The organism is Sphingobacterium sp. SGR-19, assembly GCF_011043555.1.
In the GTDB taxonomy this organism is placed as follows: Bacteria; Bacteroidota; Bacteroidia; order Sphingobacteriales; family Sphingobacteriaceae; genus Sphingobacterium.
In genome coordinates this window covers 57672-115237 of the sequence record NZ_JAAKGS010000012.1, presented here as the reverse complement: position 1 = coordinate 115237, position 57566 = coordinate 57672, and the positions used below count along the sequence as shown (strand labels likewise).

38 protein-coding genes (1 of these 38 only partly in view) are annotated in these 57566 nt (G+C 43.4%); 13 read left to right on the top strand and 25 right to left on the bottom strand.

Annotated features, from left to right (window positions below; translation table 11 throughout):
* Positions 1–147 precede the first annotated feature (147 nt).
* The 4 genes from G5B43_RS18245 (at position 148) to G5B43_RS18230 (ending at position 5465) form a co-directional block, all read left to right on the top strand.
* Entirely contained in the window at positions 148–999 is an 852-nt protein-coding gene (locus tag G5B43_RS18245; RefSeq protein WP_165296237.1) for a universal stress protein, read from the top strand.
* 11 nt (positions 1000–1010) lie between these two features.
* The gene (locus G5B43_RS18240) at positions 1011–1871 is read left to right on the top strand and encodes a universal stress protein (RefSeq protein WP_165296236.1); all 861 of its coding nucleotides are present in this window, start codon (positions 1011–1013) and stop codon (positions 1869–1871) included.
* A 164-nt stretch (positions 1872–2035) separates the two neighbouring features.
* Positions 2036–3382 carry an OmpA family protein gene (locus tag G5B43_RS18235; RefSeq protein ID WP_165296235.1) on the top strand — a complete coding sequence of 449 codons (1347 nt, stop codon included), beginning with the start codon at positions 2036–2038 and terminating at the stop codon, positions 3380–3382.
* 268 nt (positions 3383–3650) lie between these two features.
* Entirely contained in the window at positions 3651–5465 is a 1815-nt protein-coding gene (locus G5B43_RS18230) for a DEAD/DEAH box helicase (protein WP_165296234.1), read from the top strand.
* Positions 5466–5551: 86 nt separating this feature from the next.
* Here the strand turns inward: G5B43_RS18230 and G5B43_RS18225 are convergent, their stop codons facing one another.
* The 4 genes from G5B43_RS18225 to G5B43_RS18210 all read right to left on the bottom strand — a co-directional run bounded on the left by G5B43_RS18225 (position 5552) and on the right by G5B43_RS18210 (position 9642).
* Positions 5552–6160 carry an HPP family protein gene (locus G5B43_RS18225; RefSeq protein ID WP_165296233.1) on the bottom strand — a complete coding sequence of 203 codons (609 nt, stop codon included), beginning with the start codon at positions 6158–6160 and terminating at the stop codon, positions 5552–5554.
* 10 nt (positions 6161–6170) lie between these two features.
* Entirely contained in the window at positions 6171–6944 is a 774-nt protein-coding gene (gene rlmB / locus G5B43_RS18220) for a 23S rRNA (guanosine(2251)-2'-O)-methyltransferase RlmB (protein ID WP_165296232.1), read from the bottom strand.
* Between the two features lie 63 nt (positions 6945–7007).
* Complete coding sequence (locus G5B43_RS18215; protein ID WP_165296231.1) at positions 7008–8807, bottom strand: DNA polymerase III subunit gamma/tau; 1800 nt, start codon at positions 8805–8807, stop codon at positions 7008–7010.
* Between the two features lie 106 nt (positions 8808–8913).
* Positions 8914–9642, bottom strand: a complete 729-nt coding sequence (locus G5B43_RS18210) for an MIP family channel protein (protein ID WP_165296230.1) — start codon at positions 9640–9642, stop codon at positions 8914–8916.
* Positions 9643–10092: 450 nt separating this feature from the next.
* Here G5B43_RS18210 and G5B43_RS18205 point away from each other — a divergent pair, with 450 nt between their 5' ends.
* Positions 10093–10767, top strand: coding sequence for a DUF6266 family protein (locus G5B43_RS18205; protein WP_165296229.1), 675 nt, complete (start codon positions 10093–10095; stop codon positions 10765–10767).
* Here the strand turns inward: G5B43_RS18205 and G5B43_RS18200 are convergent.
* From G5B43_RS18200 to G5B43_RS18190, 3 genes are read right to left on the bottom strand one after another with little or no spacing between them, the layout of a single operon-like run.
* A complete protein-coding gene (locus tag G5B43_RS18200; RefSeq protein ID WP_206367418.1) occupies positions 10759–12711 on the bottom strand; it encodes a glycoside hydrolase family 97 protein in 1953 nt (650 codons plus the stop codon). The two genes, G5B43_RS18205 and G5B43_RS18200, sit on opposite strands and share 9 nt — an antisense overlap.
* A gap of 28 nt (positions 12712–12739) precedes the next feature.
* Entirely contained in the window at positions 12740–14074 is a 1335-nt protein-coding gene (locus G5B43_RS18195; protein ID WP_165296228.1) for a BNR repeat-containing protein, read from the bottom strand.
* 6 nt (positions 14075–14080) lie between these two features.
* Entirely contained in the window at positions 14081–15196 is a 1116-nt protein-coding gene (locus G5B43_RS18190; RefSeq protein WP_165296227.1) for a glycoside hydrolase family 88 protein, read from the bottom strand.
* A gap of 362 nt (positions 15197–15558) precedes the next feature.
* Here G5B43_RS18190 and G5B43_RS18185 point away from each other — a divergent pair, with 362 nt between their 5' ends.
* The 3 genes from G5B43_RS18185 to G5B43_RS19640 all read left to right on the top strand — a co-directional run bounded on the left by G5B43_RS18185 (position 15559) and on the right by G5B43_RS19640 (position 23964).
* Positions 15559–17460 (top strand): family 43 glycosylhydrolase, encoded by a 1902-nt coding sequence (locus G5B43_RS18185; RefSeq protein WP_165296226.1) that lies wholly within the window; start codon positions 15559–15561, stop codon positions 17458–17460.
* Between the two features lie 18 nt (positions 17461–17478).
* Entirely contained in the window at positions 17479–19845 is a 2367-nt protein-coding gene (locus G5B43_RS18180; protein ID WP_165296225.1) for a glycoside hydrolase family 127 protein, read from the top strand.
* A 63-nt stretch (positions 19846–19908) separates the two neighbouring features.
* A complete protein-coding gene (locus G5B43_RS19640; RefSeq protein WP_165296224.1) occupies positions 19909–23964 on the top strand; it encodes a response regulator in 4056 nt (1351 codons plus the stop codon).
* A 1-nt stretch (position 23965) separates the two neighbouring features.
* On the opposite strand, the gene G5B43_RS18170 is transcribed toward G5B43_RS19640, so the two are convergent.
* The gene (locus tag G5B43_RS18170; RefSeq protein WP_165296223.1) at positions 23966–24820 is read right to left on the bottom strand and encodes a family 16 glycosylhydrolase; all 855 of its coding nucleotides are present in this window, start codon (positions 24818–24820) and stop codon (positions 23966–23968) included.
* A gap of 209 nt (positions 24821–25029) precedes the next feature.
* Here G5B43_RS18170 and G5B43_RS18165 point away from each other — a divergent pair, with 209 nt between their 5' ends.
* The gene (locus tag G5B43_RS18165) at positions 25030–25248 is read left to right on the top strand and encodes a hypothetical protein (protein ID WP_165296222.1); all 219 of its coding nucleotides are present in this window, start codon (positions 25030–25032) and stop codon (positions 25246–25248) included.
* Positions 25249–25299: 51 nt separating this feature from the next.
* Here G5B43_RS18165 and G5B43_RS18160 read toward each other — a convergent pair whose 3' ends face one another.
* From G5B43_RS18160 to G5B43_RS18135, 6 genes are all read right to left on the bottom strand, one after another.
* The gene (locus G5B43_RS18160; RefSeq protein WP_206367417.1) at positions 25300–27261 is read right to left on the bottom strand and encodes a family 43 glycosylhydrolase; all 1962 of its coding nucleotides are present in this window, start codon (positions 27259–27261) and stop codon (positions 25300–25302) included.
* A 25-nt stretch (positions 27262–27286) separates the two neighbouring features.
* Entirely contained in the window at positions 27287–29119 is a 1833-nt protein-coding gene (locus G5B43_RS18155) for a BNR repeat-containing protein (protein ID WP_165296221.1), read from the bottom strand.
* A gap of 15 nt (positions 29120–29134) precedes the next feature.
* Positions 29135–31099, bottom strand: coding sequence for an alpha-L-arabinofuranosidase C-terminal domain-containing protein (locus tag G5B43_RS18150; protein WP_165296220.1), 1965 nt, complete (start codon positions 31097–31099; stop codon positions 29135–29137).
* Between the two features lie 39 nt (positions 31100–31138).
* Positions 31139–32683: an alpha-N-arabinofuranosidase gene (locus tag G5B43_RS18145; RefSeq protein ID WP_165296219.1), complete on the bottom strand. Its 1545-nt coding sequence runs from the start codon at positions 32681–32683 to the stop codon at positions 31139–31141.
* A gap of 201 nt (positions 32684–32884) precedes the next feature.
* On the bottom strand, positions 32885–34594 hold the full coding sequence (locus G5B43_RS18140) for a RagB/SusD family nutrient uptake outer membrane protein (protein ID WP_165296218.1): 1710 nt from the start codon (positions 34592–34594) through the stop codon (positions 32885–32887).
* Between the two features lie 9 nt (positions 34595–34603).
* Positions 34604–37627, bottom strand: a complete 3024-nt coding sequence (locus tag G5B43_RS18135) for a SusC/RagA family TonB-linked outer membrane protein (protein WP_165296217.1) — start codon at positions 37625–37627, stop codon at positions 34604–34606.
* Between the two features lie 504 nt (positions 37628–38131).
* Between G5B43_RS18135 and G5B43_RS18130 the strand changes: the two genes are divergently transcribed.
* The 3 genes from G5B43_RS18130 to gldN are packed head-to-tail and all read left to right on the top strand — an operon-like array spanning position 38132 to position 41347.
* A complete protein-coding gene (locus G5B43_RS18130) occupies positions 38132–38824 on the top strand; it encodes a hypothetical protein (protein ID WP_165296216.1) in 693 nt (230 codons plus the stop codon).
* 34 nt (positions 38825–38858) lie between these two features.
* On the top strand, positions 38859–40157 hold the full coding sequence (locus G5B43_RS18125; RefSeq protein WP_165296215.1) for an SUMF1/EgtB/PvdO family nonheme iron enzyme: 1299 nt from the start codon (positions 38859–38861) through the stop codon (positions 40155–40157).
* Between the two features lie 41 nt (positions 40158–40198).
* On the top strand, positions 40199–41347 hold the full coding sequence (gldN, locus tag G5B43_RS18120; protein ID WP_165296214.1) for a gliding motility protein GldN: 1149 nt from the start codon (positions 40199–40201) through the stop codon (positions 41345–41347).
* Between the two features lie 126 nt (positions 41348–41473).
* Here gldN and G5B43_RS18115 read toward each other — a convergent pair whose 3' ends face one another.
* The 11 genes from G5B43_RS18115 to tsaD all read right to left on the bottom strand — a co-directional run bounded on the left by G5B43_RS18115 (position 41474) and on the right by tsaD (position 57177).
* The gene (locus G5B43_RS18115) at positions 41474–43234 is read right to left on the bottom strand and encodes a DUF4886 domain-containing protein (RefSeq protein ID WP_165296213.1); all 1761 of its coding nucleotides are present in this window, start codon (positions 43232–43234) and stop codon (positions 41474–41476) included.
* A gap of 33 nt (positions 43235–43267) precedes the next feature.
* Positions 43268–44128 (bottom strand): endonuclease/exonuclease/phosphatase family protein, encoded by an 861-nt coding sequence (locus tag G5B43_RS18110; protein ID WP_165296212.1) that lies wholly within the window; start codon positions 44126–44128, stop codon positions 43268–43270.
* Positions 44129–44140: 12 nt separating this feature from the next.
* A complete protein-coding gene (locus G5B43_RS18105; RefSeq protein ID WP_165296211.1) occupies positions 44141–45019 on the bottom strand; it encodes an endonuclease/exonuclease/phosphatase family protein in 879 nt (292 codons plus the stop codon).
* 26 nt (positions 45020–45045) lie between these two features.
* On the bottom strand, positions 45046–46644 hold the full coding sequence (locus G5B43_RS18100) for a RagB/SusD family nutrient uptake outer membrane protein (RefSeq protein WP_165296210.1): 1599 nt from the start codon (positions 46642–46644) through the stop codon (positions 45046–45048).
* A 4-nt stretch (positions 46645–46648) separates the two neighbouring features.
* Positions 46649–49834, bottom strand: a complete 3186-nt coding sequence (locus G5B43_RS18095; protein WP_165296209.1) for a TonB-dependent receptor — start codon at positions 49832–49834, stop codon at positions 46649–46651.
* A gap of 225 nt (positions 49835–50059) precedes the next feature.
* Positions 50060–51289: a FecR family protein gene (locus G5B43_RS18090; protein WP_165296208.1), complete on the bottom strand. Its 1230-nt coding sequence runs from the start codon at positions 51287–51289 to the stop codon at positions 50060–50062.
* Between the two features lie 121 nt (positions 51290–51410).
* The gene (locus tag G5B43_RS18085) at positions 51411–52019 is read right to left on the bottom strand and encodes an RNA polymerase sigma factor (protein WP_165296207.1); all 609 of its coding nucleotides are present in this window, start codon (positions 52017–52019) and stop codon (positions 51411–51413) included.
* Between the two features lie 592 nt (positions 52020–52611).
* A complete protein-coding gene (gldM, locus tag G5B43_RS18080; protein ID WP_165296206.1) occupies positions 52612–54150 on the bottom strand; it encodes a gliding motility protein GldM in 1539 nt (512 codons plus the stop codon).
* A gap of 31 nt (positions 54151–54181) precedes the next feature.
* A complete protein-coding gene (gldL, locus tag G5B43_RS18075; RefSeq protein WP_165296205.1) occupies positions 54182–54997 on the bottom strand; it encodes a gliding motility protein GldL in 816 nt (271 codons plus the stop codon).
* Between the two features lie 226 nt (positions 54998–55223).
* Complete coding sequence (locus G5B43_RS18070; RefSeq protein WP_165296204.1) at positions 55224–56096, bottom strand: energy transducer TonB; 873 nt, start codon at positions 56094–56096, stop codon at positions 55224–55226.
* A gap of 79 nt (positions 56097–56175) precedes the next feature.
* Complete coding sequence (gene tsaD, locus G5B43_RS18065) at positions 56176–57177, bottom strand: tRNA (adenosine(37)-N6)-threonylcarbamoyltransferase complex transferase subunit TsaD (protein WP_165296203.1); 1002 nt, start codon at positions 57175–57177, stop codon at positions 56176–56178.
* A 77-nt stretch (positions 57178–57254) separates the two neighbouring features.
* Here tsaD and G5B43_RS18060 point away from each other — a divergent pair, with 77 nt between their 5' ends.
* Positions 57255–57566, top strand: partial view of a translocation/assembly module TamB domain-containing protein gene (locus G5B43_RS18060; protein ID WP_165296202.1) — the beginning only. The gene runs 4020 nt beyond the window's last position; only the first 312 of its 4332 coding nucleotides appear in the window; it begins with the start codon at positions 57255–57257; its stop codon lies off the right edge, out of view.

Below are 57566 nucleotides of genomic sequence, written 5' to 3'. Positions count from 1 at the left end.
CCTATATATACTTATTTTCGAGCTACAAAAATAGCTAAAAATGCTTGCTCTCACAACGCATAGTATTCTACCTGTATAATCACAAACTTTAAATTCTTAAAACCACTTATTATTTGTACTTTTATACAGTAATATCAACTTATATTAATGAAAATTTTAGTACCAACTGACTTTTCGGAAAACGCATTCTTGGCTGCCCGATATGCCGCAGAAATTGCAAAAAAGTATCACTATAGTTTGCACATTATTCATTTTTACACGGCAGTTTCATCGGGGTTTGATGAGAACGAATTGGAGGAGGGACGCGAAGAATCTGATTTATTAAAAGCCGATCTTACTATTAAGGAGTGGGTGGGCCGGCTTCAGGCACAATATCCCGACATCCCAATATCTTATAACAATGACCGTGGCCTTTTAGAGGAGGCACTTCCTAAGCAGGCAAAAAGAGAGGATTATGTCGCTATCGCCATGGGTACCACCGGCGCATCGGCAAATAAAAACATATTCTGGGGAAGCAATACGGCGTTGATTGTAGCGAAATCACCTATTCCGGTCATTGTCATACCGAATATCGAACAGATTACGACAGAAATAAAAAAGGTAGGGTTACTAACGAATTTCAAACAGGAAGAGCTGACAACGCTTCAAGAGTTTGTTCATATTTTTAAACAGGAGATTGACGTAGCTCTTATACATGTATATAAGGAAAGTGAAAGTGTGACCTCGGTGAACAACCGATTAGATTCTTGGGGATTTAATGTAGACGAGTTTTCTGCTGTACGACAAACGAACAAACTAATAGCGCCGACTTTAAAAGAAGACAAGGATCAAGATACCATACCGGAGGTTATCAGTAAATTGATTGATGTGCAGGATATCGACATTATTTTGGTTTCAAAGACTAGAAAAACATTTTTTGAAAGATTGTTTACCTCATCGGTATCCAAGGCCATGACATTGAAGCTGCAAAAACCGGCCTTTTTTGGAAAATCTTTATAAACAATTATATCATGAACAAAATATTAATACCCGTTGATTTTTCTGAGGACTCCGTAACCGCTATTCGATATGGTTGTCAGCTCATTTCGCAAAATGAACGTAAACAAGAAGTGGACCTTATCCATGTTTTCACGCATCATTCCAATTCATATGTAAATCGACAGGCCTATCCTATCGAAGACCCGCAGGTAAAAATTTCGGAAAAAGATATGGAGAGACTCTTAACAAACCTCCATAATGAATATCCCGGTATCAAATTCAACAGTATATTTAAAGAAGGTAACCTCTTTGAAGAAATCAGCAAAGTAACCGCCGTGTTTAATTACGATGCAGTTGTTATGGGAACGAAAGGTTCTTCTGGATTGGAGGCAATCTTTCTAGGCAGCAATACATATGATGTCATCCTGAATACCAAGACCCCTGTACTTGGCGTCCCGCAAAATACGAAAGGGCTCAAGAAAGACAGGATTGGCTTGCTCTGTAATTTTAAAGAAGGTGAGATTGAAGTGCTCCAGCAAGCTATTAAGCTCATTGGAAATGACTTCGAGCTCGTATTGATTTACGTAAACAAAGACGACCGACGCATCAGCGATATCGACGCACAATTTAAAAATTGGATTGAAGAAATAATCAATCGAACCGGCGTCCAGAACATTTCCTATACTATAAAACCACAAGTGCTTTACAATCGAGCTGCAGAAAATGTATCACATGCTATCTCCAATGTCTTAATTGACGAGCAGATAGATTTCTTACTTATTACCCGTAGCCGCAAAAGTATTTTCAGAAAGCTCATCGAAGAAAATATTGTACGTAAAATGGCTTACCATATGACTATTCCGACTTTATTTGCACCTGTACGTAGCAAATAGAACATTATCCATTGTACATCGGTTACTTTCTCTTGTAGTGTCTATACTACAAGAGTTTTTTTTCTGCACGTTTCCGACATAATAATCTTTTTTCCATCCTACTTTTGGCAAAACAATTGCATAGCAATGCGTGTTGATATACAAATAATTATTAAGACTCGTATATGAAAAATTTTAACTTAAAAAATGTAGCCATCGTAAGTGTGGCCAGCTTGTTGGGTAGCATCTCTGTTGCTCAAGCTCAAAAACAGGGAAGTATTGAAGGTACTACTCCCCTTGGCTCCGAGACCCAGTACAGAACTTGGTCGGTAGGCCTGAATGCAGGCGTATTGAACCAGTCTAATATCTTCGGTTTCAACCAAGACGGTTTTGACAAATTGGAACACAACCTTGGATATAGCGTTTACATAAAGAAACAAATTTCCCCATCTTTCGGCCTAAAAGCACAATACATGGGCGGCAAAGTCGCTGGTAAAAATAACGATGTTACCGGAACAGGCATCGCAGCATTTGAAACAAAAACGCCTTGGTCGGCTGCTTTATCCGGAGAATGGACAATGGCCAATACCAACTGGCGTTTCTTCAACAGTTTTATCAAACCTTATTTCGCAGTAGGTCTTGGCGCATTGAATTTTGAAACAACCGTAACTGATGCAGATGGTGCAGCAACAACACGTGACGCAGCTACCAAACTGTATGTACCAGCAGATTTCGGATTTAAGTTTGCTGTTGCCCGAGGCATCAACATTGATCTAGGTTATCAACTGAATTGGGCGAACCAACATTTTGACGGAAAAGCCGGCGGTACATTTAAAAACGACCTGTTCTCTTATGCACATGCCGGACTGGAAATTGCGTTAGGCAATAGTTCGAAACCTGCGCTCAACAATTCCAACCCGGTCGCTACGTTGGTGAACGACTACAACATGAAGTATGATGACCTAAAAGCGCAGAACGACGCGTTAAAACAGGAGAACCAGGCCTTATCTTCCCAACTGGCCGGTTTAAACAACGATTTGCAAGACGATGATGGCGATGGTGTGGCCAATAAATTCGACAAATGTCCAAATACACCTGCCGGCGTTAAGGTAGATGGATCCGGTTGCCCGCTTCCAGAGCTGAAAAACGAAACAAAAGTGATTGAAAAAATCGTTGTTACCGAAGAAGATAGAAAAGTGGTAGATGAAGCGATTAAAAACCTGGAGTTTGATCTAGGAAAATCAACTATCCGTTCTAGTTCCTATCCTTCCTTGAATAGCGTAGCTACGCTACTGATCGAGAAAAACTTCAGCTTAAAACTTGCTGGCCACACCGATAATACCGGTTCTATGCAAACAAACATGCGTTTATCGAAAGAGCGTGCGGAGGCTGTCAAATCATATCTCGTTTCCAAAGGGGCGAACGCTTCCCGCATTGAAGCCACAGGATATGGCCCTACACAACCTATTGCAACGAATGCAACCGCCGCTGGTCGTCAACAAAACCGTCGCGTAGAATTTACATTGTACTAGTTTTCTTTTTTTACCTCAAAAAAAGAAACAAAAAAACTCGCCGCTTCGAATGTTTTACATTAGGGATAGTACTAAGAATAAGTTTGTACAATTGTAAAACATTCGGATGCGGCACCTGGATGTTAAGGAAGGGACAATGCATTTGTGTTGTCTCTCCCTTTCTTTTCTCCTTTTTTAGCTTTCTTTTTTATTTCCATTTTTTTATTCCGAATTTTATTTCTATCTTTGCACCGCCTTAGGCAATAGAGCCTATTGTATAATTTATTTCATGAACCCATTTTTAGACTTGGGGATCCGTCATGAAGTTGTTAATGCCATCACTGAGATGGGTTTCGAGAAACCATCTCCTATTCAGGAAAAAGCCATTCCTGTTTTATTGACTGGTAACGACGATTTTGTCGGATTAGCCCAAACCGGCACAGGAAAGACAGCGGCATTTGGTCTTCCACTTTTAGAGTTAATCGACTTTACTCAAAAGCATCCGCAGGCTTTAGTATTATGTCCTACGCGTGAGCTATGCTTACAAATCGCAAAAGATTTAGAGAAATTTGCTAAGTACATTGACGATGTACACGTTGTTGCCGTTTACGGTGGCGCAAATATTTCTGACCAATTACGCCAGATTCGTCGCGGTGTACAGATTGTCGTAGCTACCCCTGGACGTATGCTGGACATCATCGGCAGAAAAGCAATCGACTTCTCCAATGTGAAGTATGTTGTATTGGATGAAGCAGATGAAATGTTGAACATGGGATTCCAAGAGGATATCAACAACATTCTTTCGGAAACGCCCGACACAAAGAAAACATGGTTGTTTTCAGCAACTATGCCAAAAGAGGTACGTCGTATAGCACAAAACTACATGACCAACCCTCAAGAGCTTACCGTTGGCACAAAAAACACCGGTAATGCAAACATTGAACACCACTATTATGTCATTAAGGCTAGGGACAAATATGCGGCGTTCAAACGTATTGTAGACTATTATCCAGAGATTTTCGGTATTGTGTTCTGTCGTACAAAGATTGAAACACAAGAGATAGCGGAAGCTTTGGTAAAAGATGGCTACAATGCCGACTCGTTGCATGGAGACTTGTCTCAACAACAACGTGATAAGGTAATGAAACGCTACCGCGACCGTAGTTTGCAACTATTAATTGCAACAGACGTAGCGGCTCGTGGTATTGATGTGAACGATGTGACACACGTTATTAACTTCTCCCTACCGGATGAGGTTGAAAATTACACACACCGTTCCGGTCGTACAGCCCGCGCCGGAAAGACCGGTGTCTCCCTTTCCTTAATTAACGTTAAAGAATTAGGAAAAATCCGTCGCATTGAAAAAATCATAGGCAAACAGTTTGAAAAGAAACAAGTACCTCAAGCCGGCGAAGTCGTTGAAAAGCAACTTCTTGCTATGACGGATAAAATTCGTAATGCGGAGATCAACGAGGAGCGGATTGCACCATATCTTCCAAGTATCATGGAAAGTATGCAAGATTTGTCAAAAGAAGACATCATCAAACGTTTCGCTTCGTTAGAGTTTAACCGTTTCTTGGATTATTACCAAAACGCGCCAGACTTGAACGTTGATGCCCGCGAAAGAGATAGCGATCGTGGCGAACGGGGTGATCGCGGAGAGCGTGGTGAACGCAGAAGCAGAGCTGCTTCCAACGGATACACACGCTTGTTCATCAACCTTGGTTCTGTAGATGAGTTTTCACGTGGAGACATGCTCGGTCTTATTTGTGATGCAGCAAATATCTCCGGAAAGTCAGTCGGAAAAATCGATATGAAAGGTGTATTCACTTTCTTCGAGGTACAGGATGCTGAGGTAAACAAAGTATTCGAAGGCTTCCAAGGTACAGAGTACAATGGCCGTGCAGTTCGCGTGGAAGTATCTGGCGACGAAAGCCGCAGCGGTGGTCGCTCTAGAGGCGGCGACAGCGGCGGTAGACGCAGAAGCGGAGATAGAGACAGAAAAGGAGGTTCTTTCAGAGGCGACAGACGTAGTTCTGGTGGCTTCGGTGGTGGAGAGCGCTCCGGAAGACGTCAGTCTTCTTCTTCACGCTCTAGATATTAATCACTAGGATTTATCATCTTATAAAAGCTGGCTTTTCATTATAGAAAAGCCGGCTTTTTCTTTTTTCTTTCTTTATGTTGAAAAGCTTAATGCTTTCTTCCCATCCTTTTCGCTTTTAAATGTCTTCTTCGAGAACGGCGTAATCGTGAATATTTAACCGGATAATGACGTTTCGCCGTGATATTATTGAATATAAGTGCCGTGAGAAGCAAAATCAATGTTCCAGTAAATATAGGACTTAACACATAAAGATAACCCAATGAGGCAACTTTGGTACCCCCGGTTACCGCGATCAGTGCGGTAGCGCCGCCCGGCGGATGAAGTGTGCGGGTCATCTGCATAAAAACGATAGAAGAAGCTACAGCCAGAGGAGCGGTAAGCCATATAATATCGGGTAATATTCGAGCAACGGTGACCCCAACAAGTGCGGACACCACATGCCCTCCAACAAGATTTCGTGGCTGTGCCAACGGACTTTGTATGGCTCCATACACCAAAACAGAAGAAGCTCCGAACGAACCGATTAAAAAAACGTTCTCCAACGTTGGCAAGTGCAGAGATTGAATAAAAGCGATAATAAAAATGCCGACGAAAGCGCCGACAAAAGACCAAAAATGTTCCCTGGGATCAACGAGCGTTTCCCGATAGAAAACATATCGATACACCCGTAGCTGCCTATAAATCTGTTTTTTCAACTATTACAAACTATTTATGACGTTGCCGTATAGCCTCATAGATAACAATACCTGCAGAGACCGATACATTTAAGGATTTGATTTCACCAAACATCGGTATTTTCGCCAGTTTATCCGAAACACGAATCAAGTCATCTGATACACCAACATCTTCGGCACCTAAAACAATGCAGGTGGGTACCGTATAATCCACATCGTAAACGGAATCTTGTGTCTTCTCCGTCCCGACAACCAACTGTACACCCGATTCGATAAGGAAACGTGCCGTACGTCCCAATGCGTCTTCGCGACATACCGGAATCTTATATAATGCTCCTGCTGAAGTTTTAATTGCATCAGGATTGATTTCAGCCGAACCTTTTTTAGGGACAATAATCGCGTGGACTCCAGCACATTCCGCCGTACGTGCAATAGCCCCCATGTTGCGTACATCGGTTACACCGTCCAACATCAATAAAAGAGGTGTCTCCCCTTTCTCATAGATAGTGGGCAATAGGTCTTCGACATGTTGATAAGTAATCGGTGATATCACCGCTATAACGCCTTGATGGTTTTTCCGCGTAATGCGGTTTAGCTTTTCAATAGGCACCTGTTGATATCCGATATTATGCTCTTTCAACAAAGATTTTAATTCCAAGAAGAGACTGCCGCTCAACCCCCGCTGTACAAATAATGATTCAATCTCCTTACCGCTATCAATCGCTTCAATGACGGCACGAATACCGAACACCATTTGGTTTGATTCTCGCTTTTCCCCTCGTTCCCTATGTTGGAAGTTTCGCATATTTTATTAGTTGGCGTGTTATAATGAATAATTTTGGGCAAAGATAACAAAAGAAAGGTGTATTTAACTCAACCCCAGATTAAATGCTTTACGAAGCGTCTCCAGCGCAGGGTTTTTGGAAACCATTGCCTGATACTTTTCTGCGGAAGTATATGGCTTCCTGACTTTGGTAACTTCCACTTGTATACCTGTTAGGTCAAGTGAAAAATTTTGTAGTTTAACCCGCAGATAATTTAAAATATCTATTTTACCTAATTTAAGCTCATCCATTTGCACCGCATTCTCCACATCCACCTCAATCATGACACCGTTTAAACGCGGAGGATTAGCCGTCATAATCGTATATAGCGTAATGCGGCTTGTCTGTTTCAAACCATCCGCAAACGCATTCCATTGTGAAATAAATGCGTTGAAAGTAACTTCCCGGAACTCATTACCTTGAACAAGGTCTGGTTCATCCGTATCAGCTTCCGCCTTATCCTCAAATATGGTATTTAAGTTGGGTACATTTACCGAAGTAGAGATTTTTCCCCAGCCCTTTTTTACAGCCGTTTTTTCCGTTGTCACAGCCGTGTTTTCTACGACGGGCGCCGGATTGTTATTTAGAGCCTGTATAGGTGCAGGTTCTTTGACAGAAGACACGTGCTTAGGAACAGGAGCACTGTTAGCTACAGCCGTCGGATGATTTATACTTGTATCAGGGAGTTTTTTTTTTACCTCTGTCGTAGCAGCAGCCGGCGTAAAACTTCCTTGCTTACCCAGTGAAATAGCCGACGCGATATGACACATCTTTAATAGTGCTAACTCTACTTGTAAGCGTTGGTTTTTACTGCTTTTGTAATTTATTTCGCACTGATTGGCAATGTTCAATGCAGAAAGCAACAGCCCAGAGCTAAGTGCCTGCGACTGATCCATGTATTTACGTTTAATATTTTCGCTTACTTCCAATAACTTGAGCGTTGCAGGCTCTTTGGATACCAATAAATTACGGATATGTGTTGCCAGTCCACTGATAAAATGGCCGCCGTCGAAACCATTATTCAATACTTTATCAAAAATCAATAACGCTTGTGCGGCATCCTCCGCTGAGACGCTGTCCATCAATTGGAAATAGTAATCGTAATCTAGAATATTGAGATTATCGATGACGGTTTGATAGGTAATGTTTCTATTCGAGAAACTGACAATCTGGTCAAACATGGATAGTGCATCCCGAAGCCCTCCATCAGCCTTCTGCGCAATAATATGTAGTCCATCCGGCTCGAAAGTTATCTGTTCTTTTTGTGCAATGGAAGCGAGATGATTCGCCATATCCTCTACTCTGATCCGGTTGAAGTCAAATATCTGACATCGGGAAAGTATAGTGGGGAGGATCTTGTGTTTCTCTGTCGTTGCCAGAATAAAAATAGCATACGAAGGAGGTTCTTCCAATGTTTTCAAAAAAGCATTGAAAGCTGCCAGCGAAAGCATGTGCACCTCGTCAATGATATAAATCTTGTATTTGCCTGCCTGTGGCGGGATACGAACCTGCTCAATCAAGCTACGGATGTCGTCAACGGAGTTATTAGACGCTGCATCTAATTCGTGAATACTAAAGGAGTTCCCTTGTTGAAAAGATTTGCAGCTCTCGCAAGTACCACAAGCTTCCGCATGTTCACTGATATGCTCACAGTTTATTGTTTTCGCTAAAATACGCGCGCAAGTCGTTTTCCCGACACCACGGGGCCCACAAAACAAAAAAGCTTGCGCCAATTGATTATTGTGAATGGCATTTTTGAGCGTGCCGGTAATATGCTGCTGACCAACAACAGAGTCGAAGGTAACGGGCCGATATTTCCGTGCTGAAACAATAAAATTATCCATTGCACGAAGATAAGGATTTTAACAAGTAAAATCCAGAAATTAAAGTGTAAAAAAACCGCTCCCAAAATTAGCGTTTCGAGGAGCGGTTCAGATATAGAATTCTAGGCTATGCTATCGTATCACCTTTAGGCTCTGTCACTTTCCATACTGCGGCGGCTATTACAGCACCTAGAATCGGAGCGACAATAAATAACCACAACTGAGATAACGCCTGTCCACCGGCCAGCAGAGCAGGGCCAAATGAGCGTGCAGGATTAACAGAGGTACCTGTGATAGGAATAGCAACCATATGGATCAGCAAAAGCGTAAATCCGATTGCCAAACCGGCCATCGTACTGTTGCCAACTTTAGACGTCGTAGCCAAGATGACGAACAGAAAAATAAAAGTCAATATGGTCTCGGTGATGAAAGCCGCTGTTGTTCCGTACTCACTTTGGTATTTTGTACCCCAACCATTGGCGCCATAGGCCCATTCACCAGCTGTAAAGCCTGCCAACTGCCCACCTAGTATCTGTTGTAAGACAAATGCGCCGAGAAGAGCACCCAGACACTGTGCAATGACATATACAATAGCGTCTTTCGCCGGCATTCTACCTGCCAATAGTACACCGATTGTGACTGCGGGGTTGATATGGCAACCTGAAATACCGCCAATGGCATAAGCAAAAACAACAACGGAAAGACCAAACGCCATAGATATGCCGAGTAATCCTAATCCGGATAATCCCGCTATGGTATCTACTCCTGCAATAGCTGCAGCACCACAGCCAAAAAGAACCAAGCCAAAAGTACCAATCAACTCGGCGATAAATTTCGAAGACATCTTAACTTCCATAATATATAGTTGAATTTTTAAATTAGTAAAACCCTAAATTAGTGCTTTCAATGGATTGGTATACTATCGAAATACATTCTTGTAGCGTCCACTCGACACACATGAGAGAACCTTATACTCAAAAATTTATGATATTATGGATTTAAACGCTTTTAAGCGTGTCCTTTTTGTAGTTTAATTACGATATAGATTGTAGTTAAAAAAATCCCTGTTGTTCGATAGTATACTTGTATCACGCCTCAATTTAACTGATCTTTTAAGTAATGAATAAATAGGATCTTATAGGGATATCATTCGGACTTTGTTCGGATATTCTTCGGATAAGGTCGAAAAAGATACGATTGAATTTCTTATTATGTATGTTTAAGATATAAAGTAACTATTACTTTAGTATTTGGAATATACCTGATTATTCTCTATCTTAACTGCATAATTATAATTCACTAGATCATGGCAAGAGTTAAGAATGGTATTAACGGTACTGTTTCGGGCAAAGTAGGTCCGTCTGTTTTTTGCAAATGGAAAGACATTTATTATGTAAGAAGTCTTCCCCGAATAAAGAAAAATCGAAAGCCCACACCGGGACAGCGAAAGAACCAGAGCAAGTTTGCCTTTATGCAAGAGTGCCTATCACCCATCGTTCGTTTTGTTCGTTTGGGATTTATGCAATATGCTCCAAACCGAACGGGACACAACTCTGCGATGTCTTATAATCTAAAGGAAAGTGTTATTTTTGAAGATGAACGTTACCGTCTGGATTACGAAAAGTTTGCTATCAGCCGCGGACTGCCCTCTCCGGTTTCCAACGTTGGGATTGACCAAAAGGATGGGCAAGTTATTATACGTTGGCAAGTGGATGCTGCCTTCAGACAAAAGCATGGCGACAAAATGTTTCGGTGCATAGCACTGCTCTACCCGGATAATGGCGTCGAGCCTGTAAATACAGTAGGCGTTTTGCAAGATAGTTATCTAGAAGATTGTGAACAGATTATTTCTATAGAAAAGGTTCCTAGGGGCACCGTCTATCACGGTTACTTAGCATTTCTTGCTTCCGAAGGTAGTAACATTAGTACTGATAGCGTGTATTTAGGTAAAATTGTAAATGAGTCTATCTCGTTAATGTGATTTTCCAACAATAATAGCGGCACCATTGGGCTGCAAAGTCAGTTTAACCTGTTTGTCTTTTGCTACCTTGATTTGGCTTTGTTTCGGGTTCAATTTATGATCATCCGAATACAATACGGCTGGTCCGTTGGAAAGCATAGGTAAAGAAACGGATAAATTTTTAACTTCCGTTTCAGCATTGATTCCGACGACGTACCAGGTATCGCCATGTCGACGTGCCAAAACAACGTACTTGCCCGGATAGCCGTCGATAAACACGGTCTCATCCCAGACTGTAGGCACATCCTTCATAAAATCAATAATGAAATCAGGGTATTCTTTTAGATTATTTGGTGTAATACCAAAGTTTTGTACCGGCGTCTGAAATAAAACAGCTGTCGCCAGTTGAAAAATCTCACTCGTTTTACGGGTTGTTCCACCATTGTTTTCCCTATTATGTCGTTTGTTTAATAATACAGGGCCGAAATCCATCGATCCGACTGCATTCCGAATAAAAGGGTGTAACGTTGCATTATAAGCTTCCGTATCATTCGCGTGTTGTGTAAAAATCAAGTTTTCGGATGCGAGCACCGCTTCACTTCCCACAAAATTTGGATACATCCGTTCCCATCCCCGAGGTAACGTGCAACCGTGAAAAATAACGACTAAACCATGATCATTCGCATCCGAAAGAATGTCCTCGTAAAGCTGCAAGGTTTCCTGCTTATCGCCACCAAAGAAATCTACCTTGATTCCTTTAACGCCTATGCGTTGCATCCAAGCCATCTCCTTCTTCCGTGCTACCGAGGTATTCATCCGATTTTTAGGCCCTTGCGGTGCATCATTCCAAAAACCATTGGAATTATACCACAGACAGATCCCTACATTTTTTTCTTTTCCATAAGCGACTAATTCCTCCACTTTGTCGTGACCAATTTTGGTATCCCACCAGTTGTCGATCAACGCAAATTCCCAGCCCATATTGGCAGAGAGATCGATAAATTTTTTCTGATCCTCGAAATTGATACTGCCATCCTGCCACTCTAGCCAGCTCCATGTTGAACGTCCGAATTGATAATTCTGAGAAGGATCGTATAATGGTTTTACTACGTCAAAAGCGATAGTCGTTTCGACAATCGGTTTTAGATCTTTTCCAACCGTCAATGTACGCCAAGGTGTGTAGCCCGGCAAATTCAATGCAGGCTGTGTACTTCCCAATCCATTATTTTCTCCTTCTTCCGGAAAAGAAATCTGGTAAAGCCCATCTGCTGTACCTTCGCTCAATTTCGCCCCACAATAAAGGCTACCCACACCAGTTTCCGACACCAATACCCATCCGCGGTCGCCTACATGAAATAATGCCGGGAAGGTATATCCTATACCATATTTAGAAGGTGTGCCCATAGGCTCATCCGGTACATATTCCTCTTCATAACTGGGTTTGGTTTTCATCCAACCGATCATCGGCGTGGCCTGTGGTGTTAAAAATGTCGTCGTAATATCCGGAAAATCAAAACCACTTAGCTCCCTATGGATAATCGCATTTGCGGGTTCCCCCGTTTGTGGTATACCATAACGAAACGCTACGTTGTTGTTACTGACCTGAAAAATAACTTCCAGTTTTAGCTTATCATTATTCTCGAATGTAAAGCTATGCTCATTTGCCTGATAATGTACCGCTCTCTTTTTAATCTTCGGTTCTTCGTAACGTTCGTCTATTTGGCGGGCCTGCCGGTCAACCAAGCGTAGTCCGCTAGAAAGATCCCCTAAATGCGTCCGCAGACCCAATGGTGATTTTTCGAGCATTTCCTGCCCATCCAACATAACGGAATAATATAACCGCCCCTGGTCTGCTTCCAATTGTACCGAAAGCTGGCCATCCGGACTAAGTATCTTCATTTCCTGCGCTTGCGCAGTTGATAGAAAGAATACGCATAACGCGCCATACATAAATTTCAAGTTCATATAGAAATAGTTTTTTAGGATAAACAGCCTATTTATTTCGGAAGTTGGGGTGCCATTCGATAATATGTACTGTTGTCGGCTCGGCATCAAGCAGCCCCTCTCCATCTTTTTGATCCGTCTGCTGTACGTACAAAGCTAATTGTTTCTTATTTCGCCATAGTTCGGTATCATATGTCGGCTCCCAAGCCCCCAACGAACCGGATGACAGGTCTCTTATTTCGAAATTATCGTCGCGGACATCATTCAATTTCAACACCGAAGCCTTGTTACCGCGCTCCTGATCCCGAAAGAGCAATAGAAGTGATGTTTTATTTCTTGTCTCCGTAACTAACAGCTGAGGCCTTGAAATCGGAATTTCTTTGGTCCCGTGTCCGCTTAAAGAGAAAGCGGTTTTCCGAAAATCCAATGACTTTACCTGCCATTTGCCGTCCGCCAAATAGATGATTTTATATTGTGGAATCTGGGAATCCGCGGATCGCCAATAGGTCGCAATAAACGGATTTCCGTCTTCATCCGCCGTCATTGCCGTTTGGTTGATCAATTCACTTTGTTGGGGTATCCATGCTGCATACTCTGCATGCTCTGCCGTAATGGGCAAACTATACGGTGTACCATCCGTCCTTTGCCACGTCCATCCACCGTCTTTGGAACAAGCATACGCCATATCATGATTGCTCGCCACATCGGGCGACTCTCGCCATACCCAAGAAACATGAATCGTTCCTTTTTGATCCACATAAGCCTGCCAGTAAGCATTCCGTTGTCGCTCTCCGCTGATCAAATTGGTATGCAGACGTGTCCATTTTTTCTGTGCGAATTCGTATTTGTTGATAATCAAGTTGCCTGCTCCAGAGCCGCCATCCCGATAGAAAAAAAGAAGATCACCACTGGGTAACGCAAAAAACTCGGGATACGTCACCCGACTTTCTTCCGATCCCACCATAGCCTCTTCTTCTCCCAACTGCAATCCCTCGGGCTCGAGACTCTTCGCGTATCGCAAACGTCCATTATGGTGATCCCAAGCGACATGCAAATAGCCATCACCATCAACCATCATGCTAATGACGTTGTGCGCATCTGACGCATGGCCGGTATACTGCGTTTGTTTTATCGTCCAGCTCTCGCTATCCAACCGTCGTTTTCCTAACGTCAGGAAGCCCTCTCCGTCATAATAGGATATAAATTGAACATGGTCATTGCTGACCAAGGAGTTTTTTCTAAATACCGCGGTGTTCACGGTATTTTTAGCCCAACCCAAACCAACGTCCATCACGCGGGCTCCTTGAGGCTGCGCCAGAACAGCAATCGGCATAAAGAATATTCCTACGACCAATGTGATCCATATTTTTCTGATTATATACATATGCTCTTACTTGTTTAAATACCGATACATTTCTGAACCTGCCAATAAAAAAGCGCCGACACCAAAACTAGCCGTCGAATTGGAATCGACCACCTGACCCGGTATCGCTTTTTCACCGATAGGCTGTACATAGCCCACACGTCCATCAACTTGCAGAGCTGTTTCACTCAAAAATTTCCAGCCTGATTGTGCCGTGCGGAGATAGTCTTTTTCTGATAAAAAGCCATTGTTTATCCCCCAAAGGAAACCATACGTAAAGAATGCCGTTCCACTAGCCTCGGGTCCAGGCGCATGCTGTGGATCCAACATACTACGTGTCCAATAGCCTGCTTTCTGCTGAGACTTAGCAATCGCCTTTGCCATATCCTGATAACGCTGTACATAATAATCGTAGTGCCGATGATCCTTTGGCAAATCCTGTAGCACTTTCGCCAGTCCCGCAAATACCCATCCGTCCCCACGCGCCCAAAAGTCTTTTTTTCCATTTTCAGATGTATGCTTCGGGTAGACATATTTAGCATCCCGATAATACAAAGACTCCTTTTCATCATACATGATACTATCTGCATATTGCAAATAGACATACATTTTGTCGAGATATTGTTCATTGCCGGTCAACTTGTACAGCTTCGTCATCACCGGCATGACCATGTACAGACCATCTGCCCACCACCAATAATCGTTATTAGGAGTACTCATCTGATACTCCATCACCTCTTTAGCCCGAGCAACCTTATGTGGTTGTGGATCTAAATGATACAGATCGATATACGTCTGAAAACAGATCTGCCAATCACCAAAGAGAACATAGTCGTCTTTTTCACCATACGAATATTTCCACTCAGCTTTGTTATCAGACTTTGCTCCCTTCCAGCCATTATGTTCGGCCCAAGCTTCCGAATAAGTCCGGTATGTTTCATTTTGGGTCAATTGATATAGTTCCATATTTCCCGTATGGTATGCTGCGATATCCCAAAAGGACCAAACAGTCGGTTTGTTATTCTCCTGCCAGTAGCTATTGACCCGGTTTAACTTCAACATCACATCTTCCTTGTTCAGCCGCTGACTAAATGAAGCGGAGGAATACAGTAATAAAAAATAAATGATAAGGTTTACACGCATTTCTTCTTTGGTTAAAATTTATAGATTAAACTTTTGCACACCCGTATTTAGCAAAGGTATCTATCGCCCATCAAAGCCATGTTCAAATAAAAACTATTTACCTCCTAAATTCGGTTCACAACGGTAAACCTCTGTCTTTTGAACCATAATTAAACGTCTTTGACCCAAAAAACCCGTACTGCACACACATTTACTGGCTAGCTTTGCATGAGCAGGCAGGAGTTTCTGAAAATAAATGTAAAAAAAACATTTAAAATAACAGATACATTTTTTATTTTTAAGCTACGATATAAAATATGTACAGGCTCGGCTAGCGTCAAAACAAACCTTATTTCGATTGTAAATTATATTATTAGACATCCATGAATAAAAGACTTCTTACATGCTGTTTATTCCTATGCAGTACATTTTTGACACATGCACAGCCCAGCACCCCGGTAGAAAAAGATTTTGTAGGCTACCTTTTCCCCTATTTTACAGGAAATGCGGTAGAAGAAGAGCAAGTACATTACGCCATTAGCAACGACGGTTTCCATTATACGGCGCTAAATAGAAATAAGCCTGTATTGAATTCCAAAGACATCAGTTCTACGGGAGGGGTTCGAGATCCTCATATCCTCCGCCGTCACGACAACAAGGCTTTTTATATGGTGTTGACGGATATGACCTCTTCCAAAGGATGGGATTCCAACCGGGCACTGATTTTATTGAAATCGGAGAACTTGACAGATTGGACATCGCATATCATCAATATACAGCAAAAATATCCGAATCAGGAAAATCTGAAACGTGTCTGGGCTCCCCAAACCGTTTTCGATGAAAAAGCACAAAAATATATGGTGTACTGGTCTATGCAGCATGGCGATGGTCCAGATATTATTTACTATGCATATGCCAACGCGGATTTTACAGATTTAGAAGAGGCACCTAAACCGCTTTTTATACCGAAAGACAAAAAGCCTTGTATTGATGGGGATATTATTTACAAAAATGGCATCTACCACCTTTTCTATAAAACAGAAGGACATGGCAATGGCCTAAAAAAGGCGATGACAGACGACTTAACTTCGGGCGTTTGGATCGAGCAACCGGGATATAAACAACAAACGACGGAGGCCGTAGAAGGATCGAGTATTTTCAAACTGACGAATAGCGATAAATATATTCTGATGTATGATGTCTATATGAAAGGTACGTATCAATTCTGCGAAAGCTATGATCTGGATGAATTCCACGTCATCGACCAACAGATTAGTATGGATTTTCATCCACGACACGGAAGCGTGATCCCTATAACCCGGAAAGAATACCAGCACCTGTTGGCGACCTACGGTAAACCGGCGAACTTTCAGGCGGTGCAACAAAACAACCCCGTATTAGAGGGCTATCATGCTGATCCTGAAATCCTGTACGCTGAAAAAACGGGCAAATATTACCTCTACCCCACCAGTGATGGGTATACCGGATGGTCAGGCGATTATTTCAAAGTATTTTCCTCCGATAATCTGAAAGACTGGCAAGAAGAAGGAACCATACTAGATCTCAAAACCCAAGTACCGTGGGGCAACCGCAATGCGTGGGCTCCTGCCATCATCGAGAAGAAAATCGGTAAAAACAGATACAAATACTATTATTATTTTACCGCAGCACAAAAAATCGGTGTTGCCGTAGCCGATCACCCCGCCGGACCATTTACCGATTCTGGAAAACCGCTTGTATCGACAAAGCCGGAGGGCGTACATGGTGGTCAGGAAATTGACCCGGATGTTTTTCAAGATCCGGTAAGTGGAAAGTATTATCTCTATTGGGGGAATGGCTACGGAGCAGTTGCGGAATTGAATGATGATATGGTTTCCCTTAAAGAAAATACCACAAAAGTCATTACGCCCGACGAAACTTTCCGCGAGGGCTTCTATATATTTTATCGTAAAGGAACGTACTATTTCTTATGGTCAGAAGACGATACGCGCAGCGAAAATTACCGTGTGCGATACGGCACATCCAAATCGCCTACCGGCCCTATTGAGATTCCTGAAAACAACCTGATTCTGACTAAAAACCCGGAATTGGGTATTTATGGCCCAGGCCATAATGCTGTTTTGCAGATTCCGGGCGAAGACGAGTGGTATATTGTTTACCACCGTTTCAGTCGTCCGAACGGCATCAAAATGGGCGATGCAGCCGGTTATCACCGCGAGGTGTGTATCGATAAAATGGAATTTAACGAAGATGGCAGCATCAAACCGGTTATTCCGACGTTATAAATAATTTTCATTACGCCTATGAAGTTAAAAAAATTGATCAATATATGTTTCCTATCCACCGCAATAGGAACAACACTCCAGGCACAAACACAAAAACAACTGGACTATTTCTCGCTGAATGATGTCCGATTACTTTCCGGACCATTCAAACATGCGGAGGAGCTTGACCTAAACTATCTCTTGGAACTGGACGCTGACCGGCTTTTAGCGCCTTTTCTACGCGAATCAAACCTACCTCCTCTGCGGAAAAGCTACACCAATTGGGAAAACACCGGTTTGGACGGACATATAGGTGGTCATTATGTCTCCGCCTTATCCTATATGTATGCATCCACAGGTGACGCTCGTATCAAAGAACGCTTAGACTACATGCTTGCGGGGCTCAAACGCTGTCAAGATGCCAACGGCGATGGCTATATTGGCGGTGTTCCGGAAGGAAAAGAGCTTTGGGATGAGGTTAGACGAGGCGAGATTAAGGCCGGCGGATTTAGTCTAAATGATAGATGGGTTCCCCTGTATAACATCCATAAAACATACGCAGGTCTTCGTGACGCTTATTTAATGACGCATAATGAGACTGCAAAGGAGATGTTGATCAAGCTGGCCGACTGGGCAATTGCACTGATAGACCAGCTGAGCGATGAGCAGATACAGGATATGCTACGCAGTGAACATGGGGGTCTTAATGAAACGTTTGCTGATGTGGCGGCTATTACGCAAAACCCAAAATATCTCACACTCGCCCGTCAATTTAGTCAACGTGCGGTGTTGCAACCGCTATTGGATCAAGAAGATCATCTGACCGGTAAACACGCCAACACGCAAATACCAAAAGTATTGGGTTTCAAACGTATTGCCGATATTGCCCATGACGAACAATGGGCAGACGCAGCTCGCTATTTTTGGGAAAATGTCATCGAACGGCGTTCGGTATCTATTGGAGGGAATAGTGTCAGTGAACATTTTAACCCCATAGACGATTTTTCCAAAATGCTGCAAAGCATCGAAGGTCCGGAAACCTGCAACACGTATAATATGCTGCGCCTGACACGTATGTTGCATCAAACAGACCCCAAAGGCAAGTACCTCGATTATTATGAACGAGCCCTGTATAATCACATCCTCTCCACGCAACATCCGGAGACTGGAGGGCTGGTTTATTTTACGCAAATGCGTCCGGGGCACTATCGTGTATACTCGCAGCCGCATACTAGTATGTGGTGCTGCGTAGGATCTGGCATGGAGAATCATGCAAAGTATGGCGAGATGATCTATGCGCATCAGGATGACAACCTGTTTGTGAACCTATTTATTCCTTCCAAAGTGAACTGGCAGGAGAAGAACGTCGAGCTCATCCAAGAAAATAATTTCCCCGAAGAGAACAGGACACAATTTACGGTCTATCCTAAATCTAAAACGACTTTTGCATTACATGTCCGTAAACCCAGCTGGGTAATGGATGAGCCTACGATCTTGCTGAATGGTAAACCGTTTCGAGCCTCTTCTGCCAAAGACGGATGGGCCACGATAGACCGTACGTGGGCAGCAGGCGATCGGATATCCGTCGAGCTTCCGATGGGGATCTATACCGAGCAACTGCCCGATCGCTCAAATTACTACAGTATCTTGTATGGACCGCTTGTATTGGCAGCCAAAACGGGAACGGAAGATATGGATGGGCTCTTTGCAGATGATAGCCGAATGGGTCATGTTGCCCAAGGCAGACAGATTCCTTTGCGGACTATGCCAATCCTAACGACAGCACCAGAAAACATTCCGAACTTGATACAGCCGGTAGAAAATACACCGCTACACTTTACGCTAACAGGATTGTACAGTGGGACGGAACAGCACAGCATGGAGCTTCAGCCATTTTATCAAACACATGATAGCCGGTATATCATTTACTGGCCACAAGCTACCGCTGAGGAACTTACCGCCCTACAAGAGAAAACAGAACGGGAAGAAAAAGAATCCCTGCGCCTAGCAGACATCACGATTGATCGGGTCGTGAGCGGGGAACAACAGCCTGAATCGGATCACTTCATCAAGGAAGAAAATACGCAAACGGGAAGTATCGAGGATGTACGCTGGCGGGAAGCAAAAGGTTGGTTTAGCTATACTATCAAAACAAATCCTAAAGAAAATGTACAGCTGTACATCAGGTACCTGGAAGAAGAAAATCGGAAAACAAACATCCTCATCCACGATCAAGAGATAGAGAAGCTACAGGCAGACGCCAATGCATTGGGCCAGGTGAAAACAGCTGTTATTCCGATTCCGGAGACATTGAATCAAAGCAATCCTTTGCAGGTAAAAATTGCGACCGATGGTGGTACAACGAGCCATAAGATATTGGAGATACGCGTGATTAAAGAAGAATAAAGTTAGCGGGTTAGAAACTCTCTAACTTCTTAGTAACTTTAGCCAATTATATAGACATAAATAGTGACCAAAGCATTTGCATATTGTTTTTCTTTTTTTCTTGTCGTTATTGGTGAGATAGGCTCTTCCTTGGCGCAACAGATTGGGGTTACGCCCATAAAGATTGAGCAGGAGCTCCCGTCTTTAACGGTTAACAAAACCTTCCAAGATAGTGCCGGTTATATTTGGTTTGCCACAGCCTATGGGCTCAGCCGATTCGACGCATTTAATTTGTTAACATTCAAACTTCGGGATGACGATGGCACGGTTGCTCCTCATCAAAATATCCTGACCATCAACGAAAGCAACGGTTATCTTTTATTGGGGGCAGAAAATGGATTATATACCTTAAAAAAGGAGACTTACCGAATTGTGCCATTCCCAGATTCGAGTTTACGGGGACAGCGTGTCGCGGCTATACTTGTTGATAAACAATCTAGAATCTGGGTTGGAAGCCACAGTGCGATTTATGTATATAATAAAGATTTTAGCTTACATACCACATTTGAACACGATCCCAGCAACAAAAATTCGATTCCACCGGGAAGCATCAATACTGTATTTCAAGACCAAAACGAGGATATCTGGGTTAGTATTTGGGATGGCGGACTCTACAAATTGGACAATAAAAAACAACAATTTGTTGCTTTTCCACCCATAGGGATACGGAACAACCCTTTTAAAATCATACAAGATGAACGAGGACAATATTGGATAAGTACTTGGGGCGATGGTCTTTTTCTTTTCAATCCGGACGACAAAGAAAATATGTATCGGGAAATTATTATCAAAAATAAAAGAAGGGGTATCGGAAAGGAAGAATTAGTATACAATATCGTACAAGACCGTGTAAAAAAATATATTTGGGTCTTATCTTTTTCGGGTATTTCGACCTATCACTACACCGACGATGGTCGCATTGAAGAAATAGATTTCGCTCACCTTTTTCAACGCACATCCAATTTTTTCCAAGATATCTACGAAGATCGTTCCGGTGCACTATGGCTCGCTATCAGCGGCAAAGGTGTTTCGACGATTAGCTTTGACAAACCCGTTATGCGTGCCTTTGTGTTACCTCAGGTCCAAGAAAAATATAATATATCGCCCAACCTCAACATGCTTTACCAAGACCGTGAAAATCAATTGTGGTTCAATCTGGAACGCATCGGTTTAGGTAAATTTGTACCACAAACAAATCAATTAGCGACCTACAGCAATCTCCGTTTTAAGGATTTGGTGTCGCTCAGGGCAGTCAATTGCGCGTTGGAAATAGACGATGAATTATGGGTAGGTGGCGCATACGAAACGATCATGCACGTTTTCAAAAAGGAGAACGGTAGCCTGACGCTGTCACGTACCATTGATCTCGCCCAATATGCTAACGAGATTGGCGTTCCTCTCCACCTTTTTCAGGATACAAGAAAAAATTTATGGATCGGAACCAGCCGAGGGATGATGTGTAAAAAAGCAGGGCAGAAGCAGCTACATCAAGTGGACGGTATAAACGGCCAAATCATGGCAGTATGTCAGGACGCAGGGGGTAATATATGGGTCGCCACCAAGGATCATGGTATTTACCAGATAGACAATCATTCGAGTCCGAAATCTAAACGTCACGTGGGAAAAGCTACGGCTGGATTACAGACCAACCAGATTGAAACCATGGACTCCGATAGCCGTGGATATCTATGGATAGGGACAAAAGACAATAGGCTACTTTCTTTTCATACCGAAAATGGTCAGGTGCGTGAATACGCAAATGCAAACCTGCTAGCTTCTAATCAAATCTTACATGTTGTTTGTCTTGACAATACGGTATGGTTTTCCAGCACTAGAGCCGTTTATAAATTATTCCCGAGAGATAACCGCATTTTTGAATATAGCAGCAGCGACGGCATCCCGATAAATATGTTCACAAAGGGCGCGTATACGGCCGATAAGGCACAACAAACCGTGTATTTTGGTGGACATAACGGCATCGTTCAATTTTGGGAGTCTCCGTTTTCACCTACGCATAAATCAGCTGTGGTCATCTCCGATATAAAAATCAACAACCAATCAGCGGTATCACTGGGCTTGCATGAAAAATATGATTTTCGTAAACAATCGCTGGTACTCGAGCCGGAAGATCAAAGCTTAGAGATTCTATTTTCATCATTCGAATATACACACCCGGGCAAAATTAGATATGCTTATAAACTGGAGGGAGTTGATAAGGATTGGGTATATGCTCCAAGAGAACGGCTATTTGCCACCTACAATAACCTTGGAAAAGGGCGATATACGTTCCTGATCAAAGCAACCGATCTAGACAACCGGTGGAACTCAGAAGTCACCCGTCTACACATCCACAAGAAACCCGCGTTCTATGAAAGTAACCTGGCCTATATGCTTTATACCATATTGATATTAGGCCTTGCCTACGCCGTTATCAGATTTTATGTTAATCGACTTAAATTACAAAGTGATCTTCGGATTGCGCAAATCGAAAAAGATAATGCCAATAAACTGGTTCAAACCAAGCTAAGCTATTTTACAAATATCTCCCATGAGCTATTAACACCGCTTACCATTATCTCCTGCTTGATTGATGACGTGCAGATGATTACCAAAAAGAACCTGACACAATTTGATAAAATGCGTTTTAACCTTGATCGGTTAAAACGGCTTTTGCAACAGATTTTGGACTTCAAACGCGTGGAGAATCAACAAATGGCACTACGTGTTGGTCGAGAAAATCTGATTACTTTTATCCGTAATATCTGCACCGTCTATTTCAGTCCGTTAGCAAAACGAAAAAAAATGGCATTTGAAATTGTTCAAGGTGACTGCATACCTGAAGGCTACGTGGATGCCGACAAACTCGATAAGATTATCTTTAATCTACTTTCCAATGCATTTAAATACACGGCAGACGGTGGACACATACAGCTCTCCTTTTATACCGAGCAGCTCAACGACACTGCACATTTAATCGTTAGCGTGCAAGACACCGGGATGGGAATCGCTCCGAACGAACTCGACAAGATATTCATCCCGTTTTACAACAATAGGTTGGCGAGACAACAGGAGACTAACGGGATCGGGCTGGCCTTGACCAAGGAACTGGTGGAGCTCCATCACGGGGCCATTGAGGTGGATAGTATCGTGGGTAAAGGATCGACATTTACCATCCGAATTCCAGTTGAAAAAGGGGGCTATACCGCTGAGGAACTCCGCGAACTGCACGATAGTTTTATCGATTCGGACAATCTAATGACAGAAGCGAACGAGCTGCCGAAGACTCTTCCTGAGCGGGAAGAAGGTAAAAGCGACATCCGGATATTATTAGTCGAAGACAATGAAGATTTGCTTCAAACAGTAAGAAGTCTCTTATCAAGAACCTATCAGGTCTATATTGCGAGACAAGGAGAAGAGGCCTTGGCTATTTTGAAAGAAGAGGAAATAGATATCGTTGTCAGTGATATCATGATGCCGATTATGGACGGGCTAACGCTTTGTCGTCGGATAAAACAAGATCCGGAAATAAACCATATCCCGGTTATCTTACTGACGGCTAAAAACAGTATCGACGACCGGATTGAATGTTATCAGGCAGGCGCCGACAGTTACATCAGTAAGCCTTTTGACTTGAAAGTATTGGAAGCGCGTATACACAGTTTCTTAATCCACAAGCGCACCAAGCAGGAAGATTTCAAGACGAATCCGCAGATTAATATCTCTTCGCTAGATTATACGCCACAGGATGAGCAGTTCTTGGAAAAAATGATTGCGGTGGTGGAAGAACACTTAACCAATGATCAATTTGATGTGGTTGCACTTAGTGACGAATTAGGTTTATCGAAATCTACTTTGTACCGAAAGACCAAAGCACTGCTGGATTTATCGCCAAGTGAATTTATTAAAAATATCCGGCTCAAGCATGCCTGCCAGATGATGGACAAAGACAAGTCCATTTCGGTCAGCGAAGTTGCTTTTGCGACAGGATTTTCAGATCCACGCTATTTCTCGACCTGCTTCAAAGCCGAGTTTGGGATGACACCTTCGGAATATCAGAAGCAAATCGCGAAAGAAGGATAGACTACGGTTGTTGATACACCCGCACATAATCAACTTTATAGCGGTTGGGAAATTTCGTATCGTTGAGTTCGCCCCCATTCATTCCTCCCATAGCCAGATTAAGTAAAATATAATGTGGCTGTTTAAACGGATTAAAACCCGAGCCGTCTTTATTGTGTAGCTTGCTCAATGGTTCTTTGATCATCAGCTCATCATCCACATACAAGGCGATGTATTCCGGCGTCCAGTCCATTCGCCATACATGGAAATCGTTGGCCCAAGACTTTCCTCCCAGCTCTTCGATACTACGGGTTTTACTATACCACTCGGCGTTCCAACGTGTAGATGTGCCACAGGCGATATTTGCTAAAATCTTTCCCTTGTAATACTCCATGATATCGATCTCTCCGTTGGATGGCCATTCTTTGTCGACACCCAATGTCCAGAACGCCGGCCATAAGCCATCACTGACATCAATCTTGGCCCGCATCTCGAAACGGCCATATAACCAGCTTTTCTTCCCGCCGGTATTGATCGACGATGAGGTATGTGTAATATGTTCCCTCTTTCTCCCCCAATGATTGGAGGAAGGATCATAGGTTGGGTTTTTCCTTTTTTCTGCTCTAGCTTCGATAATCAGGAACCCGTTCTCACACCAAGCATTATCCTCCTGATACCATTGGAGCTCTTGGTTACGAACAAAACCATGTTCGAAGTGCCAATATGCTGAATTTACCTTTCCATCCTGATCAAACTCATCTGCCCAAACCAGTTCGTATCCTTCATTTTTATATTTATTTGCGCCTTTTTGGGCTTCCGCCTGCATAGTAAATAATGCTATGCAAGCGGTCAATATTGTTAATCTCAGTCTGTTCATATTTATCTGTTTATTGCTTTTATCATATAACCATAAGAGTATGCTGAGTCCGTTAGTCTATATGGACAGATACCCCCAATCAGATCAGTACGTTTAGGTTGATAAATCTCTTAACCATTCTAATTTATGCTTCGTTTGATAATCTTTATAATCTGTTATATGCCAAAATTGCGCAATGTTGGTGCTTTATATGTTGATTATTCATTCAAATGTGTAGAAAATACAACCATCTCCCGGATTATACGCCGGTAATCAGTCAAAACAGGGAGCCAACTCGTCAGCGACACCGACAACAACGGTTTGAAACCAAATCAAACGATTTTGAAGCGATGTTTGTACAAGCCAACGGGAATCCAGACGACAAACTGGCTGTGCGATTTACAGCTCCTTGGCTAGAAGCGGCCGATGTGGAGATTACATTAAACTAGTGTAAAAGCGCTGTACCACGCTGGTTACAGCGCTTTTTTTTAATCTATCTTTTATTGTACTCCTTCTGTGGTCATCACAATACGCTTGATTGTCCCGTCGTCGTTGTGATATAAACGATCTATACAAATCGAGCGGCTATAGCTACCTCCGTCCGTATTAATACCGCCATTATGGTATATAAAATACCAATCTCCTTTAAATTGTACGATAGCCTGATGGTTCGTGTTGCTATTGCCGGCAATTTCATTGAGAATACCTTTATATTCGTAAGGACCTTCGATATTGTCTGCCGTAGCATAGGCAATTTTTTCAGGAAATTCCGTGGCATAGGTCAAATAATACTTGCCATTATAGGTATGTATCCATGGTGCCTCGGTAAAGCTAAACCCATCGAATTGTACTTGTTTGATCTCGCCATCAATCTCGATCATATTATCTTTTAGCTTTGCATAATAACACTCTCTGTTTCCCCAAAAGATCCATGCTTGTCCATCCTCGTCAATAAATACCGCCGGATCGATGCAAGCCCAGGAATGCGTCGATGCAAAACAGTCATCATTTGTCAACAGCGGCTTACCCAAAGCGTCTTTGAATGGCCCTTCGGGACGATCAGACACGGCGACGCCGATTCCTGACCAGTTCGTGCTGATATACCAATAATATTTGCCGTCACGTTTCACCATATCTGCCGCAAATGCATCACCACTTTTTGCCCAAGAAAAATCCGTTATTTTCATCGGCACTGGATATTCTGTCCAATTTTTCATATCGGTCGTGGAAAACACCAACCAGTCTTTCATCTTATATCCCCGCTGGCCTCCCGCAAAATCATGCCCAGCATATAACCATAGCGTATCCCCTTGCACAAGAGCCGCAGGATCTGCCGTATAATGATGGGTAATAATCGGGTTGCCTTTTGCTTCGAAATGATTGCGATCTCCTTTTTCGAAAGGTTGTAGCAATGCCGTCGGTACACCTCCCCATTTCGCATGTAGACGACGTGCTTCCTGTTTCGTAATACCAATGACGCTTCCATGCCGCGGGTGGAAGTTCTTATTAAATGATTCCGTTTCCGTTGTAAAGCCAAACAAATCCGTACTCCGTTGGAATTCATACCGCCCGTCAGCATAAAGATCATACATCAAGATATATTCATCGCTATCATTCAGCTTGAAGACACTCGATCCTTCAACCACAATAGATGTATCCGCATAAGCATCCAAATAAATAAAATCCTCTTTCCAAGGTCCTTTCAACGATTTACTGGTTGCTTGTTGAATACCATTTTTAAACTCTTTCCCTTCGGCGTCTTTGGTATTTCCTTTATAAAAGAAATGGTAAAGCCCGTCTTTGTAAATAATATCACCATCAATACCGCCAAACTTGGGGCTGAACAACAATGTCGGTTCTTTTTCAAATCCGGTAAAATCTTTATTGGCATAAGCACCATAAAAATCCAGTTTGGTATTATCATGCAAGCGAACAGTAAAATATACGAGGTATTTCCCCACTTTTTTATCGTAGAAAACCTGCGGTGCCCATACCCATTTCACATTCCCAAACTTCTTAGGGTATAATTTAGCGAGATCCAAAATACTATGCTTCCAATCTAATAAGTCATCCGATTTCATCAATATGATCCCCGGATTCGTATCCCAACCATTCCTTTTCGTAAACATATCCGTCGCGACCATATAGAAGCTATCCTCATCTTCACCTCGGTAAATATGCGGATCACGTATCCCCCCGGTTTGGGAAATAGCAGCGGAAGCCAAGATAGGTCTGTTTCCATTTAACGCCGTCCAATTTACGGCATCTGCACTAACCGCAAAACGGAGCTGTTCTTGTTGCTCTCCCTTTCCCGTTCCTTCGAAATAGGCGAATAAGTATCCCTCAAATTTAGATTCCTGCGTTTGTGATTGTCCATGTATATACGGCGGGTGGAACAATAAACAAAAGAAAAACAATGTGCCCAATAGGGTTTTCGATACGTGGCTTGAACTTCTCATCATATTTTGTCTGAATATATGTGTTGGATTAATGGAGGACGGTTATCTCCTGATTATTTAATACACGATTATAGACTTGAATACCTTGAACCCAACTATTGGGCGATGTCCATTTAACGGCTGGTTGATTAATTTTTCCAATCACGATACGTTGATCCAACAGATCGTTAATATAGGTATACAAGATTCCTTTTTCATACGTTAAGGTCAACTTGAAACGCTGTAGTTTTTTAGGAGCATACCATTTTCCGCTCGTACCGCGACTATATTGCCTCCAAGTATCGGAAGAGCCAAGTACATTTGTGCTGGGGTATATTGTTCCTTTAAACTCAACTTGTGGTTTCAAGCTATTGCTATCCAACCGATAAGACAAATCTCCAATCTGGAACAACGTGCCTTCATAATTTGTCGTATCAGTCACTACATCCAATGAAATCGTAAATCTCTTGCCAAGTTTGCCGTGAAAACCATTCTCCTTGCTGACGACTCCTTCGGTAAGATCAACAGTCGTGTTCATGCCTTTAAAGTCACTGTGAATCGCCGTTGGATAACCCGGACGCGATTTGCTTACAATCCAATCATAGTAATCCCCATGCATCCAAGTCAGGCGCAGCGGTATCCCCAGACTTCCCTTGATCATATAAGGTCGTATATTATTCTTCGGTGAGTTGGATGTAATCGCTTCCGTCGACAGGATATCACCCGCATCATCAAGGGTATATTTTATCAACTCATATACAGATCCATGCGTACCGGCCATCGGGACGGAACAATATACCTCATTTACCTTATCCGGATCAATTGTCATTCCGCCACTATAACACATTTCTACGTTTTCCGTCTGGTGAAAATGTCCTCCACCGTTTGCTAAAAACGTCTTTTTCCATTCCGTTCCCGTCCATTTCCCATAATAATATTCGTGCGACCTCTTATCTTTGCTAATTCGCACAAAGGCAATCACGGGAGAACCATCTTTATCAATGGCCACCTGCCAAACCCAATCGCGCTGTTGCGGATTATCCACTACTGTGGTCGGAAACGCCTGTACATGTGCATCCGTTTTGTTCACACGAAAAGCCTCCTCTTCAATTTTTGCGAGTTCCATACCTTGTACGTCGTGCAATGTCAGGCTATTTATATTCACATAGCTGAAGTACAAGAAGTTTGGATTTTCGTTATCCGGATGGCCTGTCGTATACGCGATATAAATTTTGTCTTTACCATTGGATACATATTTAGCATAAGGTCGGGAACCTGTAGATTGTACAATCTGACGTGGCTCACCTACGAAGGCTACGTTATCTGCTGCATCCGGTAAGGACAAACGAGCGATAGTCGGATGCCAGTTCAATCCTCGCCAACAGAGATAAAAATGTTTTAGGTCGTCTGCCAAGATAAAAGGTGATGGATATGTTGTATTGTGATCTGTTTCCAGCCGTTTTTCTTCACCTAGTGTTGTGATATCGCCCGGCTTTTGTGAAATCCGGTAATAAAAACAACGTTCATCGGTATGGCGAGAATAAAACACCATCACCCGATCATCGGGCAAGACCAAAAACGTGGGGTTATTATGGTCATCAGGCTGAAACCAAGAGCGTACCAATACCTCCACCTGTTCATTTTTTACAAAATCGTACTGCATCACCTTGATGTTGCCGCGCACATCAATATAACCGATATATGTGTTTTGGATTTTCTTTTTTGGGTTTTCATGATGGATAGCTCTCGGATCGGCGAACCAACACCATGCTCCTTCGGGAGATACTTCATATCCTTGTCCGAAAACTGGCGTAGCAGCATTCAAAAGATGCCCTAAAAGAAGTAAAACTATGTAGCATATTTTTTTGATCCTATTATCCATAACATTTGATTAAGTCTATAAATTTACCGGCACTTTAATCACGGTGAACGAATAGGGAAGAAATGTATCTTTAATTGTTTTGCCTTTATAATTTACCTGCGTTGTTTGCGGTTGTATTTTCAGTGGTTCTTCCAAACTATTGGCTACATCAAGATTTTCGTTTGCCAATATAATCTTTGTTGCGGCTCCTTCTATCTTTTTCTTCGTATCCAGTTGAAGATTAGCGACTATCGGTTGGTCGTTATAATTCACAAATTTTATGATCAGTTCGTTCGTATCGGCATCGTAAACAGCAGACGCGTATAAGCTGTCTTGGCCTGTCACATTTTGACCATTCCGCTTCACGGGTATGATATCTGTTCCCTTATGTAAAGAATATAATTTCTGTACATGATAACTTGGCGTGCCGTATACCTGCAGATTGTCGACCCAGATGAGATCAGGAGACCATTGCCAACCGTCTACATGGCCAAACAGCGGTGCATAAGACGCCATCGTTACCACATCACCGTTACGCTCCAATCCCGTTAAGAAAGCGGCTTCGGATAACGCTGCTTCCCATGTACTTCTTCCCGGACCTTGTGGACGTGTCGTGTGCGACGCGTATTCTCCTGCAAAAATCTTAGGACCATTACGATCGTAATCATCATAACGGTCGGCGCTTGAGAGGAACCACGCCGGTGGGCGATAATAGTGTTCATCTACGATATCGATGTTCATCGCGCGGAGTTTTCCGTCCAGAAATTCGAATCGCTCACCTTCAGGGTCAGTTCCTGAACTGGCTATGATTTCAATCTCGGGATGCTTTTCCTGCAGTATTTTTTGGAATACGCCGAGTCTTTCAATGTACTGCGGCCCCCAGTTTTCGTTACCAACACCCAACATTTTTAAATAGAAAGGTTCAGGATGTCCCATTTCGGCACGTAGCTTGCCCCACGGTGTGCTCGTGTCACCGTTAGCAAATTCTATCAGATCTAATGCATCTTGAACGTATTCGTCCAATTCGTCCAGCGGAACCACCTCCCCCGTGTTAAATTGGCATGCCATCCCACAATTTAGAATAGGTACTGCTTCGGCACCGATATCTTCTGCCAATAAGAAATATTCATAAAACCCAAGTCCAAATGTTTGAAAATAATCCGGGGTTAGCCGGTGGTTAAATTCTGTATTCCAGCGGTTGATGATAAGTTCTCTTTCTTCGATCGGACCTACGGTTTTTTTCCACTGGAATCGATTGGCTAGATCTCTTCCTTCGACAATACACCCACCCGGGAAACGGAGAAAATCGGGGTTCATGTCCGCCAATATCTGCACCATATCTTTTCTTAGCCCTTTAGACCTACCTTTCCATGTGTCTTTCGGGAAAAGTGACAACATATCAGCTTCCACATCGCCTGCTCCCTCAAACCAAACATTTAGTTTTCCCTTTGGCGAAGTTTCTGCCGATGTAAATACGACAGTACCCGATTGCCAGTTTGCTCCTTCGGACAATGGCAACGCCGCGGTACCTATCACCTTGTCATTTTCGTTCAGCAACTCCACCTTCACCTGCATGCCTGGAGATGCCTGTCGATAAAGCAACGAAAATTCATAATCATTTCCTTGTTTTACCCCCATTCCTCTAAATCCTTCGTTTTGCAAACCTATCTTGATGTCGGCAGCTTTATGTATTTTCAACGAACGGGGATTACCCTTGCGCCGACCGTCGTTGACAATTAAGAAAGTACCTTCCGGTACCTTTCCCAGACGCTTCCACCCCATCATTGGATGGTCAAACTCAAAAGAGCGGTTTTTCACTAATTCCGCATATATTCCGCCATCGGCGCCCATATTAATATCTTCAAAAAATATTCCCCACATATGTGGCGATATTTTCCCGGAAGCCTTATCTAATTGCACCTGCAGATCAATTGCATTTTGGGCAAAAAGAAAAGTTCCGCAAATGGCAAAAACAGTTGTTAATGACAATATCCTTTTCATGTATTTATCTTGCATTATATCGATGTTTTTAAAAATTCGCTAAATAAGTTCCAATACAATAACCGAGTGCGCAGGCACGTTTATTTCGATGCGGTTTCCTTGTAACTTAGCTTCTTTATATTCTTTCGGAAGCACCGTATGTGGTTGCTCGAAGGTGTTATGCTCTCGTAAACTGTTAGCTGCCAGAATTCGCCCCGTTACCTTCTTAGCCTGTATCGCTCCCAAATCCAACGAGACCTTCTTTTGCTGGTTAGGATCGATATTGACAACGGAGATATGCACTTTTCCTTGTTTGTCTTTCGATGCAGAAGCTGATAGGGCCGGGATCGCGTCGTCGCCGTATTGATAGTTGTCGCTTTCCAATGTTATAGGAATCAATTGGGCATCTTGATGCACCTTATACATTTCCATCACATGATAAGTTGGCGTCAGGATCATATCCTTACCTTTCGTTAGGATGACGGCTTGCAGAACATTAATCGTCTGCGCAAGATTTGCCATCCTTACACGTTTGGCGTGGTTATGAAAGATATTTAACGTCATTCCTGCAATCATGGCGTCCCGCATGGTATTTTGTTGGTATAGAAACCCTGGATTGGTTCCCGGCTCCACTTCGTACCAACCGCCCCACTCGTCAACCACCAAGTCTACCCTACCTTGTGGATCGTATTTGTCCATAATAGCGGTATGTTTTTCGATAAGCTCATTCATAAACCAAGCGGATTTCATCGTTTTGAAATACTCCTCATCGGAATAATTTGTCGATGAACCTTTCTTATTCCAGTTTATTACGGCATAGTGGTGTAACGCTACACCTTTCATGAGGTGGTTCGGTATTTTTTTCATCAATGTTTCTGTCCAATGGTAGTCGGCGCTGTTTGCTCCGGATGCGATACGGTATAACCCGCCACTGTTGTCCCAATCGGCCATAAATGTGGCGTATTTTTTGTAGATATCGGCGTAATATTCAGCTGTCATATTTCCGCCACATCCCCAAGCTTCGTTTCCTACTCCCCAGAACTTAACATTCCAGGGTTCTTCTCTGCCGTTCTGACGCCGTAGATCAGACATCGGGCTTTTCCCCGAGAAGTTTACATATTGTACCCAGTCCGCCAGTTCCTGCACTTCGCCACTTCCGACATTGCCAGCTAGATATGGCTCCGTTTCTAACAACTCGCACATGTTCAAAAAGTCATGTGTGCCAAAAGAATTGTCTTCCGTCACGCCTCCCCACCAGTTATTGACAATCGAAGGCCGAGCTCCTTTAGGTCCTATCCCGTCTTTCCAGTGATAAGTATCGGCAAAGCAACCTCCTGGCCATCGCAAGTTAGGTATTTGCAACTTCTTAAGTGCCTCCACCACATCGTTGCGAACACCGGCCGTATGCGAAATAGAGTCGTTGGCCTCTCCTACATAAAAACCATCGTAAATACATCGGCCCAAATGTTCTGCAAAATGGCCGTAAATATGCTTGTTAATGGTGACTTCGTTTTGCTGGCCGGTTAATTTGATATGGTTCTGCCCATAGGAACACATGCAGACAGATAACAAGATGATACTCAGTTTTAACTTTACGTTTATCATATTAGTAGTTATTTACATTTTTGGTTTATAATACTTCTTTATTAAAGCTATTCTCCCTGGTCGTAGTCACGTTAGGATTTAATCCTAAAATTAATGTCAAAATAACATTTATTTTTATAATCGCAAAATTTTTTTGTATTCTGCGAATACAAGAGGGAAGAAGCCGAAAGATTAAATCTTCCGGCTTTTTCTTTCAAGCGTTTATTTACTATATCCGGGGTTTTGCGTCAATGGTTCCCCTTCTTTATTATTCAACTGGATTTCGCTCAAAGGGATAGGAAGTAAAGCATGATAGTCTTGAAAACCCGATGTAATCTTATTAGCTGGGCCGTCATCTCCATTTAACGCAATACGTTCTTTTAACTTTCCAGTACGCACCAAAGTCATCCGGCGATTTTCTTCCGAAATCAATTCGCGCGCGCGCTCATCGAGGATAAAATCCAAGGTGATATCTGCTGCGCTCACCTGCCCTAGATTGGTATTGCCACTTTCTTCCCGTGCAGCTTTAAATGCCCGGTCGCGTAACACATTGATATCATCGGCTGCCCCTCCGTTATTTCCTTGGCGTAGACGTGCTTCCGCACGTAAAAGGTAAGTCTCGCCTAAACGCATCACCGGCCAATCTTTTACCAACGCATATCCAAAATCATCGGTTTCATCATATCCACCCCATTTGGTTGGAAATGGATACCATACCTCTAGACTATCCGTACGGAAAGGGATAGCCTGATCACCCGTCCTAATGGTTACGTTTCTTACTCCTTCACCAGCTGCTACACGATAACCATCTGCGTCAATTCCAATCGTTGCTTCATAACCTGGACGATTATAGTTCGTGGTTCTTCGGATATTATAGTTGCTATTTCGGATATCTCCATCCAGTCCTTGCCACACGGTATACTTCATAAAGTTGCTCAAACGAAGACGGCCGTTTCCACGCCCCCCAAGCGAGTCAGCGTTCACCATACCCTCCCATTTGTGATAAGCCGGTTGCCAAACCCTTCGGTGCTGTGGATTATCAATGGTACCGCCGTTTACTTCGCGATTATATTCCAATTCAAATGTCCAGATCGCTTCGGTATTTCCCTCGGAACGGCGCATATTTCCCTGACGGAACATATCCCGATAATAATCGCCACCTTCACCTAAATATTTTCCGTAACGTGCATCGATCAATTGGTACTTCCCATCGTCAATAATAGCAGACGCCATATTTTCAGCTTTTTCAAAATAAGAAGCATCACGCTCGCCCATACGAAGATAGGCTTCTGCAGCTAATTGTCTCGCGATGTCCTTGTTTATCCGGCTTTCAGAGCGTGCTTCCCCAACATTTGGGAGATTGGCAATAGCATATTCCAAATCTTCTTCAATCAGGATATCTATGTCTGCTACTGCAGTTCGCGTATAATTAAAAGTAGGCACATCAATAGATTCGGTCAATAAAGGAACATCTCCCCATAAGGTGACAAGGGTATTGTAAGCATAAGCCCTAAAGAAGCGTGCTTCGGCGGCGGCGGCTGGATTTTCGTCGCCCACCGAACTAATAATCGTATTCGCATTGTTGATAAACTGATATGAACGTTCCCAAAGGTAAGATACGCCCCCATTTTCCGAATTGAGATCGGCATATTGGTAAAAAGGGTTCTCGACACCTTCCGTTGCTCCGGCACTGGTAATATCCATCCCTATTTGCCAAATGGAAAGAAATCCTTGTCGCGCACTCCATCCCCATAATTGGGCATATATATAATGGAGGCCTATGAGTTGATTCTCTACGATTGAAGGGTCGCCAGTTCCTGCCTCATAGTCAGAATAGGGCTTCTCATTCAAAAAACTATCACTACACGATGCTACCCCTAAAGAGAGCAATGCAAGCACCGAGCATAATTTTGTATGTTTATATATCTTCATGACTTTATTTTAAAATGTAAGGTTTACTCCAAAAACGTAATTACGAACCATCGGATAGTTGGTATTGTCTCCAACGCCATCCTGACTGTGCCCTCTTGGGATATCCCTTGATTCCGGATCCCAACCCAACCAGTTTGTCCAGGTGTACAAGTTTCTGCCACTAGCGTAGAGCGTTACACCCGATACACCTATCTTGCTAGCGATATCTGCTGGCATATTATAACTTAATGTTACATCTTTCAGCCGTGTAAAACTTGCACTCTTCGGAAAACCATATCCATAGATGTTGGAGCGATTACTCAAAGACCGCCATTCGTTACTTTTATTTTCGGGTGTCCAATACCCTAAATCTGCCGGCGCACTACGTCTTCCCAACTCATCAGCCGCACCACCAATTTGTGGATTGTTACGCAGGGCTCCTTGAACCGTTTGAATAAATACGTTTAGCGAGAAGTCTTTATAGGTAAAAGTGTTCGTAATACCACCCGTCCATTTTGGAGCAGTTTGCCCTAAGATACGACGATCGTCATCGTTGATTAACCCATCGCCACTTAAATCAGCCAATTTCACTGCTCCGGCTTCCGCTTGCTCATCCCATCCGTTATGTAGACCCGCTGCAATTTCGTCCTCTTGCCATATACCTACTTGGGTATAGTCGTAGATAACACCTACCGGATGTCCGATAAACCAACGATTTCCTAGGTCGTCTTTCTTATCGCCGTATACATCCACAATTTTGTTTTTATTATGTGCAAACACTACCATCGATGACCAGCTAAAATTATCCTTGACAATATTCTTAGAATTTAACGTCACATCTATACCGGTATTGGACACTTTCCCTAGGTTTGACCAAACATCCGCAAAACCTGTTATTCGAGGTAACCGTTGTAAGATCAACATGTCTTGTGTATTGGTTTTATAAAATTCTACCGTACCGCTTAGACGATTTCCCCACAAGCCAAAATCTACCCCGGTATTGAAACCTGCTGTTTTCTCCCAGCGTAAATCCTGATTCCCCATCCGTACACGGTAGCGCAGTGCAGCATTTGATAAACTGCCCAGAGCCAGTGGATTGGAATCCATCAAAGATAGGGTCTGATAGGGGTTTATAGCTTCGTTTCCGGCAACACCATAGGAAACACGTAGTTTCAAATTATCAATAACATTTCTTGTGCTCTCCATAAACCCTTCATTATGAATGTTCCAAGCAGCAGCGCCTGAAGGAAAAACACCATACTTATGGTTGTCGCCAAAAACAGATGCTCCATCCCGACGCACCGTAAAGGTTAACATATAGCGACTATCGTAACCATAGTTCAATCTGCCCATCTGCGAAATTGAACGATAAAGATCCGCTCTAGAAGATACTTTGTGCGTGGAAGCTGTACCCAAACCTCCCCATTCTAATACATCGTTCGGAAAAACTTCTCCTATGGCTTCAGATTGTTGCCAGTATTTACTTCGTGCTGCATAAAGTCCTGTAAAGTCGAAACGGTGCAAACCAATGGTTTTTTCATATGTCAAAATATTCTCTAATGTGTATGTCTGGCTTTCCGCATTGTGTATCCGCCCCCAACCATTGGCGTTATACACCGATAAACCGTGATATTCGTTTGTACGTTTCGGCACATAAGAATATCCTCCGTTAAACCGGTATTTCAAACCAGACAAAGGTTCCCAAATATTACCAAAATTCATTTCGGCGTAACCGTTTAACGACATATTAAACTCCCGCCGTTCTGGATCAGTAGTGGTATGTAGCAATGGGTTTTCCCATAATTGTTCCGAATACATTGGCCACCGTGTCAACGTACCATCGTCTTCATACATACGCGCATACGGACTCATCGCCAAGGCTTGTGTTAGGTTTGCCCGTCCGCCATCTCTATTATGCGCAGCAATAAAAGCGGAGGTACCCACGGTTAAATATTTGGTCGGATCAAAATCTGTATTTGTCCGGAAAGAGTAACGGTCGTAATCAAACCCTTTCACAATACCCTTTTGCCCAAAATAGTCGACCGACACATAATATTTCGCATTTTCGCTTCCGCCAGATAAACCGACGTTATGATTTTGTATGGTTCCCGTTTGCATAACAGCATCCAACCAGTCTGTCGTTACACCATTCTGGTAGTTATCATATTCATACTCATTGCGTACCGGGCCACCGTTAAATAAACTTGTATTGGTGATCCGCGCATATTCTGCATATCTTGCCAATAGCTCTTCTGCTGATACAGGATCCAGCATGTGGGAAGGCTCCTCAACCCCGGCATAACCGCTATACCGTATAGTCGGCGTTCCGGTCGCCCCTCTTTTTGTGGTGATCAGAATCACACCATTGGAACCGTTCACTCCATAAATTGCTACAGCGGAAGGATCTTTTAGAATCTCAACCGATTCAATATCATTCGGGTTGATATCGTTGATAGAACCATCGGTTTTTGTTAGTGGTATACCGTCTACTACAATATATGGCCCTGAACCAGCACTCATCGAATTGAGCCCGCGTACTTGGGTTGCCGGCGAATCACCTGGAATAGAGGATGCTTGGCTAATATTGACATTGGAAACAGCTCCTTGGATGGCCTGCATCACATTCGTCACGGGGAGATTGGATAGGCGTTCTTTTGGAACAGAAGCAACGGAACCGGTAATGTCAGACCTTCTTTGTGAACCATACCCCACAACCACAAGCTCGTCCAAGACATTATCTGACGGTCGCAGATTGACGTCCAACGTTGTCGACTGTCCTATAGTAATCGTATGTAGTTCATAACCAACGAACGTAAATACCAACACCTGTCCTCTGCTCGCGGAGATCGAAAACACGCCGGACGCGTCCGTTTGCGTGCTGATTGAGGTTCCTTTAACAGCAACCGTAACACCAGCAAGTTCGCTACTTGTTACCGCATCCCTCACAACACCTTTTCGTGCGGTTTCTTGTGCGATACCAGATGCCAGGCATAGCATCGCACACAAAAGCATACAAAATGCTTTGTAGTAATTTTTCGTGATTTGTTTCAACATAGCTTTAAAATGTTTAAAATGGTTAACTTACTCTATCCTCCCATAAGCGTTTCTGCTATCACCACGTTACAAAAACAAAACAGCTGTGTTTATAAAAAATATGTATTTATTCAGCTGCCGTAAGATGCATAGGTTTATGAGTCGGCTTTTATCATATTTATGTTACAAACATAGTATAGTACGGCTTTCAAGAGGTTGAATTATCGTTCAAAAGTGTCTAAAATCCTTTCAGATTAATCCCAAATCTATCTTTGTCAAAAAACCTTTCTCCCATATAGCGTCATATGAAGTTCGTAGTCTTCAGAGCGAAAACAGAAGCCTTCTGATAGCCATTGAAAAATACGTAAAAGGTTAGGACGAAAAGACGCTATCTTCATAGCGTCTAATATTGAAAAAAGAACAAAAAAAATGCAATATCACAATTAAGGCAGGATAATTGCTTTCATTGTAACGATTTTATGTAGTAGAAAGACTACAGGATATTTAATAATTCAATACACAAACATGAAAAAAGGTATATTTTCCGCTTTTGTTTTATTTGTTTTTTTCTCAACACAATCTGTTTTCGCACAATTTTCCCGTCCTATAAGTGTGGGTGCCGGTGCAGGTGGTACCATGGTATGGGCCGACCTAGGAAATACCGACACGCGATTTGCGGGTTACATAGAAGCAGAAGGATTGATTACCCCTTTTATCTCTGTTGGGGTTAAAGGAGAAAAAGGGATGTTGAGCGCCTACGGGTGGAACAGTAATTTTGAAAACCGTTATCACGCTATCAACGCCAATGCGAAAGTCCGGCTCGGCCAGTTCCTATCCCTTCCCCCGAACTATAGTTATTATACACTAGGTGCCAGTACATTCGGTAAAATACTTGCCAATATCTATGTAGGAGCCGGCGTAGGGGTAATGAAAAACAACATCGATCACCATATCGATGGTAGCTATCGGTCATCTATCGAAAGTATAGGTGGGGAGATTTCAGAAGATTTGAATTCCCATCAATTGGCAATCCCGCTCAACATCGGGCTAGATATACCCATCGGGCGTACACTCTACGGACCGCGTTGGGCAATCAACATCAATTTTCAGCAATCCTTGCTTCCGAAAGATAATGTTGACGGTGTTATTAATAGCAAGATGGACCAGTATTCCTATCTTTCTTTAGGCGTAAAATTAGCACTGTTTAACCGTAATTAATATCGAACATCCATAGCTTATAAATTATAATATAATGAATAAGAAGAATTTGAGACACAGATTATCCCAGCCTCGAACTATTGTTATTGCAATGTTAACAACATTGATAGTCGTTGCGGCTTGTAAATCGAACAATTTTTATAGCGCTCCGAAAGTTTCCGCTTTTAAAGGCGGAAAACTTCCTGCTCCTCCAGGCATGGTATACGTTCCATCAGGAACCATCCTCTACAAAAGTTCTTTGGACAGTGGAAATGTGGGTAAGAATATCAGTTTAAGCGCGTTCTTCATTGATGAAACAGAGGTAACTAACAAGCAGTACCGTCAGTTTGTAAACTGGGTAGCCGATTCGGTCGCCGTAACAGATTACCTAAATGATGACCAGTACTTTTTGGATATTGTCGGTGAAGACGGTCAACGCCGAATCAATTGGAAACGTGTGAAGCGCGTGTCACCAATATGGCGCAGTAATGACCCTGCTATTCAGGAACAACTCGCACCTATGCTTGCTATGAAGGGCTCCCGCAGGACATTAAACCCCGAAGTGGTCAAATATCGGTTTTCCTACCTGAGATCAAACGGACGGGCAGATACCGAATACGTAACCGATACCGTTGCGGTGATGCCAACAGAAGACATTTGGTCGGAAGATTTCCCCAATGCACAGTTAGCTTCTATGGATGCGAACTATTTTACACACGAATCGTTTGATTATTATCCGGTAGTCGGCGTTACTTGGAAACAGGCACGTGCCTATACAGACTGGCGCGGAAAAGAGTTGATGGCTAATATCATGAAAAATTCTTATTTGAGTGGTTATCATCTCACCTTTAGCTTACCAACAGAAGCACAGTGGCAATATGCTGCCGAAGGAAAACTCGATCCACGAGACACGATATCAGGAACTCGTCTAACAATTGATGGAAACGAAGGTAAAAAGAAATTGGCTGTTAATTATAAGCAAGGAGAAGGTACCTACTCACAAGATGGGGCAACCTTTACCGTTCCAGCAAAATCGTATACTCCAAATGCTTTTGGTATTTATAATATGGCAGGAAATGTAGCGGAGTGGACGTTAGACGCCTATAGCCCCTCTGCTATTGCTTTCGTCAACGATTTAAATCCGGTTCTATTATACGATGCCAACGAAGGTGATAGCGACGCCTTGAAAAGAAAAGTAGTAAGAGGAGGTTCGTGGAAAGATAACGGGGAACAGCTAAACAGCGAAACCCGTAACTATGTTGTAGACTATGAACCACATTCCTACATCGGTTTCCGTTGTGTGATGTCTGCTGTGGAAATGCCGACACAACAAGTTAAAACCAGGAGATATTAATTAGAAGGTTAGAAGGTATATTAAACATAAAATTAGCAGAGATGAAAATTTTAATAGCAGCGGCTTTATTACTTGGGATTAATCAGCTCATGGCGCAACAGGAAGTCGATATTCCACCTCAACAGGATACCATCAGTACGGACACACTGAAGCAGGACGTATTTTTAGGGAACGAACAAAACGCACTTTCTTACGATACAGCCAATCAGGAGGTATTAATGGATACGATTCCCGTCACAGATGGTTTCTATCAGGCAAACAACCTAGAAGATGCTGTTCCATTTGCCTATCCTAAAGTGAATATGAAAAATATCCGTTTCTACAAACGGGTATGGAGAGATATTGATTTGTCTAACGAAGAGAATTATATTTACGCCATCCCGGGCGCATCCTTAATTGAAGCCATCATGAAAGGAATAAACGAAGGAAAATTAACGCCCTATAGCCCCGAGGACGATTCTTTCAAAACGAAGATGACCGCCAACGAAGGTGTCGCACGTTTTGCCGATAGCGTATTAGTTCCAATTTTTGACGAGGAAGGGAATCAGATCGATGCACAGATGGCCCTAAATGAATTTAACCCGGAACGCGTAACCAAATTCAGAATTAAAGAAGATATTTTCTTCGACAAACAGCGCGGTCGACTAGAAACGCGCATTATAGGTGTAGCACCGTTGATGGATATTTCCTCTTCCGCAGAACTTGCAGAATCCGTAGGATCAACACCAGCGTTCTGGTTATATTTTCCGCAGTTGCGTTATACGCTTGTTAAGGTCGATGTCTCTGATCCCGATCGAGGTCTTTATGACATGAGCATGGATGACCTATTTGTTCAGCGGAAATTTGCCAGTACGATTATCCGCGAATCCTCGCCTAGCGCTATGCGCCAAGAAGCACAATACGCAGAAAATGCCTTACAGCAGTTGCAGGAGGCCCAACAAATCGAGGACAAACTGGAAGCATATAAAGAAAAGCTTTGGTCAACTCCCAAAGGAGTGAACGCCGAAGAACTTGAAAATTACCAACCGCCGGTGCAACAACCAAACAACACGCCGTCTACCAGCAATCCATCAAGTACAACGCCAACAACTGCTGAAGAAGAAACAACGTCAGAAACTGAGGGGCAACAAAATCCGGTGCAACAACAGCAACCTGCCGAAAAGCCCATGGAAGAAGGCGAAAGCTTCTAATAAATACCTATATATTACCTTATAAAAAGGGGCTGTATCATAAATAATTGATGCAGCCCCTTTTTATACTTCGCTTTACGAATCCTTGCCTTAATCAAATTGTTTTAATCATCCTGATCTCCTGATTTAACCAGCAGAAACAATCCGTACCGCATTGATATAGAAAAAGCCGGTACTATTTGTGTTGTTCTCGCCTGAAGTAACCGTTATGGTAATTTCACCGTTACTATCTGGCTGTACGGCATTAGAACAAGCCGTTTTCGTCGTGTTGTTGGATGCATCCAAGCGAGATACAATCTCGTTTTCACCCTTCACGATATACTTCGCCTCCCGATTATCCCCGGCACCTACCCCTGAACGGGTACCGAAGAAGCAGAAATTATATTTCTTGGTTTTGTCCAGCCCTGATACGCGAAGAACACTTTGTACGATGGTCTTTCCACTGAAAACGGCTTTGCTGTTACCAAAGTAGGAATAAGATGAAACTTCTGTCGGAATATTCATATCGGTCGTCGTTGATTTCTCGCCGTTAGCATTGCGCCCGTTAAAACCTTCCACAATCGTCATAGAAACACCCGTATAATTTTCGTTAGCATCTTTTAAGTTGGTAATGGTTTCTCCTTCGAGATAACTATTCGCTCCCATGAATCCGTTCCATCCGGCTGTAGCATTGTTAAATCCGAAACCCACGAAGACTGGTGTCGTAGAAATGCCCGAACCGCCCGCATCTTGATAATCCGTCATCTGGGTAACCGAATGAGGGTTCAACACAGCATAATGCGCAGCATGTTGTGCGATTTCTGCTTCGTAGTCTGACAAACCCTGTGGTTTAAACAGCTTACCTATCGGACTTTTTCCAGTTAACATCTCAAACCAGGTACAAGCTGCCGTATAGCGGCCAATCGAAAGGTCCAAGTGATAACCGTCACGGGTAAAATTATCACCGATGAGGCTGGTACGTCCGTTTTGGATCGCTGTACCGGCAGGAATTAACATGTCAGCCTCTATTAAATCAGCCGCACGCCCTACCGCATCGACTATCGCCTGATACATCGTCATCTGATCCTTATTATAATTAGCAAACCCCTCATGTGTAGAATTTTGCGCGTAAGCCCAGGTTTGGTGCATGATCAGCTTAATTTTTGTATTGGTGGTCGTTTTCTTCACATAGTCGACCAACAGCGGAAGTGGTGTTGTAAACGTGTTGTACTGACCGGAGTTGGGACTTGCCTGCTGCATGCTGATATAGTCCCAATCATCGTCGGCAATCGCAGTCGCAATGCTCACGCTCGCCGTGTTTGTCTTCACGCCACCCTCTCCGATTTTACGGTATTGGTATGCCGCTCTGTTGCCGGTTGCATTTTCTAAATGTAGATCTAAAGAAGCTCCGCCGATATACAGATTACCGATTACAATCGGCACTCCCTCCTCTTTGGCAAGCTCGTAGAGATAATTTTCCAGCGCATCTTCGGAAAAACTGTTTCCGATGGCCAAGATCTTGATTACGCCATCTGCTGCTGCTACTGCTGACCCATCGTCTACCACGACGGTGCAAGTAGCTATGACTATACCATCTGTAGAGGAAATCGTTACGCTGGAGGTTCCATTGCGTATACCGATAACCGTCATCGAGCCATCCGTATTCTCCTGAAGGGAGACAACATCTGACTTTTCTACGGTCCAAGTGTATTCACGCAGTGGATTTTTATCGAACTGTGGTGTCAGGATGAGTTCTTCGCCAGGCACTAGTTTATAAATAGTATCGCCCAACGCGACAAATTGTTCTGGTATATCGGCTCTCGATTCGGTTTCCTTTTCGCAAGCTGCGAAGCCAAAAACCGTACTCAACAACACCAGTATCAAGATAAAATTTCTATATCTTTTCATGTTTCTTGTATTTCCTAAATATTGGATTTCAAATTATTTCAACTCCAGCTTAGTGACCACTGGAAAGTGGTCGGACGGGAAGATTCCATCCGTTTCGTCCTGCAACACTGCATATTCCTTTACCCGAAAATGGGAACTCGCAAAAACATAGTCAATACGGGAGGTAAACTCTCCTTGCGTGTTCCTGCCATTATACGTTCCGACCGGTCCTTGGGGATCCGTTTCACTTTTGGAACGGCTATCACTGAGAAAGCTCGTCAGGGTAATGATAGGTCTCTCTCCCGGCCGGGCATTCATATCTCCTGTCATTACTACGGGCTGCCCATTGGTCAGAAAATTGATCCGCTGTTGCATCAGCAACGCTGATTGGTCGCGTGCCACCTGACCGATATGGTCAAAGTGCGCATTGAACACAAAAAAGTTCCTTCCTGTATTGCGATCATTGAATAACACCCAGTTACATAGTCTGATGACGGCTGCATCCCATCCGTAAGAACTCCTGTCCGGTGTTTCGGATAAGTAAAATTGCCCTTGACTTCGCACCGAAAATCGCTTTCCGTCATAGAGAACTCTTTTGGACGTACCGGCAATCTGCATGCCTGTTGCCCGTTGTATATCCAACGCCTGATTTTCCCGGTCTTCCTGAAGAGATAAAATGTCGATATGATTATCTTTCACCTGCTTGATCAACAAGTCTCTTCGTACACTCCATTTATAATTATCCGGCAAGTCTTCGGTATCATGCAGGATATTATAACTGGCTACCACAAATGTAGGCTCACCTCGGAGCTGCGAACTGTCATCCTCACCGGGATTTACCGTGCTCCCTTTCTGACAGGAACTCCCTAACCAGATCAAGAGGACAAATCCGCATATATAAAAATATTTATCCATTCCCAATTTGTTTTACTCTGTAACAATCTTAAACTCCGCAATCGCGGGCCGCCGGCTGCTGATCGAAGGTCCTAATCTGTAATCGACCAGCTGCTGCACGCCGATGTTCTTGTACAGGATATGATCGGCAATAAATTCTCCTCCGTGCTGCGTCACCGTAGGCTCGCAGGGACGGCAACCCGGCGTAACTTCGTTCGTTAATACGGACGGTAGCATCTCCACCCCTTCATTTTGGAAAAAGAAATTACCCGCCACAAAAACGGGAATGTCCATCTCTTTGATGAAATTCACAATCGCTGTGGATTGCAATGGGCGGTTTGCTGCCCTTCGACTGGCCACACTACTATCGTCGAGATGCACACCGATAAATGCAATAGCAATATCTCTGCTGAAATTAACTTTTAGATAAGCCAACGGACGTTGGTCGCCACCAGCGGTAGGATCCACAGGTAGCTTCGCTATTGAAGATGCCTCGATCGGTAGCCTAGACAACACGGCTAGCCCAAACTGGCCTTGGTTATAGTTATCCAGCTGTGGCGCAAAGACATACTGCATGCCTGTACGATCTGCTATGACCTCTGCTTGATTGATATCAATACCGGTACGGGTATTATTCTTATCTACTTCGCGCAGGACAACCAGATCGGCTTCCTCGCTATTGATCAGATTGGCAAGCGCATCATAATCGGCATTTCTGTTGTTGATCCCGACGGAAACAATCCGGATGTTGTTTGGATCCTTCCCCGGATCTTCTTCATCGTCGTCCGGATCCGTTGTGCCGGGAGTTTGCGCATTTGGATCGATGGGTGGTGTATAGCTTTCCCAGGGTGCCTTACTACAGGAAGATAGTGCCAGGATCAGTACGCATAAAAAGCTCAATGAGGTTTTCATAATATATTTCTTTGTATTCTTAATAATTAATAACCAGGGTTCTGTACCATATTCGGGTTGGATAGCATTTCCACTTCGGGGATTGGCCACCAATAGGAGCGATTACCGTTTGTCGTCCGTGTCTCGACCTCAATCTTTCTTCCTGTAGCTGGATCTACAGCGCCATACACTACACCATTCATCACATTTTCCCATGTACCCCATCGGCGGATGTCAAAATAGTGAACGCCCTCGAAAGCCAGTTCTACCGTGCGCTCCTGGCGTATCAGCTGCCGCATTTTTTCTTCGGAGTTGTATTTTTCAAGTGTCGCGCTCGGCATGCCGGCACGATTACGTACCAAGTTGACATAATAAAGCACATCAGGATGGCTCCATTCACCCGATTCGACAAGTGCTTCGGCATAGCTCAACAGCACCTCCGCATAGCGTATGATCATAAAATCTAGGTTTCTGGTGCTGGCCGACGGTGTTTTATCCCGCTCATCCAGGTATTTTTTGACCCAGTAACCGGTCACGGTAGAATATTGATTACCCAACCGATTGGCATTGATATTGGAATTATCGAAGGGGTTCAGGGTAGAACTCATAAACGTATCGCCCACGAGCAGTATAGAAGCTTTCAACCGCGGATCGCGCATATCCTTATGGTTGGGATCGCGGTGGAAAAGGGCGATAGAATCGGCAGGTAGCTCCTGGAGGTTCCGTCCGTCTTTGAGCTGGTAGGCGTCAACAATAGCTGCCGTTGGCGATAGCACACTTTGTCCGCCCTCGCTTGGCATACCGATGGTGGTAAATGCCGCACTGTTCCCGTTTTCACGAAAAAAAATACGCTCATTGTTCGACTCGCCAGCGTAACCGAAGAGATCCCGATAGCTGTTGGCAGGATTAGCACTGCGATGAAGTTGATAAACTTCCGACTCGATAACCTTAAGGGAAGCCTCCTTCGCCGTTGGGTAATCGTGGAAAAACAATGCTACCCTTGTCAGCAGGGAATAGGCAATGCCAGATGTAATACGGGTACGGTCTGCAAAGTCGTATCTTTCCGGCAATTGCTCTGCACAGAATGCAAGTTCGGTTTTGACAAACTCGTAGACTTCCTCTGCCGTATTCCGCTCCATTTTACTTTCTTCGGGGCTAAGCGCTGTGGTGACAATCGGCACACCCCCAAACAGCATCAGGAGTTCCATGTGGTAATAGGCGCGCAGTGCCCTTGCTTCCAGGATGAAGCGTTCTCTTAGTGGCTCCTCCATGTATACACGGCCTATATTTTCCAGTAGGCGGTTTACCCGGCGGATCGTCTTATAATCATCCATATAAATATGGTTGGCCTTGTCCCAATCGGAGGCCTGTATTCCCTTTACGTAGGCTTCATATTCACCACGGGTGCTTTGCCGCGCCACCAGCTGGTCGCTCAAAGCATCCAAAAACATAATCTGCCTTCCGGACAGACCATCGGGAATTCCCACGTATCCCCTATAGAGTCCTAGTTCCGCATCTGCGGCTGTATTCCACCAAAGCTCATCGTATACACTGGTGGGATGATCCTGTACTAGAAATTTTTCGCAGCTGGTTGATAACAGCAAGCTGCCTGCTAAACATGCCGTAAAAATATATCGTTTGTTCATCTGATTAAAATCTTATGCTTGTACCTATTGAATATGTTGCCATAATACTGTGTTTCCATTGGTCGCCGCGACTTTCTGGGTCTATCATTTTCATCCCGGTAAACGTGATCGGGTTTTGGGCATTCAAAAACACCCGCAGACCGGAAAGTTTCAGCCTGTTTGCTACCTGCGGACTTAAGCTATAACCCAATTGGATAAATTTCACACGGACATATGCGCCGTTCTGAAACCAGAAGTCCGAAGCCTGTCGGTTATCTCCCGGACTGGCATTCAAGCGCGGGAAGCGTGCGTCTGTTCGTTCAGGATTCCAATAATTATCGGCATAATAGACCGTCGGAATTCCCCCATCCGCACTCATATCCAATGGCAGCGCAAACATGCCCGTCAACATGGCATCACTCTTACCCGTTCCCTGGAGTAAAAATTCCAGATCGAAGTTTTTGTAATCAAAGCGGAAATTAGAGAAGAAATTAATGCGCGGCATCGGATCGCCGATGATCGTTTTGTCGGCTTCATCAATCTTTCCATCTTGGTTTAGATCGATGTATTTAATATCGCCCGGGGCAGATAGATTGCTCCTTACGGAAATCCGCGGTTCACCGTTATCATAAAAATCACTCGCTTGCAACAGCCCATCGGTTTGATAACCGAATAAGCTCCCGATGGATGAACCTACCTGGTTCCGAATCTCTGCATCATTGCCGTAGGGGCCACCCTCCAAACTTAGAATTTCATTTTTGTTATAGGTAAATCCAGGGCGGAAGGAAAAACCAAAACCGTTCTCCAATCTTTCGTTATACGTAAGAGAGGCTTCAAAGCCTTTATTTTGTACCTCGCCGGCGTTCACCGGCACTTGTGCCTGAAAGCCGCCGGTTAGTGGCAATTGTGGCAGCAAAATAATACCGTTGGTCCGCTTATCATAGAAATCCATGGTAAACTCCAGTTTGTTGGATTGGAACAAACCGAGGTCTAACCCGATGTCCAGCATATTTACTTTCTCCCAAGAGATATCCGGATTACCATGTGTCACTTCCAGTGCGGTGCCCGGATTGATGAGCGACTGGTACAGGTATGGCTCGATATTCTCGTTTCCAAGACTTCCGTAGGATGCCCTCAATTTGAGGTTATTGACGAAGGATGACTCCTGCAGGAACGATTCGTTATGCAGGTTCCAGCCTACTGCAACCGAGGGGAAGAAACCGTATTTATTGCCCGGACCAAAGCGCGAAGAACCATCCATGCGCACGGTTCCTTCCAATAGAAAACGGTCATCATAGGAATAGTTCATTTTCGCATAAGCCGACCGTAGTGCGTAGATAGTCCAATCTCCCTGATTTCGCTGTTCCTGCGAGTAACCGAGAATTCCGTATAGCGAGTGGCCATTGTTTCTGTAGGTATAATCGGCATTTAAGCCCACAAAATAGTAGGACGACCGCGACTGACTTGCTTCCCGCTGCAGGTTCCAGTTTCTTAACAGGACACCTGTATAATAATCGAAATGTGTAAAATTTTCACGCACGTTGTGATGTGCATCACTGTTTAACCGGAAGCTGAACTGACCATTGACGTTCAGGCCGGGGATCACGGTCCATTTAGGACGGAAATTGATCAGCGATTCGGTATACTCGTTTTTGCGTACACCACCTACTTCGGCGTAAGCGAGTGGATTGACGATATCGGAATATTGCCCGTAAAAACGCTGGCCGTTTTTATCCGGAAAGCGTGGCAAAATATCTGGCGGTACCCGATACAGATCTTCCAAAAAGCGAAATGTGCCGCTTGTTGTCACCCGATTTACAAGCTGCCTATTCCGTTTGATGGCGGTAAAATCCAGGTTCACCAGAAAATTATCTGCCAAGGTGACGGTGGTATTCGCTCGGATATTAAAACGCTTGAGGTCTGAATGCGGAAGCATACTTCCCTGATCCATATAGTTTCCGGTAATCGCAAATCGAGCCAGACTATTTCCGCCGCTTAGGGATAAGCTATGGTTACTGATCGGCGCTGTTTTATCCAGCATGAGGTCCAACCAATTGGTATTGGGGTAGGTCAGCGGATCTGTTCCGTTACGTGTTTCCTCTATTTTCAGCTCGGAATGTTGGATGGGTTGTCCCGCCGCTATCCGCGCCTCATTATCCATTTGCATATAGCGGACAGCATCTACTGTTTGGGGCAATGCGGTAGGTGTTTGATAACCGAAATAACCGTTATATTCCACCCGAACTTTCCCCGCCGTCCCTCTTTTGGTCGTCACGACAATAACGCCGTTGGCTGCACGCGATCCGTAGATGGCGGCAGCGGCGGCATCTTTTAGGACGGTCACGCTTTCTACCGTAACGGGGTCGATATGGTTCATGTCCATAGGCACCCCATCAACCAATACCAACGGATTCGCGTCGTTCAATGTAGTGATACCCCGGATGTATACCGTGGCAGCATCACCACCCGGAAGACCGGAACCTTGACTGACCTGAATACCGGTTACGCCTCCCTGCAAGGCTTGCGAGAGGTTGGTAATCGGTTTTCCGGCAATGTTACTTTCTATAGGTAAGGTGGAGAGCGAACTTGCAATATGTTTTTTTTGCTGCTCATTCATTCCGACAACCACGACTTCCTCCAACGAAGCGACATCGCTATTTAACGAAATGGGCAAACTTCGCTCATTTTTGGTCACCCGATATTCCCGTGGAAAAAATCCTATCATGGAAAAAACGAGCACATCCCCTTTTTTTGCACGGATAGAAAAAAAACCTGCCTCATCTGTCAGTGCACTTTGGGAGGTACCTTTCACCATTACACTAACACCAGCCAACGGTGCCGGTGGCTCTTGGGTATCATACACGATACCGCTCAGCGTCAAGGTTTCCTGCTCTTGGGTTCTCTTCAACTCCGTTTGGGGTTTCTTCTCCAGGATAATTGTTTTTCCACTAATCGTATAAGCTAGCATAAGATCGTCCAAGATATTGTCTAATGCGGTTTTTAGTGGTACATGGTTAAAATTCGTCGTAATCGGTGTCGTGCTTTTAACAATGTTTTCATTATAGATAAAATAGTATCCGGTCTGCTTATTTAATTCCCGGAAGACTTCTTTCAAGCTGCTATTTTTTGTGCTTAATGTAACATGCTGCGCCATAGTATTTGCACTGAGGTGCATGCTGGCCAGCAATAGGAGAATACCTGTAAACTTCATAATTAAGAATGTTCGTTGAAATCGAACTAGATTTCTGGTTTTTTTTACATTAACGAACGGAGTTTTAGACCGTCGGAGTTTAAAATGTAATACTTCTTTCATACATTTGATTGTTTGATTATTAATTAATAAAGGGTAAGCTGGCGAATGCGCACAGCAATTAATTGGGTCGAACACTTTCCCTTCTCGACGGCCATCGAGGAGGGTTTTTATTCATTACATTTTTTATCTTTCCATCGTTTTTTGTTTTAATCGTTTGACCATTACTTTATTTCCATACACATCAACATCTAGACCTCCTGCTCGCTCCAATATTTCCAAGAGTACCGCTAAAGAATCTTTACGGGACACCATGCCCGTCAGTTTCACGGGTGGTACGCCATCTTGGTATTCCACCTCGGCATTATACCATCGCCCTACCTGGCGCATTACCTGCTGTAGATCAGATCCATCAAATAAGAATATACCATTTTTCCAGGCTACGATGCTCTCCGGATCGACATTAAGGACACGGATGCTCTTTCTATCCCTGGTTATTTCCGCCTGTTGCCCTGGGTGTAGGCGGACCGTCTCGCTCTTTTTGTTAATATTGACCGAACCTGTCAACAGGGTAATCTGGCTACTTTTCTCTTCGGGATAAGCCATCACGTTAAAGATGGTACCCAGAACTTCCACTTCACTTTCAGCAGTCTGCACAAAAAAGGGTTTGGAGGCCTGATGAGCCACTTCAAAATAGGCTTCTCCAATAAGCTTCACTTTACGGCTATCTCCAGAAAAATGGCTTGGAAACTCCAAGGAAGAAGAAGCATTCAACCAAACTTTGGTACCATCCGTGAGTACGATTTGATATTGACCGCCTCGGGGTGTACTGATTGTGTTTATCTGTGTGTCATCATGATGCCCGGGCACTACAGATTCATCCACCTGATACACGACCAGTCCTTCCTCCGCATTGAATACCGTTACCCCTGCTTCTTTCAATATCTGATCTTGTTTAGCATCGTTCAGTACGACCTGCTTGCCATTAAATAAGGTCAGTACCGCTTTATCAGATCCGGGCTGTGGGTAATCCGCTTCCGATTTGACCAGCTTTTCTATCGGAGCAGGCGGATTCATATACCGATAGGAAGCAACCGCCAAAAAAGCAACAAGAGAAATAGTTGCTGCAATCTGTACCCATCGACTACTAAGTAATCGTTTATATAGGGGTACTTCCCGTGCTCCTTGAATTTTTTCGTTTAACTGATCGAAAAGAAGGGAAAGATGTTGCTCTTGTGCAACTTCATTTCCTTCCTCTAGATCCTTATCCAACTCTTCAAGAATAATTTCCCGGAGTACGGCTTCATTTTCATCTATTTCAAAATATTGATAAAGACGGTCCAGTTCTTCGGACGTACAGCGGTTTTGAAGGAATCTATGGAACAGCTGCCTGATCGTATATGGTGTTTTTTCCAATCTTCGCTTTGTTTCTTTTCTCCTATTACGCCGGAAAAAAAGTTTTCATCTGCTCTGCTGAAATTTTTTTTAACTAAATGCAGCATGGGGGAGAGTATTGGAAAATTATAGGGGGAGGGACTTAAAAAATAAAGAATAATAATAACAGGGTATAATAACGGCTCTGGGTTAAATGCTCTCTTAATGCCTTAGAAGCTTTAACAATATGGTCGTTTATCGTAGAGGTGGAGATTCCCATTATTTCACTGACCTGATCATAGGTTAGTCCTTCCAGTTTACACAGCTGATAAATCTCTCGTCTTCTGGGTGGGAGCTGGGAAACAGCATTTTCCAGCATGGTCTTATATTCCTTTGCTCCAATCCATTTTTCCGTGGGAGACTCGCTTTGTTCTAATTCTTCACGTTGGTGTGCGACAGAGGAAGCCAACACCCTGAGCCTGGCTTCCTTTCGGAAATTGTCAAACACGGTATTTTGTGCAATCTGATAAATAAAAGACTTAAACGATCGCATTGTATCAATAGCGAAACGATTTTCCCAGATCTTGATGAATACGCTCTGCAAGATATCATCCGCGGTATCTTTAGATTTGGTCATACGCAATATATTGCCATACAATTTGCCACTATAACGGTTATACAGTTCCCGAAATGCACCTTGATCGTCCTGCTTCACTAAGTCTAGCAGGGCTATTTCGGACAATTCAACATACAATTTGGTACTTTTTTTCATTCTATGTTACCTTCCTAAAAAACACTTGACAGCTTTATCGGTTAGTTCTTGATAATATCTACTGTTATTCTATATTTTGCTAAAGCAAAGTTACACAATGATTCTTTTATACAGCATTTCGATGTAATTTTTTGGTTACACTTGTTTTTGAAGACTTGCAATACACATTTACGGCAGATACCGACATCATATTCCTTACTAGTGATTTTGGGTACAGTAACGGTAATATTCCGTATAGTGTATTCCGTTTTATTGTTGTCGCAGTTATCTTTTACAGGTTTCATTTTATTTACATATCTGTATGACTATACTCTTGTTATTGTGTTTCGTAACTATAGATTTTGACCCTCCATTTCATTTCGATAGTGTGTACCAGCTTAAAAACATTGTGCTCCCTAAACTATACGCTATTCGTTCACAAACCTACAATTCCCATATTACCTGTATATTAAGAAACGATAATATATTATTTACAAACGTGAGGGTATGTGGTAGAAACGATATCAGCTTTCCAACCAAAACGTAAAAAATGAAGAGGCCGCATCAGTTTATGTTCTGATACGGCCCCTTTTTTTATAGATCATGTTTGCGTCTAATTCGCTGTTAACGCAACTGCATTCAATTGTCGTGGAGATCCATCCGGACCTACCGCTATAATATTGTCAAATATCACTCTGGTACCCGGAACAATTCCGTTTAAGGCTGTTTTCATACTGGAGCTTAACGTTCCTCCATTGGTAGAAAGTACGATAGCGTCTGCCCTTGGTTTGGCGATAATCATACTAAATTTAGTGACCTTAAATTTAGCGTCAAAATCAAAGTTATCCAACGTTGCAAACACAGCGTTCTGAGCTTTAAGTGCCACGGTCGCCATATTGCCTCCCGTTTTTCCTCCGAATTTAGCAATTGGATCCGGAATTCTTTTGACTCTAAACTCTGTTGTACTCAATGTTTGCGTTTTGCCCGGTGCAACTTCGGCGGATACCGATATGCGGGCCGTTCCAGGCGAACTCACCGTAACATTATACTTCCCTCCAGAGCCAGAAATACGACCGCCACCGCCGTTCATACTTACATTGATCTTATTCGTAGGAGTACCTGGCGCGGACACAGAAATCGGGTTCGTTACGCCGATATACAATACATTCATCTTATCCGGTGAAACAACAGCCGAAGGTCTGGCTACCTGATAAGTCTGTTCAGGTGTACGGTATTCCTTAACCGTACCGTCCGTTTGTTTTACTTGGATGGTTCCCGTCCAGGTAAAAATACCCTCTTGGTTGGTAGGCACCGTATAGACACCTTTTCCATCCACTACATTTAACGCACTTCCATTGACACTGATCGATGGTTCTGATTTGGAATCTGAAGCGGTCAAGAAAACTTCCGCCGTATATGGCTGACCCTGAACAAGATAGGATGTAGGCGCTACCGCTACCGCTGCAAATTTATCCAGATTCACCACGGCTTGATCCATTTTGCCCAAAATAAGCTTCACGACATCGGATTCCGCATTTTGCGCATCGACTTGTATTTTAGTTAGTGTAGCCATTGCAGCCGTCAAAGGTGTTCCGCTTCCAAAATTAACATCCTCCCATTTTCTTTTGCCATTGACGGATTTCTCCGGATCTTGTGCTTCCAATGAAAACGAAACAGATTTCCGGTCATCTTCACTTAATAACGACAACAGTTTTTCGCGGGTACTGTTTATCTTTTCTTTTAATTCCACCCCTCTTTTGCCATTAATCATAAGATGAGGTGCAATATCTGCGTTTTCACGTCGTACCAAATCACCGGTGTCCTCATCATATCCACCACCTTGTTTCTCAAATTCCTGTTTTAATTCATTAATGTATTGATCCAGTTCATCTACAACAGCACGAGCCTGTTTAGCTTGTTCATAGATCGGTTTCGCCCGTTCCGGTTCTTCTTTTAGTTTTGTACTCTCAAATGCAGCAAACAACTGTTCGACAGAATTGTCAACATTCGTTTTAGAAGCTTCCAGACTGTCGTTGATATTCTTAAAAGCATCTAATATCGAGTTTGGTACATTTAATGCGAGTAAGGCCAGCAATACCAAATATAAAATATTGATCATGCGTTGCCTTGGAGTCTCTCTTCCGTAAGCCATTCTTTTACCTTTTTGTTATAAAATGATTTTCCTACACACGTGGCTGATTCATCGCCGTCAACATACCGCCATATACAGTATTCAGAGCAGCCAGATTCTTAGCCAACTTATTCACTTCCTCTTTAAATACCTTCGAGTCATCTAGGGATTCATTGAAGTTTTTCATTGTATAACTTAAGCTTTCATAGAATTGATTCATGGATTGTAGATGGGATGCCGAATCACGTAATTCCCGCTCGTACATCTCGTTCAGCGATTTCAGGTTATTTGTGAGATTCTGCACTTGCTCGTGATAACCGGCGGTATCCATGTTTGTATTGGACATCGCGACAAGGTTGGCAGAAGCTTTTTCAAAAGCCATGCTGAGATTATCAAATTTCGAACTCGCATGCTTTAACTTTTCGGTAAACTCGTTTGCTGCGAACGACACATCAGATATTTGGTTAATAGCCGACACTTTATCGCTAAAATCACGCAAACCTCTTCCCAGATTTTCAATCAGTACAGGCTCTATCTTTGCCTCCGCAAACATCTTGTCTAACGCCGCTGTCGCCGACGGCCCTGCCGGTTGATGGCTAAGTGCAGCAGATCGTTGCGGCAACTCTCCGGCGTAATCCTCGTCCAATTCAGGATATACCCTCTCCCATGCGGGCTCTTTTGGAGGTGGATTGAATCCCATTAAGAAAAATAGAAAGGCTTCCACCGCTAAACCAATACCGATCATATAGTTGGCGAACGAGCCTCCTATATAAAGTATTTTAAACAGAACACCAACAATAACGATACTAGCTCCCCAAGAGATAGCAACGTGTAACCATCTTGAATTGTCTTTTTTCTTTACGCTCATATTTATTAATTTTTAGTAGCACGATGATATTTCGAACGATTTATGAATCAAAACGCGATTTGGTTCATAAATATTACTTTTCATAGCTCGTATGTTGAAACGATTCCAAAGTACTAGCAATAAAAATACCACAAATTACGAGCGGCGAGATTTAGTATTCTTCACAACGTTAAGCATGTCAGACGAAACTGCGTTCAGAATGGTAACTAAAAACGATCTTTGGTATTTAAAACGTGTTCAATTTGATCGGTAATGTATATTTTACCCGAACGGGGAGCCCGTTCTGGACGCCTGGCTTCCATTTTGCCGCTTTTTTTAACACACGGATAGCCTCATCCCCCGTACCGAAACCAATATCTCTCAATATCGCAATATCGGTTAAAGAGCCATCCGTTTCCACAACAAACGTAGCGATTACGCTTCCTTTAATTCCTTGTTCCAACGCTCTATCGGGATACGCGTAGTTTTTTCCGACCCAATTCACAAATGCGGACATACCACCGACGGGCTCCGGCATAACTTCTACCGACACAAACGGCTCCCCGTTATTTAATACGCTCCCATTGGGATCACCTGACGCTTTTCCCGTGATATTTCCCAATTCTTTCGTAGGTCCAAATTCCCCCTTGGCAACAAAAGAACCGCCCTTCACTGGTTTAAGCGTAAGCCGCGCAGTCATCTTGTCCTTTAGATCATCTTGCGAAGCCACATCTTCGACTGCCCTATTACGATCTGTCACGACAGGTTCTACAAAACGGATTAATTCCTGTGCAGGTGGGTCTTGTGCAATCTTTTGGACAGGTTGTTCTGCCGGAAGGATTACTTCCTCTTCTTTTGGTGTTTCGGGAATGACCAACTGATCAAGTGTTACAGGTATATTGTCTTCAATCACGGGAGCCGAGGCCATACCCGGCATACGGTCGTAGGCATATTTTCCACCTACCAGTAAGGCAACAGCGAACATGACAGTAAGCAAGGCCTTATTCGTGGCTGCAGCAGATTGACGTCTTAAATCATACGCACCATAGGTTTGGTTCCGGGAAGAAAAAACAACTTCCAGCCATTCTTTCTCATAAATATCTAATTTGTTGTTCCACATAACGAAAAGTGTTAAGGTTTACATCTTTTCTTTCATGATGACAACAAAGAGAAAATTCCATAATTTATTTTGTGTACAATTACACGTGCATCCGCGCTAACGGCGCTATATCTTGACCGACAAACTCGTTGCGCAGATATTTATGGTAACCCGCAATGGCAATCATAGCGGCGTTGTCGGTACAGTATTCAAATTTGGGAATGAATACGTTCCAATGGCATTGCTTCCCCATCTCTAACAAGCCTTGACGAAGCCCCGAATTGGCAGAAACACCTCCCGCAATCGCCATATCCCTTACGCCGGTTTGTTTCGCCGCTTTCTTCAACTTATTCAATAAAATCGAGACTATACGTTGTTGCACCGAAGCACATACGTCAGCCATATTTTCCGCTAAAAAATTGGGATTTTTCTTTTCTTCCGCCTGCACCATATATAAAATAGCGGTTTTGAGGCCAGAAAAACTAAAATTCAGTTCCGGAATCTGTGGCTCGGGCAATTTATAGGCGGCGGGATTTCCTTCCCGAGCATATTTATCGATCAGCGGACCTCCGGGATAGGGCAAATTCAGTATTTTAGCGGTTTTATCAAAAGCTTCTCCAGCAGCGTCATCAAGCGTCTGTCCGAGCAATTCCATATCAAAATAATCCTTCACCAATACAATCTGTGTATGTCCGCCTGATACGGTAAGACAAAGAAAAGGAAAGCTGGGTTTCGGTTCCTCGATAAAATGAGCAAGGATATGTGCCTGCATGTGATTGACTTCAATCAGCGGAATCTGACGAGCCAGTGCAAATGATTTAGCGAACGACGTACCGACCAAAAGTGACCCTAAAAGTCCGGGACCTCGCGTAAAAGCCACCGCATCGATATCATTTTTATGTATTTTTGCCTGTTGAATGGCTTCATCCACGGTCGGGATGATATGTAGTTGATGTGCACGCGACGCTAATTCGGGTACCACACCTCCATATTTTGCATGAATTGCTTGACCGGCAATAATATTTGATTTAATTTCACCGTCTATACATATAGAAGCGGAAGTTTCATCACAGGAGGACTCGATACCGAGGATAACAGCCATTGCACAATGTTTAAATAGAACACAAAAATATCAAAAAAATACTTAAAATAGCGCTGATTACTTCGCTTAGCATTGTCTTGCTAACGGTATTAGCTGTTTTTCTACTACGCTATCCCGCGGTACAAACCTATGTTACAAAAAAGGTCGCCAACTATCTGAGTGAAGAACTCCAGACAGACATTTCTGTAGAAAAGGTATATTTCAAACCCTTCAGTTCGCTGGAGCTACACAATTTTTTCATCAACGATCGTAGCGGAAAAACACTGCTTTCGGCTAAAAGTGCAACCGCACGTATTTCGCTGGTAAAAATATGGAATAACCAGATCGGTATCCAACAGGTGACGTTAGACAGTGCTTTTATTAATTACGAGATATATAAAGACAGTACC

Excerpts from the sequence above, each read along its gene's own strand:
- G5B43_RS18235 (WP_165296235.1), top strand. The coding sequence starts at position 2,036 with ATGAAAAATTTTAACTTAAAAAATGTAGCCATCGTAAGTGTGGCCAGC.
- G5B43_RS18170 (WP_165296223.1), bottom strand. The coding sequence starts at position 24,820 with ATGAACAGACTGAGATTAACAATATTGACCGCTTGCATAGCATTATTT.
- G5B43_RS18095 (WP_165296209.1), bottom strand. The coding sequence starts at position 49,834 with ATGAAGTTTACAGGTATTCTCCTATTGCTGGCCAGCATGCACCTCAGT.
- gldN (WP_165296214.1), top strand. The coding sequence starts at position 40,199 with ATGAAAATTTTAATAGCAGCGGCTTTATTACTTGGGATTAATCAGCTC.
- G5B43_RS18110 (WP_165296212.1), bottom strand. The coding sequence starts at position 44,128 with ATGGATAAATATTTTTATATATGCGGATTTGTCCTCTTGATCTGGTTA.
- gldL (WP_165296205.1), bottom strand. The coding sequence starts at position 54,997 with ATGAGCGTAAAGAAAAAAGACAATTCAAGATGGTTACACGTTGCTATC.
- G5B43_RS18105 (WP_165296211.1), bottom strand. The coding sequence starts at position 45,019 with ATGAAAACCTCATTGAGCTTTTTATGCGTACTGATCCTGGCACTATCT.
- G5B43_RS18130 (WP_165296216.1), top strand. The coding sequence starts at position 38,132 with ATGAAAAAAGGTATATTTTCCGCTTTTGTTTTATTTGTTTTTTTCTCA.
- G5B43_RS18145 (WP_165296219.1), bottom strand. The coding sequence starts at position 32,683 with ATGATAAACGTAAAGTTAAAACTGAGTATCATCTTGTTATCTGTCTGC.
- G5B43_RS18165 (WP_165296222.1), top strand. The coding sequence starts at position 25,030 with ATGTGTAGAAAATACAACCATCTCCCGGATTATACGCCGGTAATCAGT.
- G5B43_RS18185 (WP_165296226.1), top strand. The coding sequence starts at position 15,559 with ATGAATAAAAGACTTCTTACATGCTGTTTATTCCTATGCAGTACATTT.
- G5B43_RS18200 (WP_206367418.1), bottom strand. The coding sequence starts at position 12,711 with ATGAACTTGAAATTTATGTATGGCGCGTTATGCGTATTCTTTCTATCA.
- G5B43_RS18215 (WP_165296231.1), bottom strand. The coding sequence starts at position 8,807 with ATGGATAATTTTATTGTTTCAGCACGGAAATATCGGCCCGTTACCTTC.
- G5B43_RS18195 (WP_165296228.1), bottom strand. The coding sequence starts at position 14,074 with ATGTATATAATCAGAAAAATATGGATCACATTGGTCGTAGGAATATTC.
- G5B43_RS18160 (WP_206367417.1), bottom strand. The coding sequence starts at position 27,261 with ATGATGAGAAGTTCAAGCCACGTATCGAAAACCCTATTGGGCACATTG.
- G5B43_RS18135 (WP_165296217.1), bottom strand. The coding sequence starts at position 37,627 with ATGTTGAAACAAATCACGAAAAATTACTACAAAGCATTTTGTATGCTT.
- gldM (WP_165296206.1), bottom strand. The coding sequence starts at position 54,150 with ATGGCTTACGGAAGAGAGACTCCAAGGCAACGCATGATCAATATTTTA.
- G5B43_RS18150 (WP_165296220.1), bottom strand. The coding sequence starts at position 31,099 with ATGAAAAGGATATTGTCATTAACAACTGTTTTTGCCATTTGCGGAACT.
- G5B43_RS18190 (WP_165296227.1), bottom strand. The coding sequence starts at position 15,196 with ATGCGTGTAAACCTTATCATTTATTTTTTATTACTGTATTCCTCCGCT.
- G5B43_RS18115 (WP_165296213.1), bottom strand. The coding sequence starts at position 43,234 with ATGAAAAGATATAGAAATTTTATCTTGATACTGGTGTTGTTGAGTACG.
- G5B43_RS18180 (WP_165296225.1), top strand. The coding sequence starts at position 17,479 with ATGAAGTTAAAAAAATTGATCAATATATGTTTCCTATCCACCGCAATA.
- rlmB (WP_165296232.1), bottom strand. The coding sequence starts at position 6,944 with ATGCGAAACTTCCAACATAGGGAACGAGGGGAAAAGCGAGAATCAAAC.
- G5B43_RS18205 (WP_165296229.1), top strand. The coding sequence starts at position 10,093 with ATGGCAAGAGTTAAGAATGGTATTAACGGTACTGTTTCGGGCAAAGTA.
- G5B43_RS18210 (WP_165296230.1), bottom strand. The coding sequence starts at position 9,642 with ATGGAAGTTAAGATGTCTTCGAAATTTATCGCCGAGTTGATTGGTACT.
- G5B43_RS18085 (WP_165296207.1), bottom strand. The coding sequence starts at position 52,019 with ATGAAAAAAAGTACCAAATTGTATGTTGAATTGTCCGAAATAGCCCTG.
- G5B43_RS18140 (WP_165296218.1), bottom strand. The coding sequence starts at position 34,594 with ATGAAGATATATAAACATACAAAATTATGCTCGGTGCTTGCATTGCTC.
- G5B43_RS18070 (WP_165296204.1), bottom strand. The coding sequence starts at position 56,096 with ATGTGGAACAACAAATTAGATATTTATGAGAAAGAATGGCTGGAAGTT.
- G5B43_RS18230 (WP_165296234.1), top strand. The coding sequence starts at position 3,651 with ATGAACCCATTTTTAGACTTGGGGATCCGTCATGAAGTTGTTAATGCC.
- G5B43_RS18240 (WP_165296236.1), top strand. The coding sequence starts at position 1,011 with ATGAACAAAATATTAATACCCGTTGATTTTTCTGAGGACTCCGTAACC.
- G5B43_RS18125 (WP_165296215.1), top strand. The coding sequence starts at position 38,859 with ATGAATAAGAAGAATTTGAGACACAGATTATCCCAGCCTCGAACTATT.
- G5B43_RS18155 (WP_165296221.1), bottom strand. The coding sequence starts at position 29,119 with ATGGATAATAGGATCAAAAAAATATGCTACATAGTTTTACTTCTTTTA.
- G5B43_RS18100 (WP_165296210.1), bottom strand. The coding sequence starts at position 46,644 with ATGAACAAACGATATATTTTTACGGCATGTTTAGCAGGCAGCTTGCTG.
- G5B43_RS18245 (WP_165296237.1), top strand. The coding sequence starts at position 148 with ATGAAAATTTTAGTACCAACTGACTTTTCGGAAAACGCATTCTTGGCT.
- tsaD (WP_165296203.1), bottom strand. The coding sequence starts at position 57,177 with ATGGCTGTTATCCTCGGTATCGAGTCCTCCTGTGATGAAACTTCCGCT.